33 protein-coding genes and 1 pseudogene are annotated in these 41,661 nt (G+C 70.4%); 19 read left to right on the plus strand and 15 right to left on the minus strand.

The window, feature by feature from the left end:
• Together ACWC1K_RS46450 and ctaC are read right to left on the minus strand one after the other, a co-directional pair.
• Positions 1 to 239: pseudogene (locus tag ACWC1K_RS46450) on the minus strand (cytochrome ubiquinol oxidase subunit I); the annotation flags it as partial.
• The gene (ctaC, locus tag ACWC1K_RS46455) at positions 236 to 1,195 is read right to left on the minus strand and encodes an aa3-type cytochrome oxidase subunit II (protein ID WP_450839797.1); all 960 of its coding nucleotides are present in this window, start codon (positions 1,193 to 1,195) and stop codon (positions 236 to 238) included. The pseudogene ACWC1K_RS46450 and the gene ctaC, both read right to left, overlap by 4 nt.
• A gap of 286 nt (positions 1,196 to 1,481) precedes the next feature.
• On the opposite strand from ctaC, the gene ACWC1K_RS46460 reads away from it, so the two are divergent.
• A complete protein-coding gene (locus ACWC1K_RS46460; RefSeq protein WP_450839799.1) occupies positions 1,482 to 2,861 on the plus strand; it encodes an aminotransferase class V-fold PLP-dependent enzyme in 1,380 nt (459 codons plus the stop codon).
• 1 nt (position 2,862) lies between these two features.
• On the opposite strand, the gene ACWC1K_RS46465 is transcribed toward ACWC1K_RS46460, so the two are convergent.
• A complete protein-coding gene (locus tag ACWC1K_RS46465; protein WP_450839800.1) occupies positions 2,863 to 3,837 on the minus strand; it encodes a carbohydrate kinase family protein in 975 nt (324 codons plus the stop codon).
• Positions 3,838 to 3,974: 137 nt separating this feature from the next.
• On the opposite strand from ACWC1K_RS46465, the gene ACWC1K_RS46470 reads away from it, so the two are divergent.
• Both ACWC1K_RS46470 and ACWC1K_RS46475 read left to right on the plus strand, forming a co-directional pair.
• Complete coding sequence (locus ACWC1K_RS46470) at positions 3,975 to 4,184, plus strand: hypothetical protein (protein WP_450839802.1); 210 nt, start codon at positions 3,975 to 3,977, stop codon at positions 4,182 to 4,184.
• Positions 4,185 to 4,370: 186 nt separating this feature from the next.
• Complete coding sequence (locus tag ACWC1K_RS46475) at positions 4,371 to 6,422, plus strand: hypothetical protein (RefSeq protein WP_450839803.1); 2,052 nt, start codon at positions 4,371 to 4,373, stop codon at positions 6,420 to 6,422.
• 95 nt (positions 6,423 to 6,517) lie between these two features.
• Here ACWC1K_RS46475 and ACWC1K_RS46480 read toward each other — a convergent pair whose 3' ends face one another.
• Positions 6,518 to 6,874: an iron-sulfur cluster assembly accessory protein gene (locus ACWC1K_RS46480; RefSeq protein ID WP_030582488.1), complete on the minus strand. Its 357-nt coding sequence runs from the start codon at positions 6,872 to 6,874 to the stop codon at positions 6,518 to 6,520.
• Positions 6,875 to 7,154: 280 nt separating this feature from the next.
• Between ACWC1K_RS46480 and nadA the strand changes: the two genes are divergently transcribed.
• Entirely contained in the window at positions 7,155 to 8,339 is a 1,185-nt protein-coding gene (nadA, locus tag ACWC1K_RS46485) for a quinolinate synthase NadA (RefSeq protein ID WP_450839805.1), read from the plus strand.
• A 115-nt stretch (positions 8,340 to 8,454) separates the two neighbouring features.
• Here the strand turns inward: nadA and ACWC1K_RS46490 are convergent, their stop codons facing one another.
• The gene (locus ACWC1K_RS46490; protein WP_450839807.1) at positions 8,455 to 11,940 is read right to left on the minus strand and encodes a CHAT domain-containing protein; all 3,486 of its coding nucleotides are present in this window, start codon (positions 11,938 to 11,940) and stop codon (positions 8,455 to 8,457) included.
• 486 nt (positions 11,941 to 12,426) lie between these two features.
• Between ACWC1K_RS46490 and ACWC1K_RS46495 the strand changes: the two genes are divergently transcribed.
• Positions 12,427 to 13,191 (plus strand): hypothetical protein, encoded by a 765-nt coding sequence (locus tag ACWC1K_RS46495; protein ID WP_450839809.1) that lies wholly within the window; start codon positions 12,427 to 12,429, stop codon positions 13,189 to 13,191.
• A gap of 99 nt (positions 13,192 to 13,290) precedes the next feature.
• On the opposite strand, the gene ACWC1K_RS46500 is transcribed toward ACWC1K_RS46495, so the two are convergent.
• The 5 genes from ACWC1K_RS46500 to ACWC1K_RS46520 form a co-directional block, all read right to left on the minus strand.
• The gene (locus ACWC1K_RS46500; protein ID WP_450839810.1) at positions 13,291 to 16,455 is read right to left on the minus strand and encodes an efflux RND transporter permease subunit; all 3,165 of its coding nucleotides are present in this window, start codon (positions 16,453 to 16,455) and stop codon (positions 13,291 to 13,293) included.
• A gap of 164 nt (positions 16,456 to 16,619) precedes the next feature.
• Complete coding sequence (locus ACWC1K_RS46505) at positions 16,620 to 17,300, minus strand: response regulator (RefSeq protein ID WP_450839811.1); 681 nt, start codon at positions 17,298 to 17,300, stop codon at positions 16,620 to 16,622.
• Positions 17,297 to 18,520, minus strand: coding sequence for a sensor histidine kinase (locus tag ACWC1K_RS46510; protein WP_450839813.1), 1,224 nt, complete (start codon positions 18,518 to 18,520; stop codon positions 17,297 to 17,299). The genes ACWC1K_RS46505 and ACWC1K_RS46510 overlap by 4 nt, the downstream gene beginning before the upstream one ends.
• A gap of 131 nt (positions 18,521 to 18,651) precedes the next feature.
• A complete protein-coding gene (gene pspAA, locus ACWC1K_RS46515) occupies positions 18,652 to 18,930 on the minus strand; it encodes a PspA-associated protein PspAA (RefSeq protein WP_450839840.1) in 279 nt (92 codons plus the stop codon).
• A 31-nt stretch (positions 18,931 to 18,961) separates the two neighbouring features.
• Positions 18,962 to 19,726, minus strand: coding sequence for a PspA/IM30 family protein (locus tag ACWC1K_RS46520; protein WP_398952107.1), 765 nt, complete (start codon positions 19,724 to 19,726; stop codon positions 18,962 to 18,964).
• 251 nt (positions 19,727 to 19,977) lie between these two features.
• Between ACWC1K_RS46520 and ACWC1K_RS46525 the strand changes: the two genes are divergently transcribed.
• The 3 genes from ACWC1K_RS46525 (at position 19,978) to ACWC1K_RS46535 (ending at position 22,756) form a co-directional block, all read left to right on the plus strand.
• Positions 19,978 to 20,652 (plus strand): DUF3043 domain-containing protein, encoded by a 675-nt coding sequence (locus tag ACWC1K_RS46525; protein ID WP_450701100.1) that lies wholly within the window; start codon positions 19,978 to 19,980, stop codon positions 20,650 to 20,652.
• Positions 20,653 to 20,735: 83 nt separating this feature from the next.
• Complete coding sequence (locus ACWC1K_RS46530) at positions 20,736 to 21,437, plus strand: class I SAM-dependent methyltransferase (protein ID WP_450839815.1); 702 nt, start codon at positions 20,736 to 20,738, stop codon at positions 21,435 to 21,437.
• Positions 21,438 to 21,667: 230 nt separating this feature from the next.
• A complete protein-coding gene (locus tag ACWC1K_RS46535) occupies positions 21,668 to 22,756 on the plus strand; it encodes a S1C family serine protease (protein WP_450839817.1) in 1,089 nt (362 codons plus the stop codon).
• Positions 22,757 to 22,812: 56 nt separating this feature from the next.
• On the opposite strand, the gene ACWC1K_RS46540 is transcribed toward ACWC1K_RS46535, so the two are convergent.
• Positions 22,813 to 23,025 (minus strand): hypothetical protein, encoded by a 213-nt coding sequence (locus ACWC1K_RS46540; RefSeq protein ID WP_398951222.1) that lies wholly within the window; start codon positions 23,023 to 23,025, stop codon positions 22,813 to 22,815.
• 113 nt (positions 23,026 to 23,138) lie between these two features.
• Between ACWC1K_RS46540 and ACWC1K_RS46545 the strand changes: the two genes are divergently transcribed.
• Positions 23,139 to 24,341 carry a bifunctional adenosylcobinamide kinase/adenosylcobinamide-phosphate guanylyltransferase gene (locus ACWC1K_RS46545; protein WP_450839819.1) on the plus strand — a complete coding sequence of 401 codons (1,203 nt, stop codon included), beginning with the start codon at positions 23,139 to 23,141 and terminating at the stop codon, positions 24,339 to 24,341.
• Here ACWC1K_RS46545 and ACWC1K_RS46550 read toward each other — a convergent pair.
• Positions 24,330 to 24,860 carry a methyltransferase domain-containing protein gene (locus ACWC1K_RS46550; protein ID WP_450839821.1) on the minus strand — a complete coding sequence of 177 codons (531 nt, stop codon included), beginning with the start codon at positions 24,858 to 24,860 and terminating at the stop codon, positions 24,330 to 24,332. The genes ACWC1K_RS46545 and ACWC1K_RS46550 overlap by 12 nt on opposite strands.
• 137 nt (positions 24,861 to 24,997) lie before the next feature.
• On the opposite strand from ACWC1K_RS46550, the gene cobT reads away from it, so the two are divergent.
• From cobT to ACWC1K_RS46565, 3 genes are all read left to right on the plus strand, one after another.
• Complete coding sequence (gene cobT / locus ACWC1K_RS46555) at positions 24,998 to 26,122, plus strand: nicotinate-nucleotide--dimethylbenzimidazole phosphoribosyltransferase (protein ID WP_450839823.1); 1,125 nt, start codon at positions 24,998 to 25,000, stop codon at positions 26,120 to 26,122.
• Between the two features lie 83 nt (positions 26,123 to 26,205).
• Positions 26,206 to 27,942: a phosphatidylglycerol lysyltransferase domain-containing protein gene (locus tag ACWC1K_RS46560; protein ID WP_450839825.1), complete on the plus strand. Its 1,737-nt coding sequence runs from the start codon at positions 26,206 to 26,208 to the stop codon at positions 27,940 to 27,942.
• Between the two features lie 10 nt (positions 27,943 to 27,952).
• On the plus strand, positions 27,953 to 28,654 hold the full coding sequence (locus ACWC1K_RS46565; protein WP_450839827.1) for a hypothetical protein: 702 nt from the start codon (positions 27,953 to 27,955) through the stop codon (positions 28,652 to 28,654).
• Positions 28,655 to 28,681: 27 nt separating this feature from the next.
• Here ACWC1K_RS46565 and ACWC1K_RS46570 read toward each other — a convergent pair whose 3' ends face one another.
• Complete coding sequence (locus tag ACWC1K_RS46570; RefSeq protein WP_450839828.1) at positions 28,682 to 29,437, minus strand: hypothetical protein; 756 nt, start codon at positions 29,435 to 29,437, stop codon at positions 28,682 to 28,684.
• A gap of 60 nt (positions 29,438 to 29,497) precedes the next feature.
• Between ACWC1K_RS46570 and ACWC1K_RS46575 the strand changes: the two genes are divergently transcribed.
• Both ACWC1K_RS46575 and ACWC1K_RS46580 read left to right on the plus strand, forming a co-directional pair.
• Positions 29,498 to 30,292, plus strand: coding sequence for an adenosylcobinamide-GDP ribazoletransferase (locus ACWC1K_RS46575; protein WP_450839829.1), 795 nt, complete (start codon positions 29,498 to 29,500; stop codon positions 30,290 to 30,292).
• A gap of 46 nt (positions 30,293 to 30,338) precedes the next feature.
• Positions 30,339 to 30,944: an RDD family protein gene (locus tag ACWC1K_RS46580; RefSeq protein WP_450839830.1), complete on the plus strand. Its 606-nt coding sequence runs from the start codon at positions 30,339 to 30,341 to the stop codon at positions 30,942 to 30,944.
• On the opposite strand, the gene ACWC1K_RS46585 is transcribed toward ACWC1K_RS46580, so the two are convergent.
• Positions 30,904 to 31,692 (minus strand): endo alpha-1,4 polygalactosaminidase, encoded by a 789-nt coding sequence (locus ACWC1K_RS46585; protein ID WP_450839832.1) that lies wholly within the window; start codon positions 31,690 to 31,692, stop codon positions 30,904 to 30,906. The genes ACWC1K_RS46580 and ACWC1K_RS46585 overlap by 41 nt on opposite strands.
• A 246-nt stretch (positions 31,693 to 31,938) precedes the next feature.
• Between ACWC1K_RS46585 and ACWC1K_RS46590 the strand changes: the two genes are divergently transcribed.
• From ACWC1K_RS46590 to sucB, 3 genes are all read left to right on the plus strand, one after another.
• Positions 31,939 to 33,471, plus strand: coding sequence for a leucyl aminopeptidase (locus ACWC1K_RS46590; protein ID WP_450839834.1), 1,533 nt, complete (start codon positions 31,939 to 31,941; stop codon positions 33,469 to 33,471).
• 251 nt (positions 33,472 to 33,722) lie between these two features.
• Positions 33,723 to 35,111: a dihydrolipoyl dehydrogenase gene (lpdA, locus tag ACWC1K_RS46595; protein WP_115908590.1), complete on the plus strand. Its 1,389-nt coding sequence runs from the start codon at positions 33,723 to 33,725 to the stop codon at positions 35,109 to 35,111.
• A 62-nt stretch (positions 35,112 to 35,173) separates the two neighbouring features.
• Positions 35,174 to 36,979 carry a 2-oxoglutarate dehydrogenase, E2 component, dihydrolipoamide succinyltransferase gene (gene sucB / locus ACWC1K_RS46600; RefSeq protein WP_450839836.1) on the plus strand — a complete coding sequence of 602 codons (1,806 nt, stop codon included), beginning with the start codon at positions 35,174 to 35,176 and terminating at the stop codon, positions 36,977 to 36,979.
• A gap of 65 nt (positions 36,980 to 37,044) precedes the next feature.
• Here sucB and ACWC1K_RS46605 read toward each other — a convergent pair whose 3' ends face one another.
• On the minus strand, positions 37,045 to 37,728 hold the full coding sequence (locus ACWC1K_RS46605) for a hypothetical protein (RefSeq protein ID WP_450839837.1): 684 nt from the start codon (positions 37,726 to 37,728) through the stop codon (positions 37,045 to 37,047).
• Between the two features lie 292 nt (positions 37,729 to 38,020).
• On the opposite strand from ACWC1K_RS46605, the gene ACWC1K_RS46610 reads away from it, so the two are divergent.
• Positions 38,021 to 38,644 (plus strand): GntR family transcriptional regulator, encoded by a 624-nt coding sequence (locus tag ACWC1K_RS46610; RefSeq protein WP_266954484.1) that lies wholly within the window; start codon positions 38,021 to 38,023, stop codon positions 38,642 to 38,644.
• Between the two features lie 281 nt (positions 38,645 to 38,925).
• Entirely contained in the window at positions 38,926 to 41,628 is a 2,703-nt protein-coding gene (aceE, locus tag ACWC1K_RS46615; RefSeq protein ID WP_450839838.1) for a pyruvate dehydrogenase (acetyl-transferring), homodimeric type, read from the plus strand.
• Positions 41,629 to 41,661 lie beyond the last annotated feature (33 nt).

Raw genomic sequence — 41,661 nt, forward strand, 5'->3', positions numbered from 1 at the left:
TCGTTCGACATGATCTGCAGACCAGGTCGAGCCAGCTCGGCGCGCATCAGCAGCGCCATCACGCCGCCGATCAGGAAGAACGCGAACGACGTGACGAGGTACAGCGTTCCGATCGTCTTGTGGTCAGTGGTGGTGAGCCACTTGATGACCACGTTGCCGGGCTGCTTGCGCCGGACCGGCAGCTCGTCCGTGTAGTGGGACTCCGCCGCGGCGCCCTGGGGTTCGTTGACGATGCTCACAGGTTGTTCGTCTCCCGGTTCTTCTCGTGGCTCGTCTGCGCGATGCCGGCGGGAACGTAACCGGTCTGGCCCTTCTTGGCGAGGTCCTGGAGGTGCTTCTGGTAGACGTCCGGGGAGACGACCTTCACGTTGAACAGCATCCGGGAGTGGTCGACGCCGCAGAGCTCGGCGCACTTGCCGAGGAAGGTGCCCTTCTTGTTGGGGGTCACCTGGAAGGCGTTGGTGTGGCCCGGGATGACGTCCATCTTCATCAGGAACGGCACCACCCAGAAGGAGTGGATGACGTCACGCGAGGTGAGGACGAAGCGGACCGTCTTGCCCTCGGGGAGCCAGAGGGTCGGCCCCGGGCCGCCGTCCGGGTTCTTCGAGGCCGGCGTACCGACGTCGTAGACACCGCCGGCGTTCGCCGGGAACGCGTTCTTGAACCGGTCCGGAATGGCGGCCAGGTTCTTGTCGGTCTTCGCATCGCCGGTGACACCGGGCACGGGCTCGATGTAGTTGAAGCCCCAGCTCCACTGGAAGCCGACGACGTTCACAGTGACGTCGGGCTTCTTGTCGGTGAGGCTGAGCAGCTTCGACTCGTCGCGGGCCGTGAAGTAGAAAAGCACCGAGACGATGACGAGCGGAACCACCGTGTACAGCGCCTCGATCGGCATGTTGTACCGGGTCTGCGGAGGAACTTCGACCTTCGTGCGGCTGCGCCGGTGGAAGAAAGCACTCCACAGGATCAGGCCCCACACCAGCACGCCGGTGGCGAGCGCGGCAGCCCAGGAGCCCTGCCACAGGGAGAGGATCCGCGGAGCCTCTTCCGTGGTCGGGGTGGGCATACCAAGGCGGGGGAAGTCCTTGTATGTGCAACCGGTGGCGGTCGCCAGGACCAGGCCCGCGGTCATTGCCTGCAGCAGCTTCCGCCGCATCGGGCGCCGCGGCGAGCGGTCGGAGCCGTTGGGACTCACGTAGCGCCTTCCCGAGAGTCTCGCCCGCGCGGTTGGCTGCGGCCTGCCTTCTTCGGTGGTCGGTCGCCGCCCTGCGTCGGGCAGGGGTTTGGATGTTTATGCGGACCAAACCCTAGCCGACGCTCTTCGGGGGTTCAGCGGGAGGGGTGCCTAGTCACTCCGTGGGTTCGCTGGATTGGCGGGTGCGGGTTGTTTGTGGCTGGTCGCGCCCCGCGGCGGAGCCGCTGATGTCACTGTCCCGCGCCCCTATAGGCCTGTTGCCCAGCCCCACGTTTACCGTTGCCGTGTGTCCTACTTTGACGCTGCATCCGGCGCTCCTCTCCATCCCGTTGCCCGGCAGGCGCTCTTGGCCTCGCTTGATGAAGGGTGGGCCGATCCCGCGCGTCTGTACAGGGAGGGGCGGCGGGCCCGGATGCTGCTGGACGCCGCGCGGGAGGCCGCCGCTGAGGCCGTGGGGTGCCGTCCTGACGAGCTGGTCTTCACCTCATCCGGCACTCGGGCCGTGCATGCCGGGATTGCGGGGGCGTTGGCCGGGCGTCACCGGGTTGGGCGTCACCTGATCGTGTCTGCGGTCGAACACTCCTCGGTGCTCCATGCGGCTGACACGCACGAGGCCGGCGGTGGGAGCGTCACGCAGGTCGAGGTGGACCGGCAGGGCAGGGTGACGCCCGCGTCGTACGCGGAGGCCCTCCGCCCGGACACCGCGCTGGCCTGTCTTCAGTCCGCCAACCACGAGGTGGGCACCGAGCAGCCGGTGGCCGAAGTGGCTGCCGTGTGCCGGGAGTCCGGCGTGCCCTTGCTGGTGGATGCGGCGCAGTCGCTGGGGTGGGGTCCGGTCGAGGGCGACTGGTCGCTGCTCGCGGCCAGTGCGCACAAGTGGGGCGGCCCCTCGGGGGTGGGGCTGCTCGTCGTACGAAAAGGTGTGCGGTTCGTGTCGCAAGGGCCTGCGGACGAGCGGGAGTCGGGGCGGGCCGCCGGGTTCGAGAATCTGCCCGCGATCGTGGCGGCCGCGGCCTCGCTGCGGGCGGTGCGGGCGGAGGCGGAGCAAGAGGCGGTACGGCTGCGGGAGCTGACGGAGCGGATCCGGGTGCGGGTGCCGCGGTCGGTGCCGGACGTGGAGGTGGTCGGTGATCCGGAGCGGCGGCTGCCGGGGATCGTCACCTTCTCCTGTCTCTATGTCGACGGGGAGACATTGCTGCACGAGCTGGACCGGGAGGGTTTCTCCGTCTCCTCCGGGTCGTCCTGCACCAGCAGCACGCTGACGCCCAGCCATGTGCTGAAGGCGATGGGGGTGCTGAGTGAGGGGAATGTGCGGGTTTCGCTGCCGATGGGGACGCCGCAGGAAGACGTCGAGCGGTTCCTGGAGGTGCTGCCGGGGGCGGTGGCGGGGGTACGGGAGAAGCTGGGGGCGCCGGCTGCGGCGGCGACCGTGCGGCAGGACGACGCCCTGGTCGTCGACGCGCTCGGCAAGCGCTGCCCGATCCCCGTCATCGAGCTCGCCAAGGTCATCGGGGACGTGCCGGTGGGCGGCACGGTGCGCGTCCTGTCCGACGACGAGGCGGCGCGGCTGGACATCCCGGCCTGGTGCGAGATGCGGGGCCAGGAGTACGTGGGTGAGGAGCCGGCGGACCGCGGTGCCGCGTACGTGGTCCGCCGGGTCTCGTAGATCAGGCCAGGTGCTTCTGGACCTCGGCGGCGGCCTCGTCGCCGTAGGCCTTGGTGAAGCGGTCCATGAAGTGGGCGCGGCGCAGCGTGTACTCCTGGGTGCCGACCGTCTCGATGACGAGCGTGGCGAGCATGCAGCCGACCTGGGCGGCGCGCTCCAGGGAGACGCCCCAGGCGAGGCCGGAGAGGAAGCCGGCGCGGAAGGCGTCGCCGACGCCCGTGGGGTCGGCCTTGCGCTCCTCCTCCGCGCAGCCGACCTCGATCGGATCCTCGCCGGCCCGCTCGATGCGGACGCCTCGGGAGCCGAGGGTGGTGACGCGGTGACCGACCTTGGCGAGGATCTCGGCGTCGCTCCAGCCGGTCTTGGACTCGATCAGGCCCTTCTCGTACTCGTTCGAGAAGAGGTACGTGGCGCCCTCCAGCAGTATCCGGATCTCGTCGCCGTTCATCCGGGCGATCTGCTGGGAGAAGTCGGCGGCGAAGGGGATGGACCGGGAGCGGCACTCCTCGGTGTGGCGGAGCATCGCCTCCGGGTCGTCGGCGCCGATCAGGACGAGGTCGAGACCGCCGACGCGGTCCGCGACGGTCTTCAGCTCGATCTGGCGGGCCTCGCTCATGGCGCCCGTGTAGAACGAGCCGATCTGGTTGTGGTCCGAGTCCGTGGTGCACACGAAGCGGGCGGTGTGCAGGGTCTCGGAGATGCGGACCGAGTCGGTGTCGACGCCGTGCCGGTCCAGCCAGGCGCGGTACTCGTCGAAGTCGAAGCCGGCGGCGCCGACCAGGATCGGGGTCGTGCCGAGCTGACCCATGCCGAAGGCGATGTTGGCGCCGACGCCGCCCCGGCGTACGTCGAGGTTGTCGACCAGGAAGGAGAGCGAGACCGTGTGCAGCTGGTCCGCGACGAGCTGGTCGGCGAAGCGGCCGGGGAAGGTCATGAGATGGTCGGTGGCGATGGAGCCGGTGACTGCGATGCGCACGGCGGGGACTCTCCTGTGAGAGACGGGAGGGTGGATTGACAGTTCACGCTACCGGGTCGTAGCCGGGCTCTGAAGTGGCCGAAACTACCCGATAGTAGATCTTTCTTCACCGGCTTCGACGTGCATACGGTTCGGCTATGACGAACCTGAAGGTCCATGCCCCGGTCCCGGTCGACCTGGAAGGCGACCTCGCGTCGCTGCGCGGCGACTGCGCCCGGATGGTCCCCCACTGGGCCGCCCCCGACCGCATCACTTCCCGCCCGGTCTCCCCGTCACTCATCCACGGCGTGAGCGTGCCGTCGAAGTCGGCCCGCCTGCTGGACTCCATGTCGGACTACGGCGACTGAGGACGGCGCGCAGTCCGCCACGGCCCGGTAGCCGCGCCGGCGCACAGGAAGGGAACCGCGCGCTCCTCCGCTGCGTCCCATCGCCGTCCCCCGCCGAGGGGATGTGCGATACGACCCTCCCGCAGCCCTTTTTGACAGGGTCGGGTCAGGGTCACAGGACAGCTGTGCAGGTGAAGGAGCGATGCGGTGAACACCGAGCGACCCGACAACGACGCCCCGGACGAGAACGGCACCGCCGGCTCCACCGAGGAGCAGGGTGCCGTGGAGGAGCAGGGCGCCGTGGGCGCCGGAGCTCCGGGCGTCACGGAGGGCGCAGCGGGCGCTCCTGGGGTGGAAGCCGGCGCGGAGAGCACTGCGGCTGGCGCGGAGAGCACTGCGGCCGGCGCGGAGAGCACTGCGGCCGAGGGGGAGGACGCCGCGGACGAGGCGACCGCCGAGGCAGAGGAAACCGCCGCGGGCGAGGAAGCCGCAGCGGCCGCCCCGATCAACGAACCCACCGCAGACCGGACGACCACCGCGGCCGGAGCGACCGCCCCCGTCGAGGGACCCGCCGCGGACGAGGCGACCGCCGAGGCAGAGGAAACCTCCGTGGTAGGGGCGAGCGTCGGGACCCGAGAAACCGCCGCGGCCGCGGCGACCGCCCCGGTCGAGGAGAGCGAGGTCGCCGAGGACGCCAAGGGGCCGGCCGTCGCCGAGCCTCCGATCGCCGTCGGTGGTGACACCGAGGTTCCCGACGCCACCCCCGATCCGGACGCCGAGGCGCCCCGCCCGGCGCGTCGCCGCTCCCCCGTGCTCATCGCCTCCGTCGCCGCTGCCGTGCTGCTGGTGGGCGGTGGCGGGGCGTACCTCACCGCGTCGGCCGTCGGCGGGTCCGGTGGGCGTACGAATTCGGGCGCCTCCGGTGACGGCACCACTCCCCCGCCGCTCGCGCTCGACGGTTACTCCGAGGGGGGTACGAACGGGATCGCGCCCGGGGAGCCCAACCCGTACGGCGTGCAGTACAAGGCCGACGGCACCCTGCCCGAAGGGCCGGACTCGGCGCCCGTGTACCGGGCGGCCGGCGAGGTCACCAAGGACGAGGTGGCGCGGCTGGCCAAGGCCCTCGGGCTGGACGGGACGCCGGTGGCGCAGGGCCAGGCCTGGCAGGTCGGGCCGGACAGGGACGGGTCCGGGCCGAGCCTCGTGGTGGACAAGCAGGCGCCGGGGACGTGGACGTTCCACCGGTACGCGGCCGGTACCGACGACTGTGGGAGCGCCATCGTCTGTACGAAGGATCCCGCGAACCCGGCCGGTGCCACGGTGAGCGAGGCCGCCGCGAAGAAGGCCGCGGCGCCGGTGCTGAAGGCGGTCGGCCAGGACGACGCGAAGGTGGACGCGGGCCAGGTCATGGGCGCCCAGCGGGTGGTGAACGCGAACCCCCTGGTCGGCGGGCTGCCCACCTACGGCTGGACGACCGGGCTGACCGTCGGCGCCCAGGGCGAAGTGGTGGGCGGCAGCGGACAGTTGAAGGCGCCGGTGAAGGGCGACACGTATCCCGTGCTGGGCGCGCAGAAGACGCTGGACCTGATGAACTCGGCGCCCAGGACCGACCACCGCATGGGCATCGGCGGCTGCGCCAGCCCCGTACCGCTGAAGGACCGGCTGGAGGCGCCGTGCGGGCAGTCGTCGTCCGGGGCGGGCGCGACGCCGCAGGGGCAGACCGTCACCGTCGACGGTGCGGTCTTCGGGCTGGCCGTGCATGCGGTGGACGGGCGGCAGGCGCTGGTGCCGTCCTGGCTGTTCCAGGTGAAGGGCGCGGGCGCGCAGAACGGCTTCACGGTGACGTATCCGGCCGTCGACCCGAGGTACCTGGCCTCGAACTCGACGACGCCGTCCGGGGAGCCCACCCCCTCGGCGAGCGCGCCTGGCGGCGGGCCGTCCTCGGCGCCTGCCACCCGTGACGTCAAGGTGGACTACTACACCACCGACGGCAAGGAGCTGAGCCTGGGCTTCACCGGCGGTGTGTGCGCCGACTACAGGGCGACGGCGAGCGAGAGCTCCGACAAGGTGACCGTGAAGGTGACCGAGACACCCTGGAAGGGCAGGATCTGCATCATGATCGCCAAGGCGATCGACCAGACGGTGCACCTGGACGAGCCGCTGGGCGACCGGAAGGTCGTGGGCACCGACGGCAAGGAGATCCAGCTGCCGAACCCGGGGCAGCGGCTGCCGGGACAGACGACCGGCGGAGTGCAGTAGCCCGCCGGACACGCGAAGGCGGCGGCCCTGTCGGAGGGGGCCGCCGCCTTCGGTCTGTTCAGTTGTCGGGCAAGCCGGAGGGCTTACCGCGGGGCTTAGCTGAAGGAGTCGCCGCAGGCGCAGGAACCCGTCGCGTTCGGGTTGTCGATCGTGAAGCCCTGCTTCTCGATGGTGTCGACGAAGTCGATGGACGCGCCGCCCAGGTACGGGGCGCTCATGCGGTCGGTGACGACCTTGACGCCGCCGAAGTCCTTGACCACGTCTCCGTCGAGGGAGCGCTCGTCGAAGAAGAGCTGGTAGCGCAGGCCGGAGCAGCCGCCGGGCTGAACGGCGACACGCAGGGCCAGGTCGTCACGGCCTTCCTGGTCGAGCAGGGCCTTGACCTTCGCCGCGGCGGCGTCGGACAGGATGATGCCGTCGGTGACGGTGCTGGTCTCGTCCGATACGGACATCTACATCTCTCCCGGGTTGTACGGAGACTGCTTGCCGACTGGTGCAACCGGCAAGGCCGCGGATTCATTCCGGGCCGGGCGCCTGTTTTTCGGCGCCTCCTTCATGCTCGCACATGCGATGGCGAGCGGAAAACGGCTCATCGGGATTCATGTCACATCGACGCAATGACCATCGTCAAACTGACGTGAAGCGGGTTATGATAGATAGCGTCAGTTAGACGAGAAGCATGTCCGCAGTACCTCCAGCAGAACCTCCCGCAGAACAGAAAGGGTGCGTGTCGTGACCACCGCCCAGACCCCGGAGCTCGACGTACAGCCGACTCCTCTCGCCCTGCTGCTGCTCGGCCGCGAGGCCGACCCGAAGAGCGAACGGGGCGTCGAGTGCCCCGGCGACCTGCCGTCCCCGTCCGACCCGGACCTGGTGGCGCGCGCCCGCGCGGCCAAGGAGAAGCTCGGCGACAAGGTCTTCGTGCTCGGCCACCACTACCAGCGCGACGAGGTCATCCAGTTCGCCGACGTCACGGGTGACTCGTTCAAGCTGGCCCGGGACGCGGCGGCGCGTCCGGAGGCCGAGTACATCGTGTTCTGCGGTGTGCACTTCATGGCGGAGTCCGCGGACATCCTGACGTCCGACGACCAGAAGGTCGTCCTGCCGGACCTCGCGGCCGGGTGCTCGATGGCGGACATGGCCACCGCCGAGCAGGTCGCCGAGTGCTGGGACGTGCTGACCGACGCGGGGATAGCCGAGCAGGTCGTGCCCGTCTCGTACATGAACTCGTCCGCGGACATCAAGGCGTTCACGGGCAAGCACGGCGGCACGATCTGCACCTCGTCCAATGCCAAGAAGGCCCTGGAGTGGGCCTTCCAGCAGGGCGAGAAGGTGCTCTTCCTGCCCGACCAGCACCTCGGCCGCAACACCGCCGTCCGCGACATGGGCATGTCCCTGGAGGACTGCGTCGTCTACAACCCGCACAAGCCGAACGGCGGGCTGACGGCGGACGAGCTGCGCGCCGCGAAGATGATCCTGTGGCGCGGCCACTGCTCGGTGCACGGCCGGTTCTCGCTGGACTCGGTCAACGACGTGCGCGAGCGCATCCCGGGCGTGAACGTGCTGGTCCACCCGGAGTGCAAGCACGAGGTCGTGGCCGCGGCGGACTACGTCGGCTCGACGGAGTACATCATCAAGGCCCTGGAGGCCGCGCCCGCCGGTTCCAAGTGGGCCATCGGCACGGAGCTCAATCTCGTACGCCGGCTGGCGAACCGTTTCGCTCCCGAGGGCAAGGAGATCGTCTTCCTCGACAAGACGGTCTGCTTCTGCTCGACCATGAACCGCATCGACCTGCCCCACCTGGTCTGGGCGCTGGAGTCCCTCGCCGAGGGCAACCTGGTCAACCGGATCGAGGTCGACAAGGAGACCGAGGCGTTCGCGAAGCTGGCGCTGGAGCGGATGCTGGCGCTGCCGTAACGGGCTTCAAGGGTCGGGCCCTGCGGAGTGGACACAGCCCGGCCCCCTCATCAGCCTCTCCTGTGCGAGGCTCCTCATACATGCACATCGGGCCGTAGGCGCACATCACACGCCCCTACGGCCCGATGTGCATGTATGAGGCCCATGCGATGAGAGGGACCGGTGCGGGGCCGGTACGGAGTTCCGTGAGGGCGTTGTGCAGCGCCGTGGCGGCTTCGGAGGGGTTCTGGCCAAGGCCGGCATAGACCGCATGCGCCACCTTGGGGGCGATCGGATCGCGAACGGACCAGAGGGTGCCGATGACGTGCCGGTAGCCGGCCATGTGGAAGGCCGCCGCCACATGCATGGCCTCGTCGGCGACGTCGACGCGGCCGCGCGCCGTATGACAGGCCGACAGGAAGGCGAACTCCGCGCCCTCCACCGGCTCGGCGGCGATGTCGAGCACCGAGAGGCGGCCGTCGCTGAGAACGACCCCGTTCCGTGTCGGATCGGCGGAACCGTACGTCCCATGGCAGGCGAAGTGCACCCAGGTGTGCTGCCGCATCGCCGCCTTCACACGATCACATTCGGCCTCCTCGTCCTGGAGCAGCAGGCCCTCGGGAAACTGCTGCCTCAGCACGGCCAGTTCCCGGGGAACCGCGGGCAGGTCCCTCAGCTCCTCGTCCGACGACGACGGCGGTGTACGGCTCATCCCGACCGCGAGCATCCGGTGGCTTCCCGGGGCGGCCGGTGGGCGGGAGCGCGCGTGGATCAGTGAGGTGAGGGTCGGCGTGTACGAGGATATGACACGATCGGCGGTCGTGGGGCCGCCCGGGTGGTGCCCGGCTGCGTGCAGCGGCAGCAGGCCGAGCGGGCCCGTCGGACACCACCAGATCCGGGGCGGTCCCACTGCCGCCTCCGAGCCGTCCGGGAAGAGGGTGCCGAGCACGGGGCCGACGATCTCGTCCCAGAGCCATCCGGTGGTTGCGAGCAATGTCTGCCGTGAGTGGATCAACCGCTCCGGATCCGCCGGTCCCGTCCCGGCCCCGGCCGTCGCCTGCACGAAGGCATGCGCTCGATGGAGCACCTCGTCGAAGTCGAGCGTCGGCAGGGGTAACACCAGCAGGTCGTCGTGGTCCGGCCGCAGCACGAGCGCGTCGCAGCGGTGTCGGCTGACGTTGACGACGACCACCGGCCCCCGGTCCGCTGCCCGCCGCAGTTCGGCGAATTGGGGGACGCGCAGGAACGTGCCGAAACCGGGCAGGCTCCGTATCTCCGACAGGAGTTCGGCATGTCGCTCGGCCAACCGCAAGCGTTGGGTCAGCTCCGTGGGAACGTACTCCGAAGCCTGATCCGCCATGTCGCGGTTCGAACTTCCCTGGAAATGAACGATGTTCTGGTCGAGGAGTCGGCACACCTCGTTGAACTCCTCGGCGAGCCGGGGATGCTCCTCGCTCAGGGCGCGCCAGTCGCCGCGGGTCTCCATGAGATGCGCCCAGAGCACCGACCTGCCCTGCTCCAGCAGCCGTAAGGCCTGCTCCGGGGCGTCCTGGGCGAGAGCTGCCGCGGCGGCATCACTCGCCAGCCCTGGATACTGGCCCAGCTGGTACAGCTGGGAGAAACGGTCCAATCCCCGCCAGGCGAGTCGCGGCAGCAACTCCTCGATGGCGGTCCGGTAGCTCTCGAGCGCATCGGAGCGTCCGCCCCGCACGCACAGATCGGCGTGTGACACGCATGCGCTCAGACGCACAGCGGTGGATGCCCATGCCTCGTCGGCCACTTGGCGGAAGACCTCAACGGCTTGGTGCAGGTACTGCGGATCGCCGTCGTACTCGAATCGGTCCTGCAGCGCCCGCGCGAAGTTGAAGCGGAGATACGAGGCGATCGGAGTGTTCCGAGGTGCGGAGCCCAGGCAGGCCCGGAACACCGCAAGGGCCTCGTCCAGGTCACTCGGATCGTTCGTCCGATGGAAGCGCTTCAACAAACTGCCCGCAAGGTTCGACCGACGCCCCGGCAGGTCCGGATGCTGTGCCGGAGTAGCTTCCACCGCGGCTCGCGCGGCCCGGATCGCTTCGTCGGTTCGCTCGGCGTCGTCGCCGAAGTTCGACCACAAGCTCAGTGCGGTGGCGAGAGTACCCAGGTAGTTGTGGCGCGCCCGGTCATCGTCCTCCGCGAGTTCCACCGCCTGGCGAGCCAGGAAGACCGCTGTCTGAGCCATGCTGGACACATCCGTGGCCTCCGCCTGCAGCCGCGCGGTGACCGAGAGATTGGACAGGATCATGGGATTCTCAGCCCCACCTGCTTCGAATGCGGTCATCCCGTGCAGCATCGCGGCACGCAGGTCGTCCCGGCTGCCGGTGCGTTGGTAACGCAAGCGCAGCGCGATCATCAGGTCCGTGTAGATCATCGCCCGCTCGGGGTGATCGGCGGGGATCTGCTCGGATACCCGCTGGCCCGTCTCGATCGCCCGGTCGAGGTCCTCGACAGCACCCGTGGCCGCGTAGCGCACCCGAAGGACGGCGGACAGATTGCCGACGTGGAGGTACACGTCCGGGTTGCCGGACGGCACCGCGTCAACGGCTGCCTCGGTCAGTCTGATCGCCTCGTCGAGATCGCCGATGTCCCCGGACCTGCCGAACCGGGCACGATAGCGGTTGCCGAGGGCGGCCAGGAGGCCGTGGTGTTCGGGCGCGGCCCGGGCAAGGTCGATCGCCCGCTGGAAGTCGCCGGGGTCGCCGTGGCGATCCCATCGTTCGAGGAGCAAAATGCCCAGGGACGCGGAGACCGTGGGCGCCAGGTCGCCTACAGACGGCATGCCCAAGGCCCCCTCCAGCAAGGCGATTCCGTCCTCCATGTCGTCCTCGCTGCGCGTGCGGTGATAACGGCCCGACAGCATCACACCGAGGTTCCAGGAGAACTGGACGTGATGTGAGTGCGCGGGGCCGCCCGTCTCGATCGCTTCCCGCATCAGGGAGATACCGGCATCGCTGTCAGCAAGGTCCTCGGACAGGTCGAACCGCTGGTGCAGGGCGACGGCCAGGTACCCCAGGCAGAGAGCCCTGGCATTCTCCGTTGCGATCTCGACCGCCCGCCGACCGATGGTGACGGCCCGGTCGGCGTCCTGGAAGTTCCTCGTCCTCTGTGCCCGAAGTGTGGTCAACGAGCAGACGTTGGCGAGGTAAACAGCCCGTTCCAGCGCGGTGTCGGCCTTGTCGGACGCCTGCTGGGACAGGTCAATGGCGTCGTCGAGTACACGGAGGTCACCAGTGCGCACATGCCTGGCCATCAGTTGTAACGAACGGGCCGCCAGTTCCCCGGGACGATCCTGCCGTTGCTCCTGGAACACCGCCTCCACTTCGGCCGGGACCAGGTCGGGCCGAGTCGTTCGGAGCATCTGGAACAGGCCCAGCGCGATGCGGTAGTCGCTGCCCCGCGGATCGGGCGGCACCTGCGCGCTGTGGCGGGCCCAGTGCAACGAGGCGACCACATGCACGGCTTCCGCCTCGTACGGGGGGCCGGCTGACTGCATGAGTGCGTTCGCCTCGTTCACCGCCTGTTCGTCCTGCACCTGGCTGCGGTCCCCGGCGGCGAACGCGTGCAGGCGCCGGCGCAGTGCCCTCATCAAGTCGCGCCTCAGAGTGGCAGCTCCTCACGGCTTGGATGTACAGATCCCGCTGACAACTTGCGACGTCCACCCGTAGGCTAGCCGCCCTTGAGCACAACATGTGATGTTCTGCAAAAACGGGTGGGTAATGGACGAACTTGAAGCCCGCGCCCTGCTCTGCCGGCTCCTGCCACGTCTGCGAGCCAGCGCGGAGACAGGTCGTTGGACGGCCAGACTCGATGCGGCACTCGTCCCCGTGCGGAACGGAGGCTCAGCGACGGAAGCTTTCACGAGCCTCGGCCTCGAATCCGATGCGGACGAAGCACTCGGCGGTGAGCGAGGCGGCCCCGGCCCCCAGTCCCTCTGGGGCGGCAAGCGAGCAGAGGTCACCGGTGCATACGTGTGTCCGGGCGCACCCCCCTGCACCAGGCGCAGCGGGCGGGACGCCGACGGCAGGCCACCCGTGTGCGACCTCAGTGACGTCCTCATGACCTTCCGGCAGTCGTGAACACGTTCCTGGCCGAGCTGAGCAAGAAGCTGGCCGAACGCTGGTTGTCCCTGCTCGTCCTCCCCGGCCTGCTCTTCCTGGGCACGGCGTGGGTGGCCCGGACGCTCGGGCATGCGCATGCGCTGGACCGCCGGGTGGCGTTCGACACCGCACAGGAGCAAGCACAAGCGCTCGAGGGCAAGCCGGTGCAACTCGGCGTCCTGGTGGTGGCCGTGCTGCTCGGTGCCGCAGCGGTCGGACTCCTCGCCAACGCCTTGGTGACACCGGTGGAGCATGTGTGGCTGGGCCAGTGGCGCATGCCGTTCCGTCCCCCGCCCCCGAACCCGCGCACCTGGATCGGCAAGCGCATGGCCCTGCTCGACAAGCGGATCAGCAGGCAGTACTTCGGGTTGCAGGTCTCGCTCGCCTGGCCACGGCTGTGGCTGGTGCTGGAGGAGGACACGCGCAAGGCGGTGGGGAGCTTGCAGGAGCGGATCGGATCGGCCTGCACGCTGGCGGGCTGGGGGGTGCTCTATCTGCTGCTCGGGATCGTCTGGTGGCCTGCGGCTGTCGTGGGCACGGGTGTCCTTGGAACGGCATGGCGCCGTGGGCGGGAAGCGGTGCACGGCTACGCGTCGTTGGTCGAAGCCGTCGTCGACGTCCGCCAGAGGGATCTGGCGGCCGCGCTGGGTGTGGATCTGCCGCAGGGCGTGGTCACGGCGAGCGAAGCAGCCAAGATCAACGAACGACTGGACAAGGGCCTTCCTGACATGCCCTCATGACGGGGCTCCGCATGCGGTCGGGACCGGCCGCACTCCGTGTCCGCACACGCCGGGCCCGCACATTCGTGCGGGCCCGGCGCAGAACAGCTGGCCGGTCTGCTAGACCCTGGTCGGCTCGGGCTCGTCCGAGGACGAGGACGAGGACGAGGACGACGTAGTGTCCGGGGTCCCCCTTGTCTTGGCCCGCTTCGCCGCCCGCTTCTTCGCGCGGCGCTCCTTGCGCAGTTCCAGCATCGCGTACAGCGTCGGGACGAGCAGCAGGGTCAGCAGCGTCGACGTGATCAGGCCGCCGATCACCACCACCGCCAGGGGCTGGGCGATGAAACCGCCCTCGCCGGTGACGCCCAGCGCCATGGGGAGGAGGGCGAAGATCGTCGCCAGCGCCGTCATCAAGATCGGACGCAACCGGTGGCGGCCGCCCTCCACCACGGCCTCGACGACGCCGTAACCCTGCTTGCGGTACTGGTTGATCAGGTCGATCAGCACGATCGCGTTCGTCACCACGATGCCGATCAGCATCAGCATGCCGATCATCGCGGGGACGCCCATCGGGGTGCCCGTGGCGATCAGCAGGCCGATCGCGCCCGTCGCCGCGAAGGGGATGGAGACCAGCAGGATCAGCGGCTGGGCCAGCGAGCGGAACGTTGCCACCAGCAGCATGAAGACGATCGCGATCGCTGCCAGCATCGCCAGGCCCAGGTTCTTGAACGCGCTGTCCTGGTCGGACGTGACGCCGCCGATCTCGGCCGTGGCGCCCGCCGGGAGCTTCAGGGCCTTGATCCTGGACTGGAGCTTGGTGCTCACCGCGCCCGTGTTGTCGCCCGTCGGCTTCGCGGTGACGGTGGCGGCTCGCTGGCCGTCGATACGGGTCATCGAGACCGGGCCGTCAACCAGCTGCACCGTGGCGATGTCGCCCAGTTTCACCGGGCCGAGCTGAAGGTTCTTGAGCTGGTCCAGCGTCCTCGCCGGGGTCGCCGACTTGATGACCACGTCGCGCTCGGTGTCGTCCAGGATCGCCTTGGCCGCTGTGGTGCCCCTCACCGCCTGGGCGACCGCCGCGCCCAGCGTCTGGTCGTTGAAACCGGCCGCCGCGGCGCGGGAGTTGGCCTTGACCGAGATGCGCGGCACGCTCTGTGAGAGGTCGCTGGTCACGTCCGTGACGTGGTCGAGGCCGGCCACCGCCGCCCGCACCTGCTCCGAGGCCTTGCGCAGGACGTCTCCGTCGGCGGCCTTCACGACCACGCTCAGGTCCTGGTTGCCGAAGCCGTCACCGGCCGAGACCGTCGTCGTACCGATGCCGGAGAGCTTCTTCAGGCCCGACTCGATGGCGTCCTGGACATGTGTGGCCGACGCGTCATCCGCCAGCATGACCTGGTACGACGCGTGGTTGGCGTCCGTGCTGCCGCCGAAGGCCGCCATGAAGCCGGACGAGCCGACCGTCACCTGGTAGTCCTTGACGCCCTTCACCGAAGCGAGCAGCTGCTCGACCTTCTTCGCCTGTTCGTCGGTCGCCGCCAGGCTGGTGCCCGGCTTCAACTCCTGTTTGACGGTGAGGACTTCCTGCTCGCCCTGGTCGAAGAAGTTCGTCTTCAACAGCGGCGCCATGCCGAAGGTGCCCACCAGGACCGCCACCGCCAGCAGGACGCTGGTGAGGCGGCGGCGGGTCGCGAAGCGCAGGACCGGGACGTAGACGCGCTGGAGCCGGCTTCTCGTCTCCTTCTCCTCCGCCTTGCGGCGGGCCTCCTCCGCGTCCTGTGGTGTGCCCTTCGGGGCGCGCAGGAACCAGTACGACAGGACCGGTACGACCGTCAGGGACACGACGAGCGAGGCCAGCAGGGCCGCCGTCACCGTCAGGCTGAACGGGCCGAACAGCTGCCCCACCATGCCGCCGACCAGGCCGATCGGCAGGAAGACGGCCACGGTGGTGAGGGTCGAGGACGTCACCGCGCCCGCCACCTCGCGGACGGCACTCAGAATCGCCGCCTGGCGCTCCTCGCCGTAGCCGAGGTGGCGCTTGATGTTCTCCAGGACCACGATCGAGTCGTCCACGACCCGGCCGATGGCGATCGTCAACGCACCGAGCGTGAGCATGTTCAAGGACAGGTCGCGCGTCCACAGGACGATCAGGGCCAGGACGACCGAGAGGGGGATCGACACCGCCGTAACGAGTGTCGAGCGGACCGAGGCCAGGAAGACCAGGATGACGAGGACTGCGAACAGGAGGCCCAGCCCGCCCTCCGTCGTCAGGCCGCTGATGGCCTTCGAGACCGCCGGGCCCTGGTCGCTGACGACCGTGATCTTCGTTCCGGAGCCCAAGTCCCCCCGGAGGCCCGGGAGTTTGTCCTTGACCGCGTTCGAGATGGCGACCGCGCTGCCGTCGTGGTCCATGGTGACCGTCACGGCGAGGGACGGCTTGCCGTCGGTGCGGGTGATGGAGTCGGCGGGGGCCTGCTGCTGCGTGACCGTGGCCACGTCACCCAGGCGGACCGGCTGAACCGGTTTCCCGGCCGCAGCCGACGTGGCCCCGCCCGTGACCATCAGATCCTGGATCTGGGCGAGCGAGGTGAAGCCGCCGCCGACCTGGACGGTGCGGTTGGTGCCGCTCTCGTCGAAGGAGCCGGCCGGGACGGTCGCGCCGCCCGCCTGCAGGGCCTGCGACAGCGCCTGGACGGTCAGGCCGGCCTTCGCCAGCTTCCTGTCGTCCGGTGTGACGGTGACCTGCAGGTCCCGTACACCGTCGACCGTGACCCGGCCGACGCCGTCGATGTCCTTCAGGTCCGGTACGACGGTCTTGTCGAGCTGGTCGGCGAGGGCCTGCTGGTCCTTGCCGGAGGTGACGGCGAGGACGACGGTCGGCATGTCGTCGGTGGAACCGGCGACGACCTGCGGGTCGACGTCGTCCGGAAGCTGGGCCCGGGACCGGTTGACGGCCTGCTGGACGTCGGCGACGAGCTGCTTGGTGTCGTTGCCGAAGTCGAAGGACGCCATGATCACGGCGTTGCCCTCACTGGCGGTCGAGGTGACGCCCGAAATGCCGTCCACGGCTTCGAGGTTGTTCTCGATGGGCTCCACGACCTGCTTCTCGACGACGTCCGGGGACGCGCCCTGGTACGGCGCGAGGACGGACACCACGGGCAGTTCGATGGAGGGCAGCAGCTGCTGCTTGAGCTGGGGTATCGCGATCGCCCCGAAGGCGAGGGCGATGATGGACATCAGCCCGATCAGGGCCCGTTGCGCGAGGCTGAATCTCGACAGCCAGGACATGGATGAAGGGTCTCTTTCTTCTGTGAGCGGCAGAAGTTCACACGCCGACGCACATGTGAGCGCCCGCCCCTACACCCTGAGCCATCGGCACTCGGTGATCCGTAGGCCCCAGGTCCATTTCCTTATACGGCGCATACTCCGGCCGCAGTACGGCCGGGTCGAGCTCACTCCACCCTCGGACGTACCAGCCCGGACTCGTAAGCGATCACGACCAGCTGGGCCCGGTCGCGGGCGCCCAGCTTGGCCATGGCGCGGTTGACGTGGGTTTTTACCGTGAGCGGGCTGACCTCGAGGCGCTCGGCTATCTCGTCGTTGGAGTGGCCGCCGGCGACCTGGACCAGGACCTCGCGCTCGCGGACGGTGAGCGCCTCCAGGCGTTCGGTGCGGGCGGGGTCGCGGCCGTCGTCCCCGTCGCCCTGGGCGAGGAAGCGGGCGATCAGGCCCTTGGTGGCGGCCGGGGAGAGCAGGGCCTCGCCGCCGGCCGCGATCCGGATCGCGTTCAGCAGTTCCTCCGGCTCGCTGCCCTTGCCGAGGAAGCCGGAGGCGCCCGCCCGCAGGGACTGCACGACGTAGTCGTCGACCTCGAAGGTGGTGAGGATGACGATGCGGACCTGGGCGAGGGAGGGATCGCTGCTGATCATGCGGGTGGCGGCGAGGCCGTCGGTGCCGGGCATCCGGATGTCCATCAGCACGACGTCGGCCCGCTCCTCCCTGGCCAGCCGTACCGCCTCGGCGCCGTCGGAGGCCTCGCCGACGACCTCCATGTCGGGCTCGGAGTCGACGAGTACGCGGAAGGCGCTGCGCAGGAGCGCCTGGTCGTCGGCGAGCAGGACGCGGATGGTCATGCGGTTCCCCCGGAGGTGGCCGTACGGGTCTTGACCGGCAGGATCGCATGCACGCGGAAGCCGCCGCCGTAGCGGGGGCCGGTGGTGAGCGTGCCGCGCAGGGCGGTGACGCGCTCGCGCATGCCGAGCAGACCGTGGCCGCCGCCGCTGTCGGGGGCGTCGTCCTCGCCGGAGCCGTTGTCCAGCACGGTGATCTCCACGTTCGGGCCCACGCGTACGACGCTGACCTCGGCCTTCGCCTCCGTACCTGCGTGTTTCTGGACGTTGGTGAGGGCTTCCTGGATGACGCGGTACGCGGCCAGGCCGACGGCGGCGGGCAGGGTGGTGCCGTTGTCGGCGCGGGCGACCTCGACATGCAGGCCGGCGCTGCGGAAGGTGCCGACGAGTTCGTCGAGGCGGTCCAGGCCGGGGGCGGGTTCCGTGGGGGCCTCGGGGTCGCCGGACTGGCGCAACAGGCCGACGGTGGCACGGAGTTCGTTGAGCGCTGAGCGGCTGGCCTCACGGACGTGGGCGAGGGCTTCCTTGGCCTGGTCGGGGCGTTTGTCCATGACGTGCGCGGCGACGCCCGCCTGGACGTTGACCAGGGCGATGTGGTGGGCGACGACGTCGTGCAGATCGCGGGCGATCCGCAGGCGTTCCTCGGCGACCCGGCGGCGGGCCTCCTCCTCGCGGGTGCGTTCGGCTCGCTCGGCGCGTTCACGGATGGCCTGGACGACGGCACGGCGGCTGCGGACGGCGTCGCCGGCGGTGGCGCCGATGCCGGTCCAGGCGAAGACGCCGAGGTTCTCCTGGGCGTACCAGGGGAGCGGGCCGAAGAGCATGGAGGCGCCGGTGAGGACCGTCATCGTCAGCAGGCCGAGGCGCCAGGTGGTGGAGCGGTCGGTGGTGGCAGCGACGGTGAAGAGGGCGATCACCGCGGACATGGCGACGGGGGCGCGGGGGTCACCGACGACGCACTCGACGAGGGAGACGGTGCCGGTGAGGGCGAGGACCGTCCTGGGGGCGCGGCGGCGGAACACCAGGGCGAGGGCGCCGAGGACCATGAGGACGAGGGCGAGGGTGTCGGGGGTGCGGACGCCCCAGGTGATGCCGTTCTTGCCGTGCGGGTCGACGAAGGAGCCGGCCACCATGCAGGCGAGTACACCGGCCGCCAGGGTCGCGTCCAGCGCGAGGGGGTGCGCCGTCAGGCGACATCTCGTTCGTTCCAGGGTGCCGCTCACGTCTGAACAGTACGGCGTCCCTGCGGGGCTTGGAACGGGGGTCAGCTGCGGCTTCGTTTGTCGCACCCGGCGGTGACGTGCCCGCACTGGGGGCTGCCGCCCCCAGACCCCCGCTTCGGCCTCAAACGGCCTCACCCCGGGATCAAGCCGTCGTCCCTCAGCAGTTCCCTGACCTCCTCCAAGGTCGCGTCCTGGGACGGCAGGATCAGCTCCGACGGCTCCAGGGAGTCGTCGGGCAGGGGCTCGCCCAGTTCGCGGACCTTGGCGAGGAGGGCCTCTAGGGTGCGCCGGAAGCCGGGGCCGTCGCCGTTCTCCATCTCCTGAAGGAGCACGTCGTCCAGCTTGTTGAGTTCGGTGAGGTGGCTGTCGGCCAGCCTCACCTGCCCCTCCCCCATGATCCTGACGATCATGTCGCCCATGTCGGCCTCCTAGGCGTGGGCCCTACTGCTTGTCGAAGCGCGGGGTGTCCTGCGGCTGCTGCTGGGACTGAGACTGCCCTGTGCCGCCCTCGATCGCCTGCTGGGACGAGCCGCCGGCCAGCTCCGCCTTCATGCGCTGCAGTTCCAGCTCCACGTCCGAACCACCGGAGATCCGGTCCAGCTCGGCCTGGATCTCGTCCTTGTGCATGCCGGAGTGGTCGTCCAGGGCGCCCGAGGCGAGGAGCTCGTCGATCGCCCCGGCACGGGCCTGGAGCTGTGCGGTCTTGTCCTCGGCGCGCTGGATCGCAAGGCCCACGTCGCCCATTTCCTCCGAGATGCCGGAGAAGGACTCGGCGATGCGGGTCTGGGCCTGGGCGGCCGTGTACGTCGCCTTGATGGTCTCCTTCTTCGTACGGAAGGCGTCGACCTTGGCCTGGAGCCGCTGGGCCGCCAGGGTGAGCTTCTCCTCCTCGCCCTGGAGCGTCGCGTGCTGCGTCTCGAGGTCGGTGACCTGCTGCTGGAGCGCGGCGCGGCGGGACAGCGCCTCGCGGGCCAGGTCCTCACGGCCGAGCGCGAGCGCCTTGCGGCCCTGGTCCTCCAGCTTGGTGGACTGCGACTGCAGCTGGTTCAGCTGGAGCTCCAGGCGCTTGCGGGAGGTCGCCACGTCGGCGACGCCCCGGCGCACCTTCTGGAGCAGCTCCAACTGCTTCTGATACGAGTAATCGAGGGTTTCGCGCGGGTCCTCGGCCCGGTCAAGGGCCTTGTTCGCCTTCGCGCGGAAGATCATCCCCATACGCTTCATGACACCGCTCATGGGCTTCGCGCGCCCCCTTCTGACGGACTTCCAGCTCCAGCTCTGCGACAGAACCCACAGTACGGGCCCTGCATCCATTGACGCACTGTTCGGGGACGGATGCGCTCATCCCCAAGGACGACTGCAAACGCTCCCGCTCCGGCGTAGGGAGTAGGTGTACCCCCAAGGAGCCCCCCGCGGACTCCGGGGCCGGAAGCACGTGCAACGTCCCCTCTGTCCCTTACATGACGACTGGTGTTGCCGGATCGTTCCCCGCGGGGCTGGGGTCCAACCCCGGCCACCCCGTACCCTTGGGTTTTGTGTTCCGTAGCCGTGCCAAGGAAGAGAAGGCAGCCGTCGTCGACAAGGCGTCGCTGACCGACTCCAAGCAGCCCCGTGACCCGCAGGCGAAGAAGGGTCGGCCCACGCCCAAGCGCAGTGAGGCCCAGTCCCAGCGCCGCAGCGTCGCCAACACCTCGATGACGCGCAAGGACGCCTCCAAGCGTCAGCGCGAGGAGCGCCGTGCCGCGCTGGAGCGGCAGCGCCAGGCGCTGGCCGGCGGTGACGAGCGGTATCTGCCCGCCCGTGACAAGGGTCCGGTGCGGAAGTTCGCCCGCGACTGGATCGACTCGCGGTTCAATGTGGCGGAGTTCTTCCTGCCCATGGCCGTGGTCATCCTGGTGCTGAGCATGGTGCGGGTGGGCGCGCTGCAGAGCATCGCGCTGCTGCTGTGGCTGGTCGTGATCGTGCTGATCGTGCTGGACGCGATCGTCAGCGCCTTCCGGCTGAGGAAGCAGCTCGCCGAGCGCTTCCCCGACCAGAACACCAAGGGCGCCACCCGGTACGCCCTGATGCGCTCCCTCCAGATGCGCCGGCTTCGGCTGCCGAAGCCGCAGGTCAAGCGCGGAGAGCGGCCCTGAGCACTACGTCGTTCTCCGGGGGCGCGGCGGATGCCTGGCTGGGCAAACTGGGCGGTCTGCGCAATGCCGTACGGCAGGAGCTGGTGGCCCGGCAGCTCGACGAGCAGATAGCGGGGCGGTTCCCGGTCGGGCAGCGGCTGCGGGTGCTCGATGTGGGCATGGGCCAGGGCACGCAGGCACTGCGGCTGGCGCGGGCCGGGCACCAGGTGACCGGCCTTGAGCAGGACCCGACGATGGTCGCGGTCGCGCGCGAGGCCCTTTCCGGTGAGCCCGAGGGCATCCGGGAGCGGGTGCGGATCATCGAGGGCGACGGCCGGGACACCGGGGTGCACTTCCTGCCGGGCAGCTTCGACGTGGTGCTGTGCCACGGGGTGCTGATGTATGTCGAGGAGCCGGATCCGCTGCTGGCGGGGCTGGCCCGGATGCTGGCCCACGGCGGGCTGCTGTCGCTGCTCGTGCGCAACGGCGACGCGCTGGCGATGCGGCCGGGGCTGTCCGGCGACTGGGCCGGCGCGCTCGCCGCCTTCGACACCGTGTCGTACACGAACCGGCTGGGGCTCGACGTGCGGGCCGACCGCCTGGAGGCGCTGAGCGCGACGCTCGCCGGGATCGCCGCGCCGCTGCACGCCTGGTACGGGGTGCGGGTGTTCACGGACACCGCGGCGGACGGGGCGGAGATCCCGGCCGACATGGAGACCTTGCTCGCGGTCGAGGAGCGGGCCGGGCGGACGGATCCGTACCGGGGAGTGGCGGCGTTGCTGCACCTGTGCGGGGTGCGCGGCTAGGCCGCGGGCGGTGATTGTTTGCGGCTGCGCCGCGGGGCCGCCATTTTTGTCTGCGGGCTCGTCGTGGCTGGTCGCGCCCATGCGGCGGAGCCGCATATCGATACAGCCCCGCGCCCCTGAAGGGGCGCGGCCGCACCGCAGCGGAATCCGCCGAGGGTGCCTGGCAAGACCGCAGCCCGTTCGGGCGTATATCGGAAGCCGGGACTTCACCCCGAAGTGAGACTCGGGGCATGGACATTGCCCGTGCCCGTGGCGTCCGGCTGCTTGTTCCCGTCGCCGTGCTCTGCTGTGTGCTCGCGCTCGTCTCCGGGTGCTCCGGTGGCGGTTCCTCCGGCGGACAGGAGAAGACGACCACGCAGGCGGCACAGCCCGCGCAGGCCGTCGCTCCCATGGCGGGCAGTGATCTGCAGAGCGCCTACCAGAGGGTGATCAAGGACGTTCTGCCGTCGGTCGTGCAGATCCAGGCCGAGGGCGATCTGGGGTCGGGGATCGTGTACGACGACAAGGGGCGCATCGTCACCAACGCGCATGTCGTCGGGAACTCGAAGACCTTCAAGGTGACGACCGCCAACAGCGAGGACGCGCTCACCGCCCGGCTCGTCTCCTCGTACCCGGACCAGGACCTCGCCGTCATCAAGCTGGACAAGGTGCCGAGCGGGCTGAAGGCGGCCGCCTTCGCGGACTCCTCGAAGGTGGCGGTCGGGCAGATCGTGCTGGCGATGGGCTCGCCGCTCGGGCTGTCGTCCAGCGTGACGCAGGGCATCGTCTCGGCGACCGGGCGGACCGTGAGCGAGGGCCGTACCGACGGGGGCACGGGCGCGACCATCGCCAACATGGTGCAGACGTCCGCGGCCATCAACCCGGGCAACAGCGGCGGCGCCCTCGTCAACCTCGACGGGCAGGTCATCGGCATTCCGACGCTGGCCGCCACCGACCCGGGTCTCGGCAACGGTGCGGCGCCCGGCATCGGGTTCGCGATCCCCTCCTCGATGGTGAGGACGATCGCCGGCCAGATCATCAGGAGCGGCAGGGTCACCGACTCGGGGCGGGCCGCGCTCGGCATCACCGGCCGTACGGTCGTCGACAACGGCTACCGGGCCGCCGGGGTCGCCGTGGTCGCGGTCAAGAGCGGCGGAGCGGCCGACAAGGCGGGCATCCAGGCCGGGGACGTCATCACCAGGCTGGGTGACACCGACATCACCACCATCACATCCCTGGCGGAGGCGCTGGCGGCGCAGCAGCCGGGTGACCGGACCTCGGTGACGTTCACCCGGAACGGGAGCCAGAAGAAGGCCGATGTGACGCTGGGCGAGCAGTGAGACGAGAGGAGGAGGGAGCGGCCGTATTGCGGCCGTCCCCTCCCCCTCCGTACCGGCTACGCCTCTTCGGCGTGCAGGCTCATCGGCCCGTAGATCTCCGTGGAGTCCTCGAACAGCCGTACCTGGTCGGCGCCGCCGTCCTGCAGGGCCTTCCAGTGCTCCCCGATCCAGGACTCGGCGTCCCCCTGCGTGGTGAACTCCTCGGGCTGGACCGCGGGCTGGACCTCCGCCCCGTCGGCCTTCTCGAACCGCCACGTCCATGACGCCATGTACGCCTCCCGTGTCTGAGCACCTGCAGAGCAGAAGGCGGATCTTGGTCCGCCTCCTGCCAGAAGCCTAGTCGGATGGGCAGCACCTGCGCAGACACGCGAAAATCACTTCCGTGGAAGTGACTCTGCTCGGCACCGGTGCCCCCGCGGGACTGCCCCGCCCCGACTGTCCCTGTGCCGCCTGCGCGACCGCGCTCGGCGCGGATGCCCGGGCGGCGACCGCGGTGCTCGTGGACGGGACCCTGCTGCTCGATCTGACGCCGGGCGCGGCTTTCGCGGCGGCGCGGGCCGGGCATTCCCTCGGCGGCGTACGGCAGGTGCTGCTGTCGCATCCGCACCGCGGGCCGGTGGTCGAGGTGCCGGCGGGACTGCCGCAGCCCGCGCGGGTGCCGGACGGGCGGGAGTTGGCGCTGCTGACGGGGCATCGGGTGCGGGCGGTGGCGATGGACGGTCCGGGCACGGGGTATGCGGTGACCGGTCCGAACGGGCAGCGGCTGCTGTATCAGCCGCCCGGGGGTGCGCCGGCCGGTCTGGAGCAGAACGGGGCCATGGCGTACGACTTGGTGCTGACCGATGTGGTGGGGCGGCCGGACGCGCTGGCCAAGCTGCGGGCGGTCGGTGCCGTCGGCCCGACCACGGATGTCGTCGCCGTACATCTCGACCATGACGTGCCGCCGGGGCCCGAGTTGCGCAGGCGGCTCGCCGCCGCGGGGGCGCGGGTCGTGCCGGACGGGGCGACGCTGACGGTGGGGGTGTACGAGGACGTGCCCGATGTGCCGCGGCGGACGCTGGTGCTGGGCGGGGCGCGGTCCGGGAAGTCGGTGGAGGCCGAACGGCGCCTGGAGGCCTTTCCGGACGTGCTGTACGTGGCGACGGGCGGCTCGCGGAACGGGGACACGGAATGGGCGTCCCGGGTCGCCGTCCACCGGGAGCGCCGGCCGGGGTCCTGGCGGACGGCCGAGACCTGCGATCTGGTGCCGCTGCTGGCGGCCGACGGCCCGCCGCTGCTCATCGACTGTCTGTCGCTGTGGCTGACGGACGCGATGGACTCCGTAGGGGCGTGGGACGACGCTCAGTGGGCCGACGGCGGGGAGCGGGCCCTGCGGGAGCGGATGCGGGAGCTGACGGAGGCGGTGCGGGCGAGCCGGCGGACCGTGGTCGCCGTGTCCAACGAGGTCGGCTCGGGGATCGTGCCGGCCACCGCTTCGGGGCGCCGCTACCGCGATGAACTCGGGCGGCTGAACGCGGCGTTCGCCGGGGAGTGCGAGCAGGTGGTGCTTGTGGTGGCCGGGCAGGCGATGGTGCTACGGGGCTGAGGGTCTGCGGCGCGCGATGATCCGGTGCGTGTACGGGAACTGGCCGAGGAGGTGCCGGCTCCTCGCGAGGATCGTGCAGCCGTGGAAGTCGAGTTGGGTGCGCAGGGCGGGTGCCTGCGCGGGCTGGGTCTCGACGAGGAGGAGGCCGCCGCGGCGGACGAGCGTGAGGGCGGCACGGAGTTCGGCGCGGAGGTCTTTGACCGGTGAGCGGTGCTGGAGGAGCGTGACGACGTCGTAGCGGCCGCGCAGGATCGTGGTGATGTGAGGGTCCGTCACCTGCCCCACGAAGGCCTCCTCGACGCGCTCCGCATGGCAGGCGTACGAGACGCGCGGGGTGGGGTCGAGGCCGTCGAAGGAGGTGTAGGGGAAGAGTTCGCGTGCCGTCCCGGGGAAGTGGGCGTCGCCGGTGCCCACGTCCAGCCAGCTCTCCGGTTCGGGCAGGAGCCGCAGGACCGCGCGGGCCGCCGAGAGGTGGCGGCGTCGGTCACGGGCGCTGACATGGGTGCTCGGGTATGTCATGGCGGCTCCCGGAGGCTTAGGACAATCCGCTGCAAAACGGAACGTATGGGATCCATATCCCGGGGGCAAAGACGTCACGCGCGCGTGGTGACGATGTGGCGCTGTCCCGTTCGGCCGGTGCCGGTACTGTTCGGCGAATGAGCTCGCTTAATCTCGACGACTTCACCGATCTGATCGAGCGTCCCGACGGCGGGGTGCGCCGTGACGCCGAGGCGCGCAGGGAGCGTCAGATCGTGCCGCCCGGGTCGCTGGGCCGCCTCGACGACCTGGGTGAGTGGCTTTCGGCGGCCCAGTCCGCCGTACCGGTGCGGCCGATCGATCGGCCCCGGGTCGTTCTGTTCGCCGGTGACCACGGTGTCGCCGAACTGGGCGTCTCGGCCCGGCCGGCGGGCGGCGCCCACGAGGTGGTGCGGGAGGTCCTGGAGGGCGGCCGTCCGGTGTCGGTGCTCGCCCGGCGGCTGGGCGTGCCGGTGCGGATCGTCGACATGGCGCTGGACTGCGACCCCGAGACGCTGCCCGAGGAGGTCGTACGGCACCGGGTGCGGCGCGGCAGCGGACGCATCGACCTCGAGGACGCGCTGACGGCGGAGGAGGCGGAGGCCGCCTTCCGCGCCGGCGTCGCGGTGGCCGACGAGGAGGCCGACTCCGGTACGGATCTGGTGGTGCTCGGCGATGTGAGCGTGGGCGGGACGACCGCGGCCGGGGTGCTGATCGCCGCGCTGTGCGGAACCGACGCGTCCGTGGTCACCGGGCGGGGCGGGCTCGCCATCGACGACCTGGCCTGGATGCGCAAGTGCGCGGCGATCCGGGACGCGCTGCGCCGGGCCCGTCCGGTGCTGGGCGACCAGCTGCAGCTGCTGGCCACCGTGGGCGGGGCCGACCTCGCCGCGATCACCGGGTTCCTGCTGCAGAGCGCGGTGCGCAAGATGCCGGTGATCCTGGACGGGGTCGTGACGGCGGCCTGCGCCCTGGTGGCGCAGCGGGTCGCCTTCCGGGCGCCGGACTGGTGGCTGGCCGCGCACGACAGCGGGGAGCCGGGGCAGGCGAAGGCACTGGACCGGATGGCGCTGGAGCCGCTGCTCTCGCAGGGGGTGACCGTGGGCGAGGGTGCGGGGGCGCTGCTGGCACTGCCGCTGGTGCAGGCCGCGGCCGCGCTGTCCGCGGAGCTGCCGGAGAAGCCGCAGGCCTCGGGGGTACCTGAGAAGGATGAACCCGGGACCGAGTGGACGGAGGCCGTCGACACCAAGGAGGAGACCGAGTAGGCCGCAGGAGGGACGAAAGTCGACAGAGCCGCAGACAAAAGATGGATGGGTTCATCAGGGCATCGCCCATATGATCCTCACTCATGGGAGATGCCCGAATTGCCTCGCGGCGCGCTGCCGCATTCGCCGTCTGGTATTTGCGGGCCGTCGCGTTCGTCAATTTCCTCAGTGCCGTCTGGGTCTCTCTGGGGCAGGACGTGCGGCGGCACAACCAGGAGAACTTCTTCACCCCGTATCTGCTGACCGCCGGTTTCGCCTCCGGCGTGTTCACGGCGTTCCTCGCCATCACCATGCGCCGCCGCAAGCGCGCCGCGTGGATCCTCAACCTCGCCCTGGCCGGTTCGTTCCTCGCGCTGTTCGCTTTCGCGATGGCGTACCCGGAGATCCGGCAGTACGCCCAGAACTGGATCTCACTGGGCCTCACGGCCCTCTTCGTCCTCGCCCTGCTGGTCGGACGGCGGGAGTTCTACGCCAAGGGCGACCGTGCGAACCCGAAGCTGGCCGCCGCCGTCGCGGTGGGCGGCACGCTGGTCGCCTCGCTGGTCGCCGCGCTGCTGGTGACGGTCACCAACCAGGCGCCGGACAGGGCGGTTTCGACATTCCTCGAGCGCTGGCGCTACGGCACCCTGCGCCTGGTCTCCGTCGCCGTCGACGAGTCCCGCTTCCCCGGCATCGACGTGCCGAACTGGGTGAACGTCGCCATCAACGTGCTCAGCACGATCCTCGTCCTCGCCGTCCTCTACGCCGCCTTCCGCTCCCGGCGGGCCGTGGACCCGCTCACCGAGGACGACGAGAAGCGGCTGCGGGAGCTGCTGGAGCGGCAGGGCGAGCGGGACTCGCTCGGGTACTTCGCGCTGCGCCGGGAGAAGAGCGTGGTGTGGTCGCCGACCGGCAAGGCGGCCGTCGCGTACCGGGTCGTCGGGGGCGTCTCGCTGGCCTCCGGTGATCCGATCGGCGACCCGGAGGCCTGGCCCGGCGCCATCGATCCGTGGCTCGCCGAGGCCCGCGCGCACGGGTGGATCCCGGCCGTGATGGGGGCGAGCGAGGAGGCCGGCACCGTGTACGCGCGGCACGGCCTGGACGCCCTGGAGCTCGGCGACGAGGCCCTGGTGGAGGTCGCCGACTTCACCCTCGACGGACGGGCCATGCGCACCGTGCGGCAGGCCTACAACCGGGTGAAGCGGGCCGGGTACACGGTGCGCATCCGGCGGCACGAGGACATTCCGGCCGACGAGATGGCGTATCTGCTGAAGCGGGCGGACGACTGGCGCGACGGGGCCACCGAGCGCGGGTTCAGCATGGCACTCGGGCGGCTCGGGGACCCCGAGGACGGGCAGTGCGTGATGCTCGAATGCACCGACGGCAAGGGCGAGTTGAGGGCGCTGCTGTCCTTCGTGCCATGGGGACCGCACGGGCTCTCCCTCGACCTGATGCGCCGGGACCGCGCCTGTGACAACGGCCTGATGGAGTTCATGGTCCTCGAGCTGCTGCGGCGCGCCGGCGAGATCGAGATCACGCAGGTCTCGCTCAACTTCGCGATGTTCCGTTCGGTCTTCGAACGTGGCGCACGTCTCGGTGCCGGGCCGGTGCTGAGGCTGTGGCGCTCGCTGCTCAGCTTCTTCTCGCGCTGGTGGCAGATCGAGTCGCTGTACCGCGCCAACGCCAAGTACCGGCCCATCTGGGAGCCGCGGTTCCTGCTCTTCGAGAAGAGCGCGGACCTGCCGCGCATCGGCATCGCCTCGGCGCGCGCGGAGGGGTTCCTGGAGGCGCCGGGACTGCCGAAGTGGCTGCACCGCAAGCACCTGGAGACGCACAGATGAGGATCGCCGGATGAACAGGCTCGCCCGCTGGGCCCGTGCCGAATGGGGATTCCTGTACGTCACGGTGCGTGAGCCGCTGGTCAAGCGGCGCTGGCGGGCGATCCCGATGACTCTCGGGGCGGTGGTGCTGACGACGGTCATACAGGTCGTGCAGAACCAGTCGTGGGGCTTTCAGCTCGTGCAGAACACGGGGGGCGTACGCGCCGAGGACCCGCTGTGGCTGTCGCTGCTGCGCACTCCCCTGTCGCTGTTCGTCCCGGCTCTCGACCTGCCCGTGTGGGGTGCGCTCGCGCAGATCCTCTTCGTGTTCGGCGTCGCGGAGGTCTGTCTCGGCCGCTGGCGCACCCTCGTCATCGCCTACGCCGCCACACTCGCCGGCACGCTCTACGCCCGCCTCGGCATCTGGCTGGGCTTCGACAACGCCTTCGGACTGCCCTCCTCGGACGCCTCCGTCGTGGACACCGGCCCGTCGGCGGCGGTGGTGGGCCTCGCCGTGTTCCTCGGCTGGCGCTACGGCGCGTATGTCACGGCGTGTGCGGTGACGGCGGCGATGGCGGTCGAGGTGCTGCTGAAGGGGAATCTCGCCGGCAAGGAACACATGGCGGCGATCGCGGCGGTGGGAGTGCTGTGCTTCATCTCGGCGGTGCGGCACCGTCACCGGCCCGCGGTGCGGATCGGTTCCGGGTCGGGCTTTCCGCCGGCGAGATGGTGACTGCTGCGCCGTCACAGCCCCGCGCCCCTATGGGGCGCGGTCCGGCACCGGGTCCGGCCTGCCGCCCAGGAGGTCCTGGAGTTTGCGCCGGGGACCGGCCCACCGCCGGTCGTGGCGATACGCCCGCAGTGTGGCCTTGGCGCGGGCGCGCGGGCGGCGGCGGTAGAAGCGTCTGGCCCAGGGGGAGCCGGGGCGGGCCAGGCGGACCAGACCGATCAGACCGATGAACGGGATGATCACACTGAAGATCGCCATCCGCGCCTTGCCCTTGCTGAGGACGGCCAGCGAGAACAGGAAGTTGACCACGACGGTCGAGATCACGTCGCCCCGGTCGTGCAGCTCCTGCTGGCTCATGTCGTTGACGCCGAACGGCGCGAACCCCGAGAGCACCAGCCCCACCAGGGCCGCCGTGAGGACGACGACCTCGACGCTCTTGCGGCCCTCCTCGGTCCAGTAGACGTCGTCGAGGTGCAGGATCAGCGCGAACTCGTCGAGGACGAGTCCCGCTCCGATGCCGAACAGGACGGCACAGAGGGCCGCGCCGAAGCCGTGCCGGTCGCTGGCCACCGCCCCGAAGCCGCCGATGACAGTGAGGACGACGCCGGGCACCACGTGATGGATGTGCACCCCGCCCGCCTTCACGTTCCCGAAGGGCCCCCTCCCGGCCCGGATGAGGCGGGTGACGAGCCGGGTGATCAGGAACGTCAGCACGAACGCGGCGAGGGCGAGCAGCAGTGGCAGCTTGCCGGGCTCGACGATGTTGCGATGTAGCCAATGTCCCATATGCGCACTTTAGCGACGGCCCCTGTATCCGCCCTCCCGACCGCCGAGTAACCTGCGCCGGTGCCCGAACCCTCCAAGACCCCCTGGCCGGACGGCCTCCGTTTCGCCTTTGGCACCCTCACCGTGCTCCCGGTGAAGGTGACCCGCTGGGACCGGGACGCCGCGCGCGGCGGCATGCTCTGCGCGCCGCTCGCCGGGCTGGTCGTCGGCGGGTGCGCGGCGCTGGCCGGCGTGCTGCTGCTGGCGCTCGGCGCCGGGGCGCTGCTCGCCGCCGTCGCCTCCGCGGCCGTGCCCGCCGTCCTCACCCGCGGTCTGCATCTCGACGGCCTCGCGGACACCGCGGACGGCCTCGGCAGCGGCAAGCCCGCCGAGGACGCGCTGCGGATCATGAAGCAGTCGGACATCGGGCCGTTCGGGGTGATCACGCTCGTCCTCGTGCTGCTGGCGCAGGTGGCGGCGCTGGCCCAGGCGTACGGCGACTCGTGGGCCCGGGGTGCGCTCGCCGCCGTCGTCTCGGCGACGGCCGCCCGGCTGGCGCTCACCCTGGCCGCGCGCACCGGGGTGCCGGCCGCCCGGCCCGAGGGGCTGGGGGCGGCGGTCGCGGGCGTGGTGCCGGTCCGGGCGGCGGTGGTCGCGGCGCTCGTGGTGACCGGTGCGGCGGCCGCCGGGGGTGCGCTCGTCGGGACGTACGACATGGTCCGTACGGCGGCCGCGGTCGTCGCGTCCGTCGCTGTGGCCGAACTCTTGCTCCGGCACTGCACGCGCCGCTTCGGCGGGGTCACCGGCGATGTGTTCGGGGGGCTTGCCGAGACGGCTGCGACGGTTTCGCTCCTGGTGCTCTCGCTGGGGCAGTAGTCTCTTCCGCCGTACACGGACAAGTGATCGTGATCGGGGGATGTTCGTGCCGAGGCTTCGTCGTGCCGTGGCCTGGTTCATCGACTTCGCGCTGGTGCTCACGCTGGCGTATCTGCTCGCCGTCCTGACCTTCCACCGGATATCCGCGCTGGTCACCGACGTGCCCGAGCTCGCCACCCACGGCGGCTTCGATCTGCTGACCTCGCAGGGCGACGTCGTCGGCGCCTCGGAGACCCTCGGGCTGTCGCTGTGGCACAGGGCCGTGCTCGACGTGGAGGAGGCCTTCGGGATGCTGATCGTGGCGACGTTCCTCTACCAGTGGGGCTGCCTCGTCCTCGCCGGACGGACCCTCGGCAAGGGGCTGCTCGGGCTGCGGGTCGCCCCGAGCGCCCCCACCCGGGCCGCAGTGCGTGCCGCGGTCACCACGGCCGCCGACATCGCCGTCTACGCCGTCGCCTGCATCCTGCTGGTCGAGGGGCAGTTCGTGCTGTCGGTGCTGGTGTGGGCGCTGGCCGTGGTCGTCTTCCTCCTCAACGCGCTGCCGGTCTTCTCCCCCACCTGCCGCTCCCTCGCGGACCGGCTGGCGGGCACGGCGGTCACCGGGCTCGGCGTCAGCACGCCCGGCGCCACACCCCCAGTTCGTACTTTTTGAGCATCGAACTGAGCTTCAGCCGGCGGGACTCGGCGCAGAAGCGGCTGGTCGGCAGCTCGTACTCGACGTGGAAGACGGCCTTGCCGGCCTTGATGAAGGGCTTCTCGGCGGCGCATTCGCCGTACTGGGCGCACTGTTCGTTGACGGCGAAGTCGAAGTCCCCCACCAGCTGCGGGATCTGATCGAGGTCGTTCTTCAGGCCCACCGCCATGCCCCGGTCGTGGGCCAGTTTCGCGATCAGGCGGTTGTAGCGGAGCTGGTCGGCGGCCTTGAGGGGGAAGCCGGTGGTGTTCTTGTAGCCGTCCATGTTGTCGGGCTCCACCGCGTCGAAGCCCTTCTTGCGGCACATGTCGAAGCGGGCCGCCATCAGCGGCTCCAGTACGTCGGTGCGGCGGATGTCGAGCCAGCGCTCGCCCTTCCAGCCGTTGCCCTTGCCGAGCACCGACTTCGGGAACTTCTTCGCGTCGGGGCGCCAGTCCTCCCAGGCGCCGGTCGACAGGTAGCAGATGACCTTGCGGCCCTTGTCGTGCAGGGTGGCGACGGTGGCCTTCGGCTGGTCGAAGCCGTCGATGTCGTAGACCGGTACGTCGACGGAGGTGTCGACGCGGCCGCTGAGCTGCCACTGCCAGGCCACGCCGGGGCGCGGCTGCCAACGACCGCCGGACGGCCCGGAGTCGGGCGCGCTGCCGCAGCCCGCCGTGAGCACGAGCAGGGCGGGCAGGGCAAGCAGGCGTATCGGACGTTTCAACGAACGGGCTCCAGGGTGGGTAGAAGTGTTCCCCACGGATGATCTCCGATACCGGGCACTTCGCACACGCCCGCAGGAATGAGTGAAGGCGCACACACGCGTAGGCTCATCCCGAGTGTTCGCCGTACCGGGGAAGGCCCCGCTGAGACCGCACCCTGAGGCCGGTTCTAGGGTCGGCTGTCGGGCCCGGTCGACCCACACAGATCGACCACAGAAACTTCACATTGGAAGCGAGAATTCACCACCGTGACTGCTCTCACTCTCAGCACCGCCGCGGCGCCCGGTCTTCGGGCCGACGCGATCGTGATCGGTGTGGCCAAGGGCGCGAAGGGCCCGGTCGTCGCACCGGGCGCCGAGGCCGTGGACAAGGCCTACGACGGCAGGCTCGCCGGCGTCCTGGAGACCCTCGGTGCCTCCGGTGCCGAGGGCGAGGTGACGAAGCTGCCGGCGCCGGCCGGCTTCAAGGCCCCGCTCCTGGTGGCGGTGGGCCTGGGCGCGGAGCCCGAAAAGGACTCCGGCTATGACGGCGAGGCGCTGCGCAAGGCCGCCGGAGTCGCGGCCCGCACCCTCACCGGCGCCAAGAAGGCCGCCTTCGCCCTGCCCGTCCAGGACGCCTTCGACGTCGGCGCGATCAGCGAGGGCGTGCTGCTCGGCGCGTACTCCTTCGACGCCTACAAGAACAACGCGGGCGGCAAGGACGCCAGGGACAAGAACGGCAAGGCGCCGCTCGCCGAGGCCTCCCTGCTGGGCGGCAAGCCCCGCGACAAGGAGCACAAGGCGGCCGTCGAGCGCGCCACCGCCGTCGCCGAGGAGCTCAACCGCGCCCGCGACCTGATCAACACCCCGCCGAACGACCTCGACCCGGAGGCGTTCGCGGCCGTCGCGACGGCCGCGGCCAAGGAGCACGGCATCAAGGTGCAGGTGCTCGACGTGAAGGCCCTGGAGAAGGGCGGCTACGGCGGCATCCTCGGCGTCGGCGCCGGCTCGGCGGCGGGTCCGCGGCTGGTCAAGCTGTCGTACACCTCCTCCAAGGCGAAGAAGCACCTGGCGCTCGTCGGCAAGGGCATCACCTACGACTCGGGCGGCATCTCGCTGAAGCCGGCCGGCCACAACGAGACGATGAAGTGCGACATGAGCGGTGCGGCGGCCGTCTTCGCCGCCGTGGTCGCCGTCGCGCGCCTGGGTCTCGAGGTCAATGTCACCGGCTGGCTGGCGCTGGCCGAGAACATGCCCTCGGGTTCCGCGACCCGTCCCGGTGACGTGCTGCGCATGTACAGCGGCAAGACGGTCGAGGTCCTCAACACCGACGCGGAGGGCCGGCTGGTTCTCGCGGACGCGCTGTGGGCCGCCTCCGAGGAGAAGCCGGACGCCATCGTGGACGTCGCGACCCTGACCGGCGCGATGGTGCTGGCGCTGGGCAGCCGGACCTTCGGGATCATGGCGAACGACGACGCGTTCCGCTCCGCGGTGCACGAGGCGGCCGAGGAGGTCGGCGAGCCGGCCTGGCAGATGCCGCTGCCGGAGCACCTGCGCAAGGGCATGGACTCCCCCACCGCCGACATCGCGAACATGGGCGAGCGGATGGGCGGCGGCCTGGTCGCCGGTCTCTTCCTGCGCGAGTTCGTGGGCGAGGGCATCACCTGGGCGCACCTGGACATCGCGGGACCGGCCTTCAACGAGGGCGGACCGTTCGGTTACACGCCGAAGGGCGGCACGGGCACGGCGGTGCGGACCCTGGTTCGGCTGGCGGAGCTGACGGCCTCGGGCGACCTGGGCTGATGTTCCGGTGAAGAGGGGGCTCCGCGCGCGGGTAGGGCGGAGCCCCCTCGTTCATGCGCCTCACCCATCCGCTCAACTGAACGTGGGACGTCTCACACACCGGCCCGGCGTCTCGTTGCCCGTCGACAAGTGCGAAGATGGGGCACGGCAGGACAGGGCCCCCACCACAGGGCCGAAGAAAGAGCGGCCGGACACCAGCCGCCGACCGGTCACCGCTGACCGGCGTGGCGCACATGCATGGAGGACGTGACGTGGCGAACGACGCCAGCACCGTTTTCGACCTAGTGATCCTCGGCGGTGGTAGCGGTGGTTACGCCGCGGCGCTGCGCGGGGCCCAGCTGGGCCTGGACGTCGCCCTGATCGAGAAGGACAAGGTCGGCGGTACCTGCCTGCACCGGGGGTGCATCCCCACCAAGGCCCTGCTGCACGCGGGCGAGATCGCCGACCAGGCCCGCGAGAGCGAGCAGTTCGGCGTCAAGGCCACCTTCGAGGGCATCGACGTGGCCGCCGTCCACAAGTACAAGGACGGTGTCATCTCCGGCCTGTACAAGGGTCTGCAGGGTCTCATCGCGTCCCGCAAGGTGACGTACATCGAGGGTGAGGGCCGCCTGTCCTCCCCGACCTCCGTCGACGTGAACGGCCGGCGCGTCCAGGGCCGTCACGTCCTCCTCGCGACCGGCTCCGTGCCGAAGTCGCTGCCGGGCCTGGAGATCGACGGCAACCGCATCATCTCCTCGGACCACGCCCTCGTCCTGGACCGCGTGCCGAAGTCGGCGATCGTCCTCGGCGGCGGCGTCATCGGCGTCGAGTTCGCCTCCGCCTGGAAGTCCTTCGGTACGGACGTCACGGTCATCGAGGGCCTCAAGCACCTCGTCCCGGTCGAGGACGAGAACTCCTCCAAGCTTCTTGAGCGCGCGTTCCGCAAGCGCGGCATCAAGTTCAACCTGGGCACCTTCTTCTCGAAGGCCGAGTACACCGCCGACGGCGTCAAGGTCACCCTGGCCGACGGCAAGGAGTTCGAGGCCGAGCTCCTGCTGGTCGCGGTCGGCCGCGGCCCGGTCTCGCAGGGTCTCGGTTACGAGGAGCAGGGCGTCGCGATGGACCGCGGCTACGTCCTGGTCGACGAGTACATGCGGACGAACGTCCCGACCATCTCCGCCGTCGGTGACCTGGTCCCGACGCTCCAGCTCGCGCACGTCGGCTTCGCCGAGGGCATCCTGGTGGCGGAGCGTCTGGCCGGTCTCAAGACCGTTCCGATCGACTACGACGGCGTGCCGCGGGTGACGTACTGCCACCCCGAGGTCGCCTCCGTGGGCATCACCGAGGCCAAGGCCAAGGAGATCTACGGTGCGGACAAGGTCGTCGCTCTGAAGTACAACCTCGCGGGCAACGGCAAGAGCAAGATCCTGAACACCTCGGGCGAGATCAAGCTCGTCCAGGTCAAGGACGGTGCCGTGGTCGGCGTCCACATGGTCGGCGACCGCATGGGCGAGCAGGTCGGCGAGGCCCAGCTGATCTACAACTGGGAAGCGCTGCCCGCCGAGGTCGCCCAGCTCATCCACGCCCACCCGACCCAGAACGAGGCGATGGGCGAGGCCCACCTGGCTCTGGCCGGCAAGCCCCTTCACTCGCACGACTGATCCCTCGGTCGACGAAGCGACGACACAGACTTCCGCACTTTCCGTAAGGAGCAACCGAAACCATGGCGGTTTCCGTAACCCTTCCGGCGCTCGGCGAGAGCGTCACCGAGGGCACTGTCACTCGCTGGCTGAAGGCCGAGGGCGAGCGTGTCGAGGCCGACGAGCCGCTGCTCGAGGTCTCGACCGACAAGGTCGACACCGAGATCCCCTCCCCCGCCGCCGGTGTCCTGGCGTCCATCAAGGTCGCCGAGGACGAGACCGTTGAGGTCGGCGCCGAGCTGGCCGTCATCGACGACGGCACGGGCGCCCCCGCTGCCGCCCCGGCCCCCGCCGCCGCCGAGGCCCTCGCCCCGGCCGCCGAGCCCGCCCCGGCGCCGGTCGCCGAGACCCCGGCCGCCCCTGCACCCGCCCCCGCCGCCGAGGCCCCCGCCGCTCCGGCCGGTGGCGCCTCCGGCACCGACGTGGTCCTGCCCGCCCTGGGCGAGTCCGTCACCGAGGGCACCGTCACCCGCTGGCTGAAGTCGGTCGGCGACTCCGTCGAGGCCGACGAGCCGCTGCTCGAGGTCTCCACGGACAAGGTCGACACCGAGATCCCGGCGCCCACCTCCGGTGTGCTGCTCGAGATCACGGTCGGCGAGGACGAGACCGCCGAGGTCGGCGCCAAGCTGGCCGTCATCGGCGCTCCCGGTGCCGCTCCGGCGGCCGCCCCGGCCCCCGCCGCCCCGGCGCCCGCCGCCGCTGCCCCGGCTCCGGCCCCGGCCGCCCCCGTGGCTCCGCCGGCCCCCGCGCCGACCCCGGCCCCGGCTCCTGCCGCTCCGGCTCCCGCGCCCGCCCCGGTCGCCGCCGCTCCGGCCCCGGCCGCCCCGGCGCCCGCGCCGGCCGCTCCGGCTCCGGTCACCCCGGCCGCCCCCGCCCCCGCCGCGCAGGCCACCGACGAGGGCGCCTACGTCACCCCGCTGGTGCGCAAGCTGGCCGCGGAGAACGGCGTGGACCTGGCCGGCGTCAAGGGCACCGGCGTCGGCGGCCGCATCCGCAAGCAGGACGTCATCGCCGCCGCCGAGGCCGCGAAGGCCGCCGCCGCCGCTCCGGCTCCCGCCGCCGCTGCCGCCCCGGCCGCCAAGAAGGCGCCGACCCTGGAGGCCTCTCCCCTCCGCGGCCAGACCGTCAAGATGCCGCGCATCCGCAAGGTCATCGGCGACAACATGGTCAAGGCGCTGCACGAGCAGGCGCAGCTGTCCTCGGTCGTCGAGGTCGACGTCACGCGCCTGATGAAGCTGCGCGCCAAGGCGAAGGACTCCTTCGCGGCCCGCGAGGGCGTCAAGCTCTCCCCGATGCCGTTCTTCGTGAAGGCGGCGGCCCAGGCGCTGAAGGCCCACCCGGTCATCAACGCCAAGATCAACGAGGCCGAGGGCACGATCACCTACTTCGACACCGAGAACGTCGGTATCGCGGTGGACTCCGAGAAGGGCCTGATGACCCCGGTCATCAAGCACGCGGGCGACCTGAACATCGCCGGCATCGCGAAGGCCACGGCGGAGCTGGCCGGCAAGGTCCGCGCCAACAAGATCACCCCGGACGAGCTGTCCGGTGCGACCTTCACCATCTCCAACACGGGTTCGCGCGGCGCGCTCTTCGACACGATCATCGTGCCGCCGGGCCAGGTCGCGATCCTCGGCATCGGTGCCACGGTCAAGCGCCCGGCGGTCATCGAGACCGAGGAGGGCACGGTCATCGGCGTCCGCGACATGACGTACCTGACCCTCTCCTACGACCACCGCCTGGTGGACGGCGCCGACGCGGCCCGTTACCTGACCGCGGTCAAGGCGATCCTGGAGGCGGGCGAGTTCGAGGTCGAGCTCGGCCTGTAAGTCACAGGGCCTGTACGACGGTGCCTCCGCCCGGAGCTTTCCGGACGGGGGCACCGTCGTATGCGCTACCGGGGCGTCAGCGTGTGGTCGCTCCAGTCCCACAGCGTCTCCACCCACACATTGGGGATGTCCAGGTGCGGCGCGTACGTCAGGTCCCGCGTCCGGTAGGCGTGCAGGACGTCGTAGGTGGCGTCGAGGCAGTCCCGGGAGGTGAGGTCGCCGGTCTTCGGGTCGAAGCCGACGAGGAAGCCTCGGCGCTCGACGGTGCGGATCATCGACCGGGCGTTGTTCACGTCGCCGGCCGAGGAGGAGATGCAGCGGTAACGGCTGTACGGGTGCGTGGACTTGCCCGGGTAGTAGGTGTCATGCGACATATCACTGACCATCCGCGCGTACGACCCCTGCGCATGCCAGGCGCCGATGTAGCCGCCGCGCGCGGTGTACAGCTTGTTCGTGGGGTTCTCCACGGCGCCGTAGACCCACTGGCTCGTCCCCGTGACCCGGAAGCCCCAGCCGACGTGGCCGAAGTTCTGCGCGCCGTCGGGCTTGACGAAGACGCAGGCGCCGCCGGGTCCCTCGCCGCTGCGAGCCGCGCCCGCCATGTTCGTGATCGCTTCGGTGCTGCTCGGTTTCGGCTCGGCCGTCGCCCGTGTGGGCATCTGCCGGCAGCCTGTCACGCCGACGATCGCGCCGATCACGGCCGCAGCGGCCGCCCGGCGCAGCGCTCCTCGTCGTCCCCCGATGTCCATGCCGTCCCCCTGCCGTTCCCCTGCCGTTTTCAGGTGCGCCTCTTTGCGTGCGCCCCTGCCGAACGCCACACGCTTCGGGGCCGCCAGGTTCCCTCGGTGACACGGCGGTGACGGCTCCGGACAGCATCCGGTACGGGTCTTTACAGAGGGGCCGTGTCTGCCGGGCGTGTAAGTCTCGTCTCACCTGCATGAAAGCGCCCCCGCGCGCCCCTCCCCAACGGGCCCGCGGCCTTATTGTCTAAACGTCAAACGCCCCAGGGGCCGATGGGCGGCCCCTCCCTAAGGAGCCCTCATGACCGCGCCCGTCGTCCACTCGCTGCGCGAACAGATCCGCGAGCACATCGTGGAGGGGATCGTCAGCGGGCGCTGGAAGCCGGGCGAGCGGATCGTGGAGCGGCGCATCGCGACCGAGCTGGAGGTCAGCCAGACGCCGGTGCGCGAGGCACTGCGCGAGCTGGAGTCGCTGCGGCTGATCGAGTCCGCGCCGAACAAGGGCGTGCGGGTGCGCAACCTGACGGCGGCCGATCTGGAGGAGAGCTACCCGGTCCGGGCCGGTCTGGAGGCGATCGCGGCGGAACTGGCCGCGGAGAAGCTGGCGGAGGACTGCTCGGCCCTGGAACCGCACGTCGTCGCCCTCTACGACGCCGACCGCAACGCCGACGGCACGGGCCAGGTGCGGCACACGGTCGCCTTCCACCGCGAACTGGTGCGCGCCGCGGGCAACTCCGTGCTGCTGCACACCTGGGAGGGCCTGGGCATCGAGGTGTTCACGGCCCTGTCGATCCGCTGGCTGGGTACGGTGCAGCAGTCGTACGCGGAGGAGCACGAGGAGCTCGTCCAGGCGTTCCGCAGGCGCGACCCGAGGATCGCGGAACTGGTGAAGGCGCATGTGCTGGGGTGCGCGCCGCGGGCCTGACACAGCCGAGCATCACTGCGCTCACCTGCGGAAACCTCCGAAAATCACGGCACCGGGTGCCCGCCCGAAAGGCACCGCGTGCCTACTTTCTCGAAATCGAGAAGTTTTGCCCGCAACCCTTTGATCGATCATCGATCAGGGAGTTAGAGTCGCCGACGGGCCCGCGACGGAAGCCGCACAGTGTTACAGCACCAGGGCCCTCAGCCCTGTCCTGCCAAAGACCAAGGGCACCCCCCGAAACACCTCACAGGGAACCCCCTTCGACTGAGGAAGGCGGCGACATGACCGACCCCAACGCCATCCAGCCGAGCGAGCTCGACCAGCTCCCCGACCGGGACCCCGAGGAGACCGCCGAATGGCAGGCCTCCCTGGACGCGGTCGCCAAGGCGGCGGGCCCGCACCGTGCCGCGTATCTGATGCGCCGCACGCTGGAGCGCGCGGAGGGCAACGGCATCGCGCTGCCCAAGCTCCTCGAGACGGACTACGTCAACACCATCCCCACCGCCGCCGAGCCGGGTGTGCCCGGTGACGAGGAGATGGAGCGGAAGATCACCGCGTGGAACCGCTGGAACGCGGCCGCGATGGTGACCCGGGGCGCGAAACACGGCGTGGGCGGCCACATCGCCACCTTCGCCTCCGCGGCCTGGCTGTACGAGACCGGCTTCAACCACTTCTTCAAGGGCAAGGAGGCCGACGGCTCGGGCGACCAGCTCTACATCCAGGGCCACGCCTCCCCCGGCATCTACGCCCGCGCCTTCCTCGACGGCAGGCTGACCGAGGCGCACCTCGACAACTTCCGCCAGGAGGCGGGGGGCAACGGCCTCCCGTCGTACCCGCACCCGCGGCGCCTGCCCTGGCTCTGGGAGTTCCCGACCGTCTCCATGGGTCTCGGCCCGCTGTCGGCGATCTACCAGGCCCGCTTCAACCGCTATCTGACGGCCCGCGGCATCAAGGACGTCTCCTCGTCCCATGTGTGGGCGTTCCTCGGCGACGGCGAGATGGACGAGCCGGAGTCGACGGCGGCACTCGCACTCGCCAGCCGCGAGGGCCTGGACAACCTCACCTTCGTCATCAACTGCAACCTGCAGCGCCTCGACGGTCCGGTCCGCGCGAACTTCAAGATCGTGCAGGAGCTGGAGGCCCAGTTCCGCGGTGCGGGCTGGAACGTCGTGAAGACGCTGTGGGGTACGGCCTGGGACGAGCTGTTCGCCCTCGACACGACCGGCGCGCTCGTACGCCGGCTGCGCGAGGTGCCGGACGCCCAGGTGCAGACGTACCAGACGCGTGACGCGGCCTACATCCGCGAGGACTTCTTCGGCAAGGACCCGGCGCTCGTCGAGATGGCGAAGCTGCTGAGCGACGACAAGATCCTCGAGTGCTTCCACCTCTCCCGCGGTGGCCACGAGGCCCGCAAGGTCTACGCCGCCTACAAGGCCGCGCTCGACCACAAGGGCGCTCCGACGGTCATCCTGGCCCAGACCGTCAAGGGCTTCACGCTCGGTGAGGGCTTCGCGTCGAAGAACGCCAACCACCAGATGAAGAAGCTGTCGGTGGACGAGTTCAAGAAGATGCGTGATCTTCTCGAACTCCCCATCTCGGACAGCCAGTTCGTCGACGGTCAGGTGCCCTACGGCCACCCGGGCGCCGACTCCCCCGAGGTCCGTTACCTCCAGGAGCGCCGCGCCGCCCTCGGCGGCCCGGCCCCGGCCCGCCGTGTGCACGCGCTCGCGCCTCTCCCCACCCCCGCCGAGAAGGCCTTCGCCTCCTTCGACAAGGGCTCGGGCTCGCAGAACGTGGCGACGACGATGGCCTTCGTACGCCTGATCAAGGACCTGGTCCGCGACAAGGAGACCGGCAAGCGCTGGGTGCCGATCGTCCCCGACGAGGCGCGCACCTTCGGCATGGAGTCGCTCTTCCCGTCGCTCGGGATCTACTCCCCCAAGGGCCAGACGTACGAGCCGGTCGACCGCGACCAGCTGATGTACTACAAGGAGGCCAAGAACGGCCAGATCCTCAACGAGGGGATCACCGAGGCCGGTTCGATGGCCGACTTCATCGCCGCGTCCACCGCGTACTCCACGCACGGCGAAGCGATGATCCCGTTCTACATCTTCTACTCGATGTTCGGCTGGCAGCGCACCGCCGACCAGATGTGGCAGCTCGGCGACCAGCTCGGCCGTGGCTTCCTCGTCGGCGCGACGGCCGGCCGTACGACGCTGACGGGCGAGGGCCTGCAGCACGCCGACGGCCACTCGCCGGTGATCGCCGCGACCAACCCGGCGGCGCTGACGTACGACCCGGCGTTCGCGTACGAGGTGGCGACGATCGTCAAGGACGGTCTGCGCCGTATGTACGGCGAGGCGGCGCCGGGTGAGGACCCGAACGTCTTCTACTACCTCACCGTCTACAACGAGCCGCTGCCGCAGCCCGCGAAGCCGGCCGGCCTCGGTATCGACGAGGGCATCGTCAAGGGCCTGTACCGCTTCAACACGGCGGAGTCGGCCGGGCTTTCGCCGGTGGCCAACGCCCCGCGCATCCAGCTGCTGGGCTCCGGTACGGCGATCCACTGGGTGCTCGAGGCGCAGAAGCTGCTCGCGGAGGAGTGGGGCATCGCGGCCGACGTCTGGTCGGCGACCTCCTGGACGGAGCTGCGGCGCGACGCCCTGGAGGCCGACGCGGCCCTGCTGCGCGGCGAGGAGCGGGTGCCGTACGTCCGTCAGGCGCTGCACGGCGCCGAGGGCCCGGTGCTTGCCGTCTCCGACTACATGCGGCAGGTCCCGGACCAGATCGCGCAGTGGGTGGACCAGGACTACTCCTCGCTGGGCGCGGACGGCTTCGGCCTGTCGGACACCCGTGAGGCGGCCCGCCGGCACTTCGGCGTCGACGCCCAGTCGATCGTCGTGGCCGCCCTGGCCCAGCTGGCCCGCCGCGGTGAGGTGAAGGCCACTGCCGTGAAGGAAGCTCGGGAGAAGTACGGGCTGTAGGCCCTGCATGGTGAAGGGACCCCGGCGGCCGGC

The organism is Streptomyces sp. NPDC001492 (assembly GCF_053597275.1).

What these genes read in the sequence shown, in the direction of transcription:
- ACWC1K_RS46490 (WP_450839807.1), bottom strand. Translation starts at nt 11,940, where the DNA reads ATGAGGGCACTGCGCCGGCGCCTGCACGCGTTCGCCGCCGGGGACCGC.
- ACWC1K_RS46505 (WP_450839811.1), bottom strand. Translation starts at nt 17,300, where the DNA reads ATGACCATCCGCGTCCTGCTCGCCGACGACCAGGCGCTCCTGCGCAGC.
- ACWC1K_RS46560 (WP_450839825.1), top strand. Translation starts at nt 26,206, where the DNA reads ATGGGAGATGCCCGAATTGCCTCGCGGCGCGCTGCCGCATTCGCCGTC.
- ACWC1K_RS46610 (WP_266954484.1), top strand. Translation starts at nt 38,021, where the DNA reads ATGACCGCGCCCGTCGTCCACTCGCTGCGCGAACAGATCCGCGAGCAC.
- ACWC1K_RS46470 (WP_450839802.1), top strand. Translation starts at nt 3,975, where the DNA reads ATGACGAACCTGAAGGTCCATGCCCCGGTCCCGGTCGACCTGGAAGGC.
- ACWC1K_RS46565 (WP_450839827.1), top strand. Translation starts at nt 27,953, where the DNA reads ATGAACAGGCTCGCCCGCTGGGCCCGTGCCGAATGGGGATTCCTGTAC.
- ACWC1K_RS46550 (WP_450839821.1), bottom strand. Translation starts at nt 24,860, where the DNA reads ATGACATACCCGAGCACCCATGTCAGCGCCCGTGACCGACGCCGCCAC.
- ACWC1K_RS46540 (WP_398951222.1), bottom strand. Translation starts at nt 23,025, where the DNA reads ATGGCGTCATGGACGTGGCGGTTCGAGAAGGCCGACGGGGCGGAGGTC.
- pspAA (WP_450839840.1), bottom strand. Translation starts at nt 18,930, where the DNA reads ATGATCGTCAGGATCATGGGGGAGGGGCAGGTGAGGCTGGCCGACAGC.
- sucB (WP_450839836.1), top strand. Translation starts at nt 35,174, where the DNA reads ATGGCGGTTTCCGTAACCCTTCCGGCGCTCGGCGAGAGCGTCACCGAG.
- ACWC1K_RS46520 (WP_398952107.1), bottom strand. Translation starts at nt 19,726, where the DNA reads ATGATCTTCCGCGCGAAGGCGAACAAGGCCCTTGACCGGGCCGAGGAC.
- aceE (WP_450839838.1), top strand. Translation starts at nt 38,926, where the DNA reads ATGACCGACCCCAACGCCATCCAGCCGAGCGAGCTCGACCAGCTCCCC.
- ACWC1K_RS46605 (WP_450839837.1), bottom strand. Translation starts at nt 37,728, where the DNA reads ATGGACATCGGGGGACGACGAGGAGCGCTGCGCCGGGCGGCCGCTGCG.
- ACWC1K_RS46535 (WP_450839817.1), top strand. Translation starts at nt 21,668, where the DNA reads ATGGACATTGCCCGTGCCCGTGGCGTCCGGCTGCTTGTTCCCGTCGCC.
- ACWC1K_RS46570 (WP_450839828.1), bottom strand. Translation starts at nt 29,437, where the DNA reads ATGGGACATTGGCTACATCGCAACATCGTCGAGCCCGGCAAGCTGCCA.
- ACWC1K_RS46500 (WP_450839810.1), bottom strand. Translation starts at nt 16,455, where the DNA reads ATGTCCTGGCTGTCGAGATTCAGCCTCGCGCAACGGGCCCTGATCGGG.
- ACWC1K_RS46480 (WP_030582488.1), bottom strand. Translation starts at nt 6,874, where the DNA reads ATGTCCGTATCGGACGAGACCAGCACCGTCACCGACGGCATCATCCTG.
- cobT (WP_450839823.1), top strand. Translation starts at nt 24,998, where the DNA reads ATGAGCTCGCTTAATCTCGACGACTTCACCGATCTGATCGAGCGTCCC.
- ACWC1K_RS46525 (WP_450701100.1), top strand. Translation starts at nt 19,978, where the DNA reads ATGACGACTGGTGTTGCCGGATCGTTCCCCGCGGGGCTGGGGTCCAAC.